This window comes from Variovorax sp. P1_G12 (assembly GCF_056405555.1).
In genome coordinates this window covers 113754-161788 of the sequence record NZ_JBFUBW010000016.1, presented here as the reverse complement: position 1 = coordinate 161788, position 48035 = coordinate 113754, and the positions used below count along the sequence as shown (strand labels likewise).

44 protein-coding genes and 4 pseudogenes (1 of these 48 only partly in view) are annotated in these 48035 nt (G+C 62.3%); 11 read left to right on the top strand and 37 right to left on the bottom strand.

All coding sequences use genetic code 11. The annotated features are described in order from the left end of the window. The 6 genes from AC1D2O_RS19835 to AC1D2O_RS19810 all read left to right on the top strand — a co-directional run. On the top strand, positions 1-416 hold a 416-nt coding region (locus AC1D2O_RS19835), incomplete at its 5' end, for a transposase (protein WP_478157779.1). Positions 417-1249: 833 nt separating this feature from the next. Further along, positions 1250-1999 carry an SDR family NAD(P)-dependent oxidoreductase gene (locus AC1D2O_RS19830; RefSeq protein ID WP_477649982.1) on the top strand — a complete coding sequence of 250 codons (750 nt, stop codon included), beginning with the start codon at positions 1250-1252 and terminating at the stop codon, positions 1997-1999. A gap of 90 nt (positions 2000-2089) precedes the next feature. Next, a complete protein-coding gene (locus AC1D2O_RS19825) occupies positions 2090-2875 on the top strand; it encodes an electron transfer flavoprotein subunit beta/FixA family protein (protein WP_478157778.1) in 786 nt (261 codons plus the stop codon). Next, the gene (locus AC1D2O_RS19820; protein WP_477650476.1) at positions 2876-3850 is read left to right on the top strand and encodes an electron transfer flavoprotein subunit alpha/FixB family protein; all 975 of its coding nucleotides are present in this window, start codon (positions 2876-2878) and stop codon (positions 3848-3850) included. 69 nt (positions 3851-3919) lie between these two features. Next, positions 3920-5506, top strand: coding sequence for a phytoene desaturase family protein (locus AC1D2O_RS19815; RefSeq protein WP_478157777.1), 1587 nt, complete (start codon positions 3920-3922; stop codon positions 5504-5506). Between the two features lie 67 nt (positions 5507-5573). Then, positions 5574-7655: a heterodisulfide reductase-related iron-sulfur binding cluster gene (locus AC1D2O_RS19810; RefSeq protein ID WP_478157776.1), complete on the top strand. Its 2082-nt coding sequence runs from the start codon at positions 5574-5576 to the stop codon at positions 7653-7655. Positions 7656-7875: 220 nt separating this feature from the next. Here AC1D2O_RS19810 and AC1D2O_RS19805 read toward each other — a convergent pair whose 3' ends face one another. The 8 genes from AC1D2O_RS19805 to AC1D2O_RS19770 form a co-directional block, all read right to left on the bottom strand. Then, positions 7876-8442, bottom strand: coding sequence for an NADPH-dependent FMN reductase (locus AC1D2O_RS19805; protein ID WP_477650726.1), 567 nt, complete (start codon positions 8440-8442; stop codon positions 7876-7878). A 214-nt stretch (positions 8443-8656) separates the two neighbouring features. Further along, complete coding sequence (locus tag AC1D2O_RS19800; RefSeq protein ID WP_478157775.1) at positions 8657-9862, bottom strand: VOC family protein; 1206 nt, start codon at positions 9860-9862, stop codon at positions 8657-8659. A gap of 44 nt (positions 9863-9906) precedes the next feature. Further along, entirely contained in the window at positions 9907-10188 is a 282-nt protein-coding gene (locus AC1D2O_RS19795) for a hypothetical protein (RefSeq protein WP_478157774.1), read from the bottom strand. Between the two features lie 56 nt (positions 10189-10244). Continuing rightward, a complete protein-coding gene (locus AC1D2O_RS19790; protein WP_477650229.1) occupies positions 10245-11102 on the bottom strand; it encodes an MFS transporter in 858 nt (285 codons plus the stop codon). A 94-nt stretch (positions 11103-11196) separates the two neighbouring features. Further along, positions 11197-12804, bottom strand: a complete 1608-nt coding sequence (locus AC1D2O_RS19785) for a bifunctional 3-(3-hydroxy-phenyl)propionate/3-hydroxycinnamic acid hydroxylase (RefSeq protein WP_478157773.1) — start codon at positions 12802-12804, stop codon at positions 11197-11199. A gap of 114 nt (positions 12805-12918) precedes the next feature. Next, positions 12919-13791 (bottom strand): fumarylacetoacetate hydrolase family protein, encoded by an 873-nt coding sequence (locus AC1D2O_RS19780; protein WP_477650231.1) that lies wholly within the window; start codon positions 13789-13791, stop codon positions 12919-12921. Between the two features lie 57 nt (positions 13792-13848). Then, positions 13849-14727, bottom strand: a complete 879-nt coding sequence (locus tag AC1D2O_RS19775) for an alpha/beta fold hydrolase (RefSeq protein ID WP_477650232.1) — start codon at positions 14725-14727, stop codon at positions 13849-13851. A 128-nt stretch (positions 14728-14855) separates the two neighbouring features. Further along, on the bottom strand, positions 14856-15851 hold the full coding sequence (locus AC1D2O_RS19770; protein WP_477650233.1) for a tripartite tricarboxylate transporter substrate binding protein: 996 nt from the start codon (positions 15849-15851) through the stop codon (positions 14856-14858). A gap of 307 nt (positions 15852-16158) precedes the next feature. Here AC1D2O_RS19770 and AC1D2O_RS19765 point away from each other — a divergent pair, with 307 nt between their 5' ends. Beyond that, the gene (locus AC1D2O_RS19765) at positions 16159-16884 is read left to right on the top strand and encodes a GntR family transcriptional regulator (protein ID WP_478157772.1); all 726 of its coding nucleotides are present in this window, start codon (positions 16159-16161) and stop codon (positions 16882-16884) included. 23 nt (positions 16885-16907) lie between these two features. Here the strand turns inward: AC1D2O_RS19765 and AC1D2O_RS19760 are convergent, their stop codons facing one another. The 21 genes and pseudogenes from AC1D2O_RS19760 to AC1D2O_RS19660 all read right to left on the bottom strand — a co-directional run bounded on the left by AC1D2O_RS19760 (position 16908) and on the right by AC1D2O_RS19660 (position 37679). Continuing rightward, complete coding sequence (locus AC1D2O_RS19760) at positions 16908-17717, bottom strand: NAD(P)-dependent oxidoreductase (RefSeq protein WP_478089778.1); 810 nt, start codon at positions 17715-17717, stop codon at positions 16908-16910. 198 nt (positions 17718-17915) lie between these two features. Further along, positions 17916-18692, bottom strand: a complete 777-nt coding sequence (locus AC1D2O_RS19755; RefSeq protein WP_478089777.1) for an SDR family NAD(P)-dependent oxidoreductase — start codon at positions 18690-18692, stop codon at positions 17916-17918. A gap of 127 nt (positions 18693-18819) precedes the next feature. After that, the gene (gene panE, locus AC1D2O_RS19750; RefSeq protein WP_478089776.1) at positions 18820-19761 is read right to left on the bottom strand and encodes a 2-dehydropantoate 2-reductase; all 942 of its coding nucleotides are present in this window, start codon (positions 19759-19761) and stop codon (positions 18820-18822) included. Positions 19762-19782: 21 nt separating this feature from the next. Next, positions 19783-21171, bottom strand: a complete 1389-nt coding sequence (locus AC1D2O_RS19745) for an MmgE/PrpD family protein (protein ID WP_478089775.1) — start codon at positions 21169-21171, stop codon at positions 19783-19785. A 10-nt stretch (positions 21172-21181) separates the two neighbouring features. After that, positions 21182-22357, bottom strand: coding sequence for a CaiB/BaiF CoA transferase family protein (locus AC1D2O_RS19740; protein WP_478089774.1), 1176 nt, complete (start codon positions 22355-22357; stop codon positions 21182-21184). Positions 22358-22373: 16 nt separating this feature from the next. Beyond that, positions 22374-23243 carry an HTD2 family dehydratase gene (locus tag AC1D2O_RS19735; RefSeq protein ID WP_478089773.1) on the bottom strand — a complete coding sequence of 290 codons (870 nt, stop codon included), beginning with the start codon at positions 23241-23243 and terminating at the stop codon, positions 22374-22376. 32 nt (positions 23244-23275) lie between these two features. After that, positions 23276-24355 carry a maleylacetate reductase gene (locus AC1D2O_RS19730; protein WP_478089772.1) on the bottom strand — a complete coding sequence of 360 codons (1080 nt, stop codon included), beginning with the start codon at positions 24353-24355 and terminating at the stop codon, positions 23276-23278. A gap of 6 nt (positions 24356-24361) precedes the next feature. After that, on the bottom strand, positions 24362-25201 hold the full coding sequence (locus AC1D2O_RS19725; protein WP_478157771.1) for an intradiol ring-cleavage dioxygenase: 840 nt from the start codon (positions 25199-25201) through the stop codon (positions 24362-24364). Positions 25202-25243: 42 nt separating this feature from the next. Beyond that, a pseudogene (pcaF, locus tag AC1D2O_RS19720) lies at positions 25244-26438 on the bottom strand (3-oxoadipyl-CoA thiolase). Between the two features lie 24 nt (positions 26439-26462). Continuing rightward, positions 26463-27104: pseudogene (locus tag AC1D2O_RS19715) on the bottom strand (3-oxoacid CoA-transferase subunit B); the annotation flags it as partial. Next, positions 27101-27811, bottom strand: a pseudogene (locus AC1D2O_RS19710) (3-oxoacid CoA-transferase subunit A). The pseudogenes AC1D2O_RS19715 and AC1D2O_RS19710, both read right to left, overlap by 4 nt. A 90-nt stretch (positions 27812-27901) precedes the next feature. After that, complete coding sequence (locus AC1D2O_RS19705; protein WP_478089770.1) at positions 27902-28600, bottom strand: alpha/beta fold hydrolase; 699 nt, start codon at positions 28598-28600, stop codon at positions 27902-27904. A gap of 126 nt (positions 28601-28726) precedes the next feature. After that, positions 28727-29920: an FAD-dependent oxidoreductase gene (locus tag AC1D2O_RS19700; protein WP_478157770.1), complete on the bottom strand. Its 1194-nt coding sequence runs from the start codon at positions 29918-29920 to the stop codon at positions 28727-28729. Positions 29921-30067: 147 nt separating this feature from the next. After that, positions 30068-30889: a helix-turn-helix transcriptional regulator gene (locus AC1D2O_RS19695; RefSeq protein ID WP_478157769.1), complete on the bottom strand. Its 822-nt coding sequence runs from the start codon at positions 30887-30889 to the stop codon at positions 30068-30070. Between the two features lie 177 nt (positions 30890-31066). Beyond that, entirely contained in the window at positions 31067-31993 is a 927-nt protein-coding gene (locus tag AC1D2O_RS19690; protein ID WP_477650172.1) for a Bug family tripartite tricarboxylate transporter substrate binding protein, read from the bottom strand. A gap of 50 nt (positions 31994-32043) precedes the next feature. Continuing rightward, positions 32044-32709 (bottom strand): MFS transporter, encoded by a 666-nt coding sequence (locus AC1D2O_RS19685; protein WP_477650171.1) that lies wholly within the window; start codon positions 32707-32709, stop codon positions 32044-32046. 2 nt (positions 32710-32711) lie between these two features. Continuing rightward, on the bottom strand, positions 32712-33053 hold the full coding sequence (locus AC1D2O_RS19680) for an MFS transporter (RefSeq protein WP_478157782.1): 342 nt from the start codon (positions 33051-33053) through the stop codon (positions 32712-32714). A gap of 417 nt (positions 33054-33470) precedes the next feature. Next, positions 33471-34316 (bottom strand): HpcH/HpaI aldolase/citrate lyase family protein, encoded by an 846-nt coding sequence (locus AC1D2O_RS19675; protein ID WP_477650169.1) that lies wholly within the window; start codon positions 34314-34316, stop codon positions 33471-33473. A 72-nt stretch (positions 34317-34388) separates the two neighbouring features. Beyond that, positions 34389-35408 (bottom strand): ABC transporter substrate-binding protein, encoded by a 1020-nt coding sequence (locus AC1D2O_RS19670; RefSeq protein ID WP_477650168.1) that lies wholly within the window; start codon positions 35406-35408, stop codon positions 34389-34391. 222 nt (positions 35409-35630) lie between these two features. After that, positions 35631-36536 (bottom strand): LysR family transcriptional regulator, encoded by a 906-nt coding sequence (locus AC1D2O_RS19665; protein WP_477650167.1) that lies wholly within the window; start codon positions 36534-36536, stop codon positions 35631-35633. Positions 36537-36698: 162 nt separating this feature from the next. Beyond that, the gene (locus AC1D2O_RS19660; protein WP_478157768.1) at positions 36699-37679 is read right to left on the bottom strand and encodes a Bug family tripartite tricarboxylate transporter substrate binding protein; all 981 of its coding nucleotides are present in this window, start codon (positions 37677-37679) and stop codon (positions 36699-36701) included. 656 nt (positions 37680-38335) lie between these two features. On the opposite strand from AC1D2O_RS19660, the gene AC1D2O_RS19655 reads away from it, so the two are divergent. Then, positions 38336-39091, top strand: coding sequence for an aspartate/glutamate racemase family protein (locus tag AC1D2O_RS19655; RefSeq protein WP_477650808.1), 756 nt, complete (start codon positions 38336-38338; stop codon positions 39089-39091). A 90-nt stretch (positions 39092-39181) separates the two neighbouring features. Then, the gene (locus AC1D2O_RS19650) at positions 39182-39586 is read left to right on the top strand and encodes a carboxymuconolactone decarboxylase family protein (protein ID WP_478157767.1); all 405 of its coding nucleotides are present in this window, start codon (positions 39182-39184) and stop codon (positions 39584-39586) included. Positions 39587-39812: 226 nt separating this feature from the next. Here AC1D2O_RS19650 and AC1D2O_RS19645 read toward each other — a convergent pair. Then, positions 39813-40124: pseudogene (locus tag AC1D2O_RS19645) on the bottom strand (TRAP transporter large permease subunit); the annotation flags it as partial. Between AC1D2O_RS19645 and AC1D2O_RS19640 the strand changes: the two are divergent. Together AC1D2O_RS19640 and AC1D2O_RS19635 are read left to right on the top strand one after the other, a co-directional pair. Next, the gene (locus AC1D2O_RS19640; protein ID WP_477650200.1) at positions 40118-40648 is read left to right on the top strand and encodes an NAD(P)-binding domain-containing protein; all 531 of its coding nucleotides are present in this window, start codon (positions 40118-40120) and stop codon (positions 40646-40648) included. The pseudogene AC1D2O_RS19645 and the gene AC1D2O_RS19640 overlap by 7 nt on opposite strands. Next, positions 40584-40745 (top strand): hypothetical protein, encoded by a 162-nt coding sequence (locus tag AC1D2O_RS19635; RefSeq protein WP_477650199.1) that lies wholly within the window; start codon positions 40584-40586, stop codon positions 40743-40745. The genes AC1D2O_RS19640 and AC1D2O_RS19635 overlap by 65 nt, the downstream gene beginning before the upstream one ends. 188 nt (positions 40746-40933) lie before the next feature. Here the strand turns inward: AC1D2O_RS19635 and AC1D2O_RS19630 are convergent, their stop codons facing one another. From AC1D2O_RS19630 to AC1D2O_RS19600, 7 genes are all read right to left on the bottom strand, one after another. After that, the gene (locus AC1D2O_RS19630) at positions 40934-41842 is read right to left on the bottom strand and encodes a LysR family transcriptional regulator (protein ID WP_478157766.1); all 909 of its coding nucleotides are present in this window, start codon (positions 41840-41842) and stop codon (positions 40934-40936) included. A gap of 47 nt (positions 41843-41889) precedes the next feature. Further along, a complete protein-coding gene (locus AC1D2O_RS19625; protein WP_478157765.1) occupies positions 41890-43365 on the bottom strand; it encodes an NAD-dependent succinate-semialdehyde dehydrogenase in 1476 nt (491 codons plus the stop codon). Between the two features lie 11 nt (positions 43366-43376). Beyond that, positions 43377-44414 carry an ornithine cyclodeaminase family protein gene (locus tag AC1D2O_RS19620; protein WP_478157764.1) on the bottom strand — a complete coding sequence of 346 codons (1038 nt, stop codon included), beginning with the start codon at positions 44412-44414 and terminating at the stop codon, positions 43377-43379. After that, positions 44411-45358: a Bug family tripartite tricarboxylate transporter substrate binding protein gene (locus tag AC1D2O_RS19615; RefSeq protein ID WP_477650195.1), complete on the bottom strand. Its 948-nt coding sequence runs from the start codon at positions 45356-45358 to the stop codon at positions 44411-44413. The genes AC1D2O_RS19620 and AC1D2O_RS19615 overlap by 4 nt, the downstream gene beginning before the upstream one ends. Positions 45359-45369: 11 nt before the next feature. Further along, positions 45370-46389, bottom strand: a complete 1020-nt coding sequence (locus AC1D2O_RS19610; RefSeq protein WP_478157763.1) for a dihydrodipicolinate synthase family protein — start codon at positions 46387-46389, stop codon at positions 45370-45372. Between the two features lie 137 nt (positions 46390-46526). Next, a complete protein-coding gene (locus AC1D2O_RS19605; protein ID WP_477650764.1) occupies positions 46527-47441 on the bottom strand; it encodes a LysR family transcriptional regulator in 915 nt (304 codons plus the stop codon). A 79-nt stretch (positions 47442-47520) separates the two neighbouring features. Further along, positions 47521-48035, bottom strand: partial view of an FAD-dependent oxidoreductase gene (locus tag AC1D2O_RS19600; protein ID WP_478157762.1) — the 3' end only. It continues 598 nt past the right edge of the window; 515 of the gene's 1113 nt are visible here — the last part of the coding sequence; its start codon lies off the right edge, out of view — the gene reads right to left on this strand; the stop codon is at positions 47521-47523.

The window sequence follows — 48035 nt, the reverse complement described above, 5'->3', positions numbered from 1 at the left end:
CCGCGTCGGGGCTGGTGCACACGGTGGTGGGTACGTCGGCCAATGTGAGCGACATCAACGTAGCTGGCGAACTTCTTCACGGCGAGGAGCACGTGGCTTTCGGCGATTCGGGCTATCAGGGCGTGCACAAGCGAGCGGAGGCCGCAGGGCCGACCTGGCATGTGGCGATGCGCCCAGGCAAGCGCAGGCTGCTCAACCCGTTCATCGAGCCGGAGTTCGTGGCTGAGCGTGTAGAGAAGATGAAGGCCAGCATCAGAGCGAAGGTTGAGCACCCGTTCCGGGTGATCAAGCAGCAGTTCGGGTTCACGAAGGTGCGCTATCGCGGCTTGGCGAAGAACACGGCGCAGATCGTCACGCTGTTCACGTTGTCGAACCTGTGGATGGCGCGGCGAAAGTTGATGGAGATCAGGGGATGAGTGCGTCTGCGAGGTCCGAATGGGGCTTGCCAGGCCCGCGCAGGGACCGCGACGCGCAGCAAATCGATGCCGAGCCTGCGCGATCGAGCCATCTGGATGCGTCGAGATCACCTGACCCACTCAGCCGCGAATGCAGATCGTGTTCTGCAGACCATCCCTAGAAGCAGACTCGCTTCGAGCGCTTGGCCGCCATCTGTTCCCCTGTTGTGCCGCATGCTCTGGCTGCCAACCCAAACCAAGACGAGCATGTCGCCCGCAGTACAACGGACGCTCGGCGGTACAACCGGGCAACCCCCTTCATCATCTGATTGAACGGCGGGAGCGACGTGTCGCGATCGCCGCATCGCTCGCGGCACTGGCCGAGGTCTGATGGTTCGACACTTCTCCGCTTCCCTTGGACGCCTCCCACACACGTGATGTGACTATCACCCATGTTCAGCGCAGTGGGATTGGGGAGTCTGTATCGCCAGGCCTGCTGGCGCACCAACTCGTCGAGCTTGGAACGGGGAAGCACTAAGCATGATCGTTTCGCGGCCCTCGCGGCCTCGAAGTCGAGCTGTGTCGCTCATGAACTCCCACCGCTGCCGGACTGGCCCAAGAGGTGCATGCACCGTCTCGCTCTCTAAGACTAACCTCAATCGATTCTATGGACAAGGACCAACTGCGGTCCTGCGATGCGAGGAGCAACAGGGTGGTGTCTCCGTATCCTAGGATCGATTGGTCACTTGGCCAAGGGGTTTCATACACATACGATTCAATTCAAGCGCGCGAAATCGAGATCTGTTCGTCTTCGCGATTGGCATCTACTGAACCAATATGGAGACAAGTTCGAAATGAAGCATGGAGGAAAGGTCGCGATCGTCACGGGCGGTAGCGCAGGGATCGGCAACGCCATCACCAAGCGTTTTGTCCTCGAAGGTGCACACGTCGTCATCGCCGACATCCATGGCGCAGAAGCCGCAGCCGCTGAGCTCTCCGCCGTGGGCCCTGAGGTACTTGGACTCACCACCGACATCTCTTTCGAGTCGGACGTCGAGACGCTGGTCAAAGCCACCTTCGAGAAGTTCGGTCGAATCGACATTCTCGTCAACAACGCGGCGATGGTCACCCTTCCCAAGCCATTCGAAGAGATTGGCGCTGCCGATTGGCGCCGAATGATGGAGGTGAACACTCTCGGTCCCTATCTCTGCTGCCGCGCCGTCGCGCCGCACATGAAGCGACAGAAGAGTGGCCGCGTGATCAACATCGCGTCGAGCACCGTGCACACGGGGTTGCCGTACCAGCTCCACTACGTCTCCAGCAAGGGCGCCCTGATCGCCTTCACCCGCTCCCTCGCTCATGAACTGGGCGACGACAACATCACCGTCAACGCGATCGCCCCGGGCTTCACCCTCGTCGACCGGATCGCCAAGCAGTCGGCGCGAGTGGATTCGTTCCTGAAGAACTACGGCCACCTCAACGCCATCAAGCGTCCCGGCGTTCCCGAAGACCTGGCGGGTGCCGCCAGCTTCCTCGCGTCAGACGATGCGGGATTCATCACCGGCCAGACGCTCATCGTCGATGGCGGGATGGAGAAAGTCTGAGCGCAATCGGGATTCTTGGGTCGAACAGCTCGGCTCAGCCCATGCCTCAGCAAGCTTGATCGAAACCTTTTAACTCTTCCTGGATATCTGATGAGGATCGCCACATTTGCGAAACATGTTCCGATCTCGGCGGTCACGCCGAAGATCGCCCCTGGCCTAGACCGGATCGAGGATGCCAACCTCGCGCACGAGGTCAATGAAACGGATCTCTATGCGATCGAGGAGGCTGTGCATCAGCGCTCCGTGCATCAAGGCAGCGTCGTCGCGATCACCATCGGCGGCGCTCGCGCCAAGGAAGCCCTTCATGTGGCATATGCCCGTGGGGTCGACCAGGCAGTCCACGTCGTGGACGAAACGCACCGAGGCACCCACTCGCTGCTGAGCACCGCCGCCGCAGTAGCCGTCGTCAAGGACATGAACTGCGACGCGATCTTCGTCGGCATCCAGGCGGACGATGATCTCCAGGGGAAGTTCGGGATCGCGTTGGCGGAGTCTCTCGGCCTGCCCGTCGTCACGGCAGTGACCGAAATCACCTTCGAGCCACAACACAAGCGCGCCAAGGTGATCCGCGAGCTCGGGGCCGGATTCAAGGAGGAACTGGAAGTCGATCTGCCGTGCGTCTTCACGATCCAGTTCGGCATCCGCCCGGTTCGCTACTTGCCCGTCATGGCGGTCGTCAAGGCTCGCGCCAAGAAGATCGACACGCTGCCGATCGACTCGCTGAATCTGACGGTGGATTCGAAGAGCGCCGCGCAGCTGCGAGTGCTCGAGCTTTCTCTGCCGGTCAGTCGCGGCAAGTGCGAAATGATCGAGGCGACGCCGCCGGATGCGATGAAGCAACTGGTGGCAACTCTTGTTCAACGTGGGGTGATCTGAATGTCCAAGTCCAATGTCGTCATCGTTTGTGAAGCGGGCGTGGGGCAATCCGAATCGGCGAACGCCTCGCTCATTGCCGCTGCCACCAAGCTGGCACGCAGCCGTGGTGGCCGAGTCATCGCCCTGCTGATCGGTCATCAGATCGCAGATGCCGCGAGCGAGGTGAGCCGCTACGGCGTGGAGGTGCGGCTGGCGGATTCGCCACGACACGCCGACTACGATGCCGCCGTCTACCTGACCGAGCTGCAGAAGCTGCTCGACAAGGTCGATCCGGGTGCGGTTCTCTTGGCCCAGACCTACCTCGGCATGGACCTGGCGCCTCGGCTGGCCGTCAAGCTTAAGGTCGCCTTCGCCAGCAACTGCATCGATCTGGAGATCGACAACGGCGATGTCCGGTTCACACGGCCGATGTACCGTGGCCGTCTCATCGCCAAGGTCGCGTTGGATAGCATCCCGCTGGTCGCCACGATGCAGCAGTCCGGCGCCAAGCCCGAGCTTGCCAGCGAGCCCGGCGCCGTGACCGCGATCGACGCTTCGGCCGGTAGCGATTCGCGGGTGCGTCCCATCCGGACCATCGTTCCGGAGTCGTCCGGCGTGGACATCGCCAAGGCGGACATCGTGGTCTCCGGCGGCCGCGGCCTAGGCGAGAAGAAGAACTACGCCCTGATCGAAGAGCTGGCAGCGGCCATCGGGGGTGTGCCAGCGTGCTCACGCCCGCTGGTCGACATGGGCTGGCTCACCGTCTCGTCGCAGGTCGGCCTCTCCGGCAAAACCGTGAAGCCCAAGCTGTACCTCGCGTGCGGCATCTCGGGGGCGGTCGAACACGTCTACGGCATGAAGGAAGCCGGCTTGGTCGTGGCCATCAACAAGGACCCAGAGGCGCCCATCTTCAAGACCGCCGACATCGGTGTCGTCGGCGACATCCTAGAGCTGATTCCCCAACTCACCGAGCAGGTCAAGAGCGCCCGCCGATAACTGCGACCGATCCACCATCGCCCCTCCATACCAGGAACCAACATGTCTCAAAACAGATTCGACGGCATCGTGATCGGCGCAGGCCACAACGGGCTGATCACGGCGGCCTACCTTGCCAAGGCCGGCTTGAAGGTTGCGGTGTTCGAGCCGCGGCTCACGGTCGGAGGCGGTTTTGCGACCGAGGAACTGTCGGTGCCGGGCTTCAAGCACAACACGCATGCGATCTTTTCGAAGATGCACGACAGCCCGGCGCACTACGACCTCGAACTGGACCGCTATGGGGTCGAGTACATCTTCCCGCATGTGAAGAAAGCCTACGTGAACCACGGCGGCTACTTCCTTCATTACCAGGACATCGAAGCGACGGCCCAGTCGATTCACCGCATCTCGCCGAAGGACGCGGACACCTACCGGAAGATGGCCCGGCAGTGGCTGCAGTGGTATCGCGACATCATCCTCCCTGACATGTATTCGGCTCCCAAGCCGCCCGACATCTGGGAAGCAGAGATCCGCAAGAAGCCCGGTGGCAACGAGTACCTGCGAATCGCTTTGGGGTACAGCCCAGAGGAGTATGCGAACGAGCTGTTCGAATCGCCCATGATCCGCATGGCGCTCGTGCGCGGTGCTGTGGTCTCCGAATACGACCCGACCACGAAGGGCATTCCCACCATCGTGTTCGCCACGATGATTGCGTGGTTCGCGCAGAAGAACTCCATGGTGAGGGGCGGAACGCGATCGGTGGCAGACGCCATCGCACGCATCATCGAAGAGAACGGCGGGAAGATCTTCCTGGGCAACCCCGTTCAGCAAATCATCGTCGAGGACAACACCGCCAAGGGCGTCATTCTTGATGACGGGCGGGAGTTCTACGCCGACCGTTTCGTGGCGAGCAATGTGAACCCGGTACAGACGTTCCTGTTCATGATCGACGAAGGCAAGCTGCCCGAAGATGTGCGCGAGAAGGCGGCCAACTTCAAGTTCAAGGATGAAACCATCCTACGGATCTTCCTGTGCCTGAAGGAGCGGCCGCTCTTCACCATGGCGGAGCGCGAGCCGGACCTGAACCACAGCCTGTACTACACCATTGGATACGACTCGCCGAGCGACATGATCCGGATGCAGCAGCAAGCCAGAGCGGGCCTACTTCCTGACGTGACCGGGCTGAGCGGAGGAATTCCCACCATCCATGATCCGAGCCAGGCGCCGCCTGGGCACCACACCGCATTCTTCTCCATCCTCGCGCCGTTCAATCTCGCAGATGGCGGGCCCAGCCGGTGGAACGACATCGCACGAGATGCGACGGAGCAGATCCTCGACAAGCTGCGCGAGTACGCGCCGAACGTGACCGACGCCAACATCATCGGGAAGTTCCCCTACACGCCGCTCGATATCGAAGCTTGTTTCCCCGAGATGATGAACGGGGACATCTGCCAAGGGAGGATCACACCGGAGCAAACAGGCTTCAACCGTCCCTGGGCAGGCATGTCGCAGTACCGTACCTGCTTCTCGAACCTGTACCTGTGCGGCGCCTCCTCGCATCCCGGCGGCTTCGCCGTGGGCGGCCCTGGCTACAACGCAGCCAACGCGATCGCGGAGGACCTGGGCATCAGCAAGTGGTGGCCCCAGTACGACCCCACGAAGATCGTGAAGATCTGAACACGCTCAATCAGGTTGCCGGGTTCGCCCCCGGCGGCCCCACGCAGAACGCACCGCAAGGCCATACATGACGGAACTCGAGATTCCCACACGCCAACTGTTCCGAGATCTTCCGATACCGACCATTGTCCTTTTTTATGGTGTGGCGCTCTTGGCCATTGTGGTGTTCTGCTACGGCGTCTGGCTGAGGGTCAAGAAGTACCGATCGGCAAAGGCCGGAGCAGCACCTTGGACTTTTCAGCTCAGTCAGGTTACGCAAGCCCTGACCACGATCGCGAAGCACAGCACCTTGCGCAAGCGCAACGCCTTGGTCGGCTACGCGCACCTGATGATCTTCTGGGGCTTCGCCATCCTCTTCGCCGGCACGGTCACCATCACCATCGACCATGACATCCTGAGGCCGATCAGCGAGGATCTTCAGTTCTGGAAAGGGGGCTTCTACGTCGCCTTTTCGCTGGTTCTCGACCTGGCGGGTGCCGCCTTCGTGATCGGACTGGCCATCATGCTCGCCCGACGCTACCTCGCCAGACCCCCTCAACTCGACTACGCCCGCCGGGACCAAGAGGCTGGTGCCTACGACCGAAGTGGTTACAGGCGTGATGATGTTCTCTTCTCATGGGGCTTGCTGGCCATTGGTCTGACCGGATTTCTGCTCGAAGCGCTTCGCATTCTTGCGGATCGCCCGCCCCACGAGATCTGGTCCGTCGTCGGATGGCATCTCGCCGACCTTCTTGAATGGATGGGGCTCGGGATCGCCGGCGCGAACCAGTCCTATGGCTATGCCTGGTGGCTGCACGCGGTCCTCGTCTTCGCTTTCATCGCCTACCTGCCTTACTCCAAGGCGGTCCACATGTTTGTCGCGGGTGTGAGCCTGCTGCTCAGAGATTCACTGGCCGGAAAGCGCCTGCCTGCCCTCGATACCAACGCGGAAAGTGCTGGCTACCGGAGCATCACCGACCTCTCTCGAAAGGAGTTGATCAATGTCGACTCCTGCACAAAGTGTGGTCGCTGCCACGTGGTATGCCCTGCGGGCGCAGGAGGGTGGCCACTCTCCCCTCGCGATGTCGTCCTTGAACTGAAGGAACAGGCCGACGCAGCACTTGGGGGCGGAAACTTGCTGCGTGAGAAGAAGCCTGTGCGCGTGCAAGGTGAGCCTGCCAGCCTGATCGACTCCAAGGTGCTTTGGTCTTGCACCACCTGCCTTGCCTGCGTGGAAGTCTGCCCGGTGGGCATCGAGCATGTACCGCTGATGGTCAAGATGCGTCGCTCCTTGGTTGAAGTCGGGTCGATGGATAGCAATTTGCAGCGCACCCTGGAGAAGATTGCCGTCACGGGAAACTCGTTTGGGCAACCCGAGGAAGAAAGAGGTTCGTGGGCATCGGACCTTCCCTTCAAGGTCAAGAATGCAACCGAGGAGCCGGTGGATGTGCTCTGGTTCGTGGGCGACTACGCATCGTTCGACCCCGGGCTGCAAGCAATTACCCGCAAGGTCGCCACGATCCTCGATCGTGCCGGCGTGAACTTCGGAATCCTGTATGCCGCGGAGCGCAACTCGGGCAATGACGTCCGGCGTGTGGGAGAAGAAGGCTTGTACCAGATGCTCGCCGAAAGCAACATCGCGGCAATCTCCCAGGCGAGCTTCAAGGAAATCATCACCACGGATCCCCACTCCTACAATACCTTGGTCAACGAGTACCCGGAGTTCGGAGGCAGCTACAAGGTTCGCCATCACACCGAACTCATCTGCGAGTTGATCGAGTCGGGCGCCCTGCCCATCAAGAAGCGGCTTGCCGGAGCGGCGACCTACCACGACCCCTGCCACCTAGCGCGCTATGTGGGCGTGACGGATGCTCCTCGCTCCATTCTCGCCTCGGTGGGCGTCAACCTGATCGAGATGCCCAGGAACCGCGAGAACACCTTCTGCTGCGGCGCAGGTGGCGGGCGCATCTGGATGACGGATATCGGCAAGAAGGACCGTCCGAGTGTGCAGCGCATTCATGAAGCACTTGAGCTTCCCGACTTGGAGTACTTCGTCGTCACCTGCCCCAAGGACCTGGCCATGTACCGGGATGCCGCCAAGACCGTCGGCAACGAGCGGCTGAAGGTGACCGACATCGTCGAACTCGTGGACGCCGCGACCGCCGGGTAGGCCGGACGAACTCCGATGGGGGGTGCTAGCCAAGAGATACATCAAGCACGAGCACTTTGAGCATGTCGAGGCTCTGCTGGAGCAGTTCGGGCAAGTAGTTGGCCCGACCAAGGCGATTCTGTAAAAGGTGTTCGTGCCGTGCTGTACCTGTTCACGGGCTGCCAACGCCCCAACGCCGCACAGCGGCAGCTCGATCAATTCTCTTTCGCTCGGAGCGTTCTCAACCCAGCCCCATGCGCTTGACGGCTTCAATCCAGCGCACAAACGCCGTCATCTGATCTTTTACAAATCCTCGTGTCGTTGCGTCGATGCACTCGCCACTCGTGGCGAACTTTCCAGCCGCTCCGCCGATGAAGACTTCAGGTTTGGCGAGCAGTTGGGCATTCATGTAGAGAAGCACTTTCCGTAAGTCATACTGCACGCGAGCACCGCCCAGTGGCCCCGGGGATGCCGTGATGATCACCACTGGCTTGTAGGCGAAGGGCTGGTCATCGCCACGGCTCACCCAGTCGAGCGCATTCTTGAGCACGCCCGGAATAGAGAAGTTGTATTCCGGCGTGGCGATGAGAATCCCATCAGACGCCCGGATGGCTTCTCGCAGCTCAACCACGGGCGCCGGCATGCCGCGAGCCATCAGATCACCGTCGAACATCGGAACGTCACGGATGCCAATCTCACTGAACGCCGTTCCCGAAGGCATGCTTTCACTCGCTAGGCGCAGCGCCATACGATTCAGCGAAGCCGATCGAAGACTCCCACAGATCCCTGCGATACTTAAACTGCTCATCTACTACTCCTAGTCGGAAGATGTTGCCGGCGTCTTGGCCTGTGGTCGTCGTGCGTCTTCGGGATGTCACCCACCCTCGCACGAGCAGATCGATGCAGGCAAGGCTTCCATCAAGTCATCAAATGACCCAGAACGGTGACCCAACCGCCCTCATGCAGCATCTTCAGGATCGAACAATCCTCGAACGCCCACGCCTGAGGGAGCCCTGCTTCAACTAACCCAGCGGCCCCCAGAAAGTCTCACCACCGTACGTGTCAGAAAGCGCGTCCAGCGTCACAGGCCAGACACCAGGGACAACCTGGCGCCGGTCGGATCTTCTACGCACCTCACCATTCCAGCCGACTTGCTCCATGTAGTAGTACAACTGAATGACGTGGCCATCAGGGGCAACGGCATGGACGACGTAGTCGATGCCCAAATGCAACTCCTGTGGCAGCTCGATGAGTTTGATGCCCCTTTGCTCCAGGAATCCCTTCGCGACGCGGAGTTGCTCGTAGGAGCCGAGCTGGACTCCGAACGCCAGCAACGTGCTGTCGTCTCGCACTCCCAAGACGCTGCGTAACTCCAGCGGTAGCAGCACCAGGCTGTGATGCTCTGTGTTCGCACGCAGGAACACAACCCGCCTCCCGGAAACCGTGGTCTCCTCGCTCACAGTCAGCCCGAGACGCTCCGTGTAGAAGGAAAGGGCGGCATCCACGTCTGCAACGAAGATGCTCGCTGGACCGACTCGCACTGGCTTGAACGGACGGGCCAGGAGCACGCCACCGACATCGTAGGTCTTCGGCAGGTCATCGATCCAGCGATGCCCTGAGAAGATGTCGACGCCATTGGCATGCGCCTCTGCGACCTCGGTGACCTCGGACTTGAATGGCAAATCGGGGTGGTCATTGCGCCAGGGCCACATCACAACGGGTTTGCTCAATCCGTCCCAACCTACCTGCTCGATGCCGTACTCGACTTCGTTGATGTGGCCGGTGGGATCGGAAAAGTACGTGTGCCAATTGGAGCCGGGATCACGGCCATGTCGATCAATCTTCTGACCTAGCGTGGCAAGCCACTGCCGTGCCTCGACCACCTCGCGCAGGCTTCCCACCTGCCAAGTGATCTGGTTCACGGTCAGGTCGTCGCGCAGCGGGGGCGCGAAGTGCTCGATCCATGGTCTTGGCATGAGAACGAAAGTATGGTGGTCACTGTTGTGCCGCAGAAAATAGACCTTCGTGTCTGGTACGCCGTCAAGCCACGGCCCAGGATCGGTCATGGCTGTGTCGAGAATGTCGGCAACGTAGAACCCCAGAATGTCGCGATAGAACCTGAGTGACTCACCGGTGTTATCGACACTGATGCCAAAGTGGTTGAGGCGCCGAATCTTGAAAGGACGGTCATAGAGAACGCCGCCCACAGTGAATTTCTCGTTGGACATAGATGCTCCTTGCTTAGTATTGATGGATCTCTTCGGAAAATGGTTCAAAACAGTCTGACTCGATGGATGCCGTCCGCTTGAATCGAGCTCAGTAGCGCCTGTTTATGCTCGCCTGCCAGTCGTAGAAATCCAAGCAGCGCAACTGCCGCGGCCACCGCCGCTCCCATAGAAATCGCGCCATAGCCGAATGCCTTCACAAGAGTTCCGCCAATCACGGGGCCGGATGCTGTACCAAGCATGATGGCAGCTGGAAAGGCAGCCAGAGAACGTCCGCTATGGTCGAGTTTGGACAATGCGCCGAGAACAAATGTCATCATGATGATCATTGATGAGGGAAGCATCGCAGTCCCAACTCTGTATGTCAGCAACTCAGTTGCCGTCATCACCAGCCAAACCGATGCAGCAAAGACAAAGGGCAGTACGGAGAGACCGATCGAAGCGAACGCCGACCTTCAAGGTGCACCGCCAGCGCCCCCGCAAACATGGAGACTGTGGCCATGATGAGCAGAGAAGTGGCCACTTGGTCACGGGAGAAGCCATTGTCAATGCCTGCCCGCTCCATGAAGCTGCTGGTCATCGAGAATGCAAAGCTCACAAGGGCCCAGCAAACCAAGCCGATCCATACTGCCCTGGGTGGGACCTGGCGAGCATGCGCTGCACTCGGCATCTCGTCTGACGCAGCCGTCTTGCCTGGAAATGCAGCCAATGCAGTTAGGGCTGCAATTGCCATGACACCGCCAAAGACCACAAACAAAGCTGGCCCACCAAAGGCACCAATGATCTTCGGAACAACAATCATAAAGAGCATCCCGAAGACCCCAAGGGTTACACCGGCGATGCCTTTCAGGCGATGTGCCTGCCGGCTCGTCGAGATCGTCCCGTGTGTGACGCTAAGCGCCAACCCGTTGGCAAGGCCGGCCAAGCCATGCACCGCAAGCAACAGTGCTGTGTTCTGAGTCGTCGCTGCGATCCAGAAACAGGCTGCAGCTGTGCCGAAGCCGAGCACAGCCAGTGCTCGACCTGACACTCGATGAAACTGCGGCGCTACCAGGACGCTGGCCAGGAAGACCCCAGCCAAGAAGACGGTAGCTATCCCGCCGGCTTGCTGCGGACCGAATCGATACACATCAACCAGGACTCCCACCCAGAGTGGCAATCTAATCATGTCAACCAGCCCTGCGCAATGCCCTACCAGAAGAGCAATGCGTCCGCGTCCATATTCGGTAGAACGTCCAGTCATTCTTTTCTCCTTGCTTTTTTTGTTTGTGATTGCGGATTGAAGGCTTCAGCAACCGTAGTTATCGCGCCCCAGTTCCCACCGTCTGCACACCTTCTTATTCTCGAGTCGGCCCCTCAGCAACTCCCGATTCGTTGATTTCGGCGTGAAGTCCGCGTGCCAGCTCGCGCACAAGTCGCTCGGCATCTGCAAACCTGCGATCTGTACCGAACACATAGAAATCCGGGCGCACCAAGATCACTTCGCTGCCGGTTTGCGCAAACCATTGCTCGTAGATTCCACCGACGTCGGTCACTGATGCGTCGCCGGCGACATGGGCTGTCGTACCGCCAAGGCGCTGCCAGACCGCCAACGTAGCTGTCGACAGTTCGTCAGCAGGATCACCGTGTCGCCCTAGCAGCACGAAACGTCCGCTCCCGCACACTTCGTCAAAGCGATCCTGACGTCCTCCCTTGCGAACGACACCCTGGCGGCCGAGCAGTCCGGCCTGTTCATCGTCAACGGCCAATGCCCCGCGCCCGAGGCGCCAGGGCGGTGGCGTGTGAGTGCCGGGTGCATCGCGCATGCGACGCAGCATGGCATCTCGTTCGTCGCAGGCCTTCGGATCGACAACACAAAGCAAGCGGCCGAGCGCCACCGCCTCCTGGATCACGTCGCGAAGATGAGCTACTCGCTCGGTGGCATAGTCGTCCAGCGTATCGGGTGGAGCGATGCCGCGCAGCACCAGGTCAAGCCGCCACGCCAGAGTTGCCGCGTCGCGCAGACCGGAATTCAAGCCCTGACCAAGAAACGGTGGCGTGAGATGCGCGGCGTCCCCGGCGATCAGCAAGCGGCCGTCGCGCCATCGGTCGGCCCAGAGCGCTCTGAAGCTGTAGACGACATGACGCAGCAGTTTCGCGTTGGAGGGATCGACACCACAGTCGGCAAGCAAGCTCCAAGCAACCTCCGCTGTCCCCATCTCCTCGCGCGTCTCACCGGGCAGAAGCATGAATTCGAAGCGCCGGCGGCCATGGCCTGAAGGCACCCAGGTGACGCTGCGAGGCGGCCCGAGAACCTGTCCTATGAACGGCCACCAATCGCGTTCAACGGTGGGCTCGATGTCGACCACGAGCCAATCCCATGTGAACCCCAGGTCCGTCACGGCCACATTCATGGCTTGACGCACGCAACTGTTGGCACCATCGCAGCCGATCACCCATGCCGCCCGCAACCCGGGAGATGCGCCTTCAGGTTCGACCGTTCCCTCCGTGCCTGCGACAGCAACCATGATGTCCACGCCTTCGGCACTTTGATGCAAGGCCGTGACCGAATGGCCGCGTTCCAGGCAAATGCGAGGATGCGCGCGAACACACTCATCCAAAAGCTTTTCAAGTACTGGTTGATCGAAGCACTGCATCTCCGGCCATCCCGACTCGGCAAAGGTTTGGAACGGTTGCTCAATCAGCACTTCGCCCGAAGCGGTCCTGAAGATTCCCGCCCGCATGCGCTCATCCCAGTACAGCTTGTCATCCAAGACATCACCGACACCTGCGGCATGCAGTATCCGCACCGACTCATGGCTCAGGCACACCGCTCTGGGCAGCGGATAGGGGGCGGCAAAGCGCTCGACAACGGTGACCTCGTGGCCTGCCTGCGCCAAGAGCAAACTTGTGACCAAACCAGTCGGCCCCGCCCCAACAACAACGACATCGCAAGACTTCTTCAACGCAGTTTCTCCGAACGTGAGACAGGCGGTCGGCCCACTTCCGGCACCCTCCCGGCGGAGCAGGATGACCCCCGCCAAGAGTGCCGCTCAGAACTCCGGCCTCGAGAGACGCTGTCAGCTTTCGCGTTGAATTCGGTTGCGAAGCACACCGATCTGTTCGATCTCCACTTCGCAGAGGTCGCCTGCTGCCATCAGCACCGGTGGTTTGCGAGCGATCCCGATGCCTGAGGGCGTTCCCGTCAGGACGAGATCGCCCACTTCGAGCTTCACGGCCTGGCTGAGATAGGCGATAAGGGCGGGAAGGTCGAACATCATGTTGTCGGTCACGTCATCCTGCATCGCCTTGCCGTTCAGYCGTGTCTGGATGCGCAGCCCACGTGCACCGCGGGGCAATTCGTCGGCAGTGACAATTTCAGGTCCGATGCTGCCGGATTTGTCAAAGTTCTTGCCCATGGTCCACTGCGTGGACGCCAGTTGCCAGTCGCGGATCGAACCGTCATTGGCAACGGAGTAACCTGCGACGTGATCCAGTGCCGTCTCTGCCGAGATGCGATAGCCGGGCTGACCGATGACTGCCACGAGCTCGCCTTCCCAATCGAACTTTTCTGAGATCGAAGGCAGCTGCAAAGGTACTTCGCTCCCCACAAACGAGGAGAGGATGCGCAGGAAGATCGTCGGAGCCGGTGGTTTTTGTGGAGGCGCGGGTTCGTCGCTTCCCCGCGTTTCAACGACGTGCTCGTAGTAGTTGAGACCGACGCAGAAGATCCTGTTCGCTGGCCCTACGGGAGGCATCAGCTTCACATCCGACAGCGCTATCGCGGTCGAGGCACCCGCGGCAATTTCACTTGCCAGGGCGGCTGGAAAGTTCGGGATCTTCAGTACGTCCGCGATGGTCGCGGCGCCGTGTTGAGCAAGTGGGACGATCTTTTGATCAACTCGCACCCCAATGGCACTTCTTCCATTGTGTTCAAAACAAACCAGTCGCATTTTCTTGTCCTTGATCTTGTCCTTGAGTTCGCTGTCTCTTCGTCGGTCGAAACTGGTTCAACCCCGCAGGAACTCCAGATTGATCCGGTTGAACTCCTCGAGAGCCTCCCACTGCGGCCAGTGCGATGCGCCCTTCAGTTCGACGAGTCGATTGTTCGGGATCAGCTTGGCGTATTCGTAGGCACATGCCAGGAAGATGTCCTCATGATCGACGGTCGCGTAGATCAGATAGGGGCACTTGATCGAGCGCGCCTCTTCGTCGGTGACGTAGCCGTCGCCCCATGAGTATTCGAGACCATTGAAGATGTTCTCCATGGCCTTGCCCATGCCAGGCTGCGCATAGATCTTCATCCGCAGGCCGAGAAGGTCCGGCAACCGTTGCTCGGGCTTGGCGATCAGGCCCTCAAAGATCTTCTCCATCCGCTCCCAGGTCGGATTCATCGCCGCCGCAAGGCGGTTCTTGTTGCCTTCCCGGAAGAACGGGCTGTTCACATCGGGCTTGGCGATGAGACGGCCCCAGGCCGACAGCATCGACACCTTCTCCACGCGTTCGGGATACTTCGCGGCGAGCTTTGTGGAAACCCATGAACCCAGGGACAGGCCAACGAAGGACGCCTTTTCGATGCCCATCGCGTCCATGAAGTTCTTGACGTGGTTCACGTACTCGGCGGTCGTCATCAACCGGTCAGGCTTGTCGGTGAAGCCATGGCCCAGCATGTCGATCGCGTAGGTGTCGAAGTACTTGGCGTGTTCGGGGAAGTTGGCGAAGCAGTTCTCCCAGCTGCCGCCCATGCCGTGCAGCATGATCAGCTTGGGCGCATCCTTCGGTCCGGCATTGACGTAGCGGGTCTTCACCCCTCCTGCGTCGACATAGTCTTGCCGAAACGGCGCATCCATCAGGTGCGTCCAGATGCTTTGATAGTTTTCATTCGACATACAGAGTCCTTTCCTGCTTTTGGGTCGATCGTTTGTGAAATTCGGTGTGCTCGGCGATGGGCCGTGGATTGGGGCGCGTCTTTGAGAAACTGCGCAGTGTGTTTAAGGACGCACGACAAGCTCTCCTCTTATTCCGGCTTGATGTTCAATCTGCGGATCAGATCGGCCGCGATCTTTCCACTCTCATTCAGCGCCGCCTGGAATGCCGGGCCATCCAGGTACGCGTGACGCGCGAACACTGCCTTGGACGCGGAAACGAAACCAGGGGCTTCGGCCGCTGTCTTGCAGGCCGAGCGCAGCCATGCCCGCATGTGCGGATCAAGACCTTTGGGCACGAAGACTCCGAGGCTCCCGGGCTGGAACGCCGCGCTCGGCGCGCGCGCTCCCAGCAAATCAGTGATTCGCGGCAACGGGGGTGAACCATTGATGGACTCGGAGACTGGGGCCCAGGTCGCGAGTCCTCGCATCCCCTTCGGCACGAAAGTGGCCAGGATCCCGGGCGCCGTGACGGAGAAATCCACACCTCCGCTCAGCGTCTGAATAGAGAGTTCACCGATATTGCGGAAAGGCACGTGCGTGAACTTCGCGCCGGTCTGCTGACTGATCGCTTCCATCAGCACATGCCCCGGTTGTCCGATCCCGGACGTGGCATATGTCAACTTGCCAGGATCCCTCTGACCGGCAGCAATCAGGTCGTCGAAGGACTTGATCGAGGAGTTGGGACCGGTCACTACGATCGGGTCGAGGACATTGGTGCGGCACACGACCTCGAAATCGCTCTCCTTGTACGAGACGCTGCGCATCACCAGCGGCGTCATGTTGACCGCGATGTCGGTGCTGAAGGCAATCGTGTAGCCGTCAGGCTTGGCCTTGGCCAGTTGGTCCATGGCCAATGTCATTCCAGCACCGTCTCGGTTAAGCACCACAACCGGTTGGCCCGCTGCCTTTGAAATCCCCTCCGCCAGCGCACGTCCCAGGACGTCGAATGCGGAGCCTGCAGACAACGGAACGATCATCGTCAGTGAGCGAGAGGGAGCTTGCTCTTGTGCGGCCAGTGGCAGTGCAACGAATGCCGCTAAGGCGGCGAGGAACAGGTGAAGCCTTGTCGAGAGAGGTTTAAGCATGTCGTTGTCTCCAGAAATTCTTGTTGCCGCATAGGACGCTTGATGCGGACAGCACCAAGCGGATGAACACCCCGACCGGCAACTGAAGTGATGACAGCAGTCGCATGGCGCACTGGCGTTCTGCCCTCCTGAGCCGCCTCACTTGGTCCGGCGGAGTGATCATTATGGATTAAAACACTCTTTATCGATTTTCGATATGGGTGTGTATCATCCTAGGATATACAGATCATCTTCAAGTTTGTCGTTGATAATGCGAAGGCGCTAAGCTGCGTGCTTAGACTGATCGGAAAACACCTCCAATAACCCTATGGCGACCTCCACCACGGCCAGAAGCCTGACCACGCTGGCATTCGAGCGACTGCGCGGGGACATCCTGTCCGGCCGGCTGCGCCCTGATGAGAGGCTGCGCATCCAGGCGCTGAGCGACCGTTACGAAGTGGGTGCCACGGCGATCCGCGAGGCTCTGTCGCGCTTGGTGACCGATGGACTGGTCGATTCGGAGGATCAGCGGGGCTTTACGGTCGCGCCTGTGTCGCGAGATGAACTGGTCGACCTGACAGAGACCCGCATCCAGCTCGAGCAAACGGCCCTGCGGATGGCTATAGAACGTGGGGATGTCGAATGGGAGACGCGCGTCCTAAGCAGCTTTCATCGCCTGTCCCGCATTGACCTGCCTACGTCGCTTGAAGAGCATGTTGTCTGGTCGCACGCGCACCGCCAGTTTCATGAAGCACTGATCTCAGGCTGTGGGTCCAATTGGACGATGCGCCTTTGCGGACTTCTGTACGACAAGTCGGAGCGCTATCGCAACCTGGCCGCGGTCCGAACCACCCGCGAACGCGCCCGCGAAGCGACGGACGAGCACACGCGCTTGATGCAGTTGGCCATGGCGAGAGATCCGAATGGGGCGTGTGATCTCATCGCTCAGCATTTCCGTGAAACCACGAACACCGTCCTAGCAGAAAGTTTCGAGATCAGCGGGTCATCCACGTCGTCTCGAGGAACTCCAGCAGTGAGGCACCTGCCGGCATGACGGCTGCTCAAAAGGCCGACAACTCAGCTACGCGACCTGTCACCCCGGAGCGAGCCTTCGATGTAGACCAGAACTCCCGGCGCCATCACGATGCGTGCGCCGGCGTCGACACGGAACAAACACTGCCGGTCGCGCAAGCCTGAGTTTTCTGGTATGCACCACCCACCTCGCCGAGCTACGCGAGAATGCTCAGTAGCCAACCGTGGTTCGCGAGCGATGCAACGTCGGTGCAACGATCTCGTCGACAAAGGCAAGCGCAAAGTCGGCACCTGAGATGTACGACTTGCCTTCATCACCGACCACGAGCAGATCGCCCCCTTGCGGTAGTGACCGAGCGCTTGTCCCGGGTTGGAGCTGCCGTAGCCTGCTGCCGGCGTGATGGCAACCCAGTTGAGCTCTGCGGGAGCCTCGTCGCGCAACCAGTCGAATACGCTGGCACAAGGAGCCGCTTCGGCCTTGTACGCTGAAGGGAACTCGGGCGTGTCGATCAGGCGTAGGCCCCCTGGAGCGACCAACGCGCTGCCCGCACCGTTGACATGACCCCAGCGCGACTTCCCGGCGATCACTGCTTTGGCCAGTGCGGGGAGGTGCTCGCTCAGCACCCCATCGGCAGCGCGCATCGCGACCACCACGACGTCGTGTTCGGCCGCAAGCTTGGTTAGCAGCGCATCGTCGGTGACGCTGCCGCGCACATAGGCCACGCCTGGGAGTGCATCCTTCGGTGCAGTTCGCGAGACGGCGGTAACTGCGAGTCCGCGTCGCGTGGCTTCGCGGGCAAGGTTTTGACCCGTGTACCCCGTGCCTCCGAGAATGGCGATTTTCTGGTTCGACATGATGTGGTCCTTTCTGAAGCTTTCCTGGTTGGGAACGGCCCGGAGGCCGAGTTGGTCTTTTCGCGAACAGCCAGCCGCTGCGATTCAGCCAGTACATGCGCGCCCTCTATGCATCGGGCGACAAAGATCGTCTTGTAAGGCACCTGGATCGCAATAGCGGGCGGCGTCCGTTGCCATGGCGCGACCCTCTCATCCGGATTACTTCGCCAACCGGCCACCATTGATGCCAAAATCGGAGCCGGTCACCCAGGTCGCCTCATCCGAGGCGAGGTAGACCGCAGCCCACGCGATGTCGTCCGGCTGGCCAATCCTGCCTGCTGGCAGTGACGCGAGGATGGCCTCCCTGTCCGCACCAACCACCTGACCGGGCGAATGGGTGGTTGCTTCGGTCTCCACCAGGCCGGGTGAGATCGTGTTCGCCCGAATGCCTTTGGATCCGCCTTCCACGGCGAGGGCACGGGTCATCGAGAGCACGGCGCCTTTGCCCGCGGCGTGCGCAATCCACCCGGGGCGACCATTCATCCGGTGGGCGATGGTGGAGGCGAAGTTGATGATCGAAGCCTTCCCCGACCTCTCCAGCAGCGGCCAGGCGTAGTGGCAGGCGAGAAAGACCAGGTCAACTTCTCCGGCAATGGTCGCGCGCCACTGCGTCTCGAAGTCCATCTGCTCCACCGGCGCGAGGCGCGGCGGGATGGCACCGGCGTTCACGAGCACATCGGCCCTGCCGTACTTCGCATCGGCCTGTGCCATCCACTGTCGGACCTGCGCGGGCTGGGTGAGATCGATCGGCAAAAGCGCCTCGATCGGGGTGCCGGCCTGCGCCGCCTGCCGCACCGTGGCCTCGGCCCCCGCCGCATTGATGTCGGTGCCGAAGACCGTCGCGCCTTCCGCCGCAAAGCGAAGCGCGATGCCCTTGCCGATGCCAGCGGCGATGCCGGTGACAAGGGCGACTTTACCCTTCAGTCGATCAGCCATGACCCTGCATCTCCTTCTTTCTCTTTGCGCCCCGCGTCATTTCTTCCACACGAAGTGATCCGAGCGAATCCATCGTGGACCTGAGGCTTGGCTCGCGACCTTCGAGAGTACGAAGCAGTGCCGTGCTTCAGGTCGAAGCCGCCCTCTCCCCCGCCCGGCGCGCCTCGTAGGCCTTCAAGTGCGCGTGGGCCACACGCAGCAGCGACAGACCTTGCGGCGCGCCACCCTGGCCGCGCTGCAGCAAGTCACCGATGATGTGGTCGGCCTCGGTCGGGGCGCTCCGTTCGATGTCCTTGAGCATCGACGCGGTGATCGGCGAGCCGCTGGCCGTCAACGCCGCGCGGGAGCGGGTCACCGCTTCAGGCCGCACCGCATGGCCATTGCGTTCGGCGACATCCATGCACTCGTTCAGCAGCGCGTTGGCCAGGTCAGTGGCGCCGGCGTTCACGACGTCGCCGATGGCCGCACGCATCAGGCAAGTCAGGCCGGCGACGCTGGCGATGAACACCCACTTCTCCCACATGTCCTGCAGGATGGTGGTGCTGACGCGGGCGTCGAACGCAGCGCCGGCGAAGGCCCTTTCCAGCGCCAGGATGCGCGGCGACCGGCTGCCGTCCTGTTCGCCATAGGCCAGCGCATGGGTGTCGTTGAAGTGCCGCACGATGCCGTCTGCATCGAGACCGGCATTGATCATGCAGTAGCCGCCCAGCACTTGGGATTGGCCGAAGCGGGCGGCCAGCCGATCCAGATGGCGCATGCCGTTGAGCAAGGGCAGCACCATGGTGCCCGACCCCACCGCTGGCGCGACCGCGTCCATGGTGGGCTCCAGGTCGTAGGCCTTCCAGCCCAGCAGCACCACGTCAAATGGCGCGGTGATATGCCCGGCCAGCACGTGGGGTGGCACCGGCAGTTGCAGATCGCCCCTGGGGCTCTTCACCACCAGCCCCGTCTGCGCCAGCTGCGCCACGCGGCGCGGCCGCAAGAGGAAGGTCACGTCGCAGCCAGCGGCCAGCAGGCGCGCCCCGAAATAGCCACCGAGCGCGCCCGCACCCACGATCAGAAAACGCATGGCTCGTCCTCTCTCGAAACGTCAGCTTCTCATCTTCAGTGCGTCGAGCACAGCCGTGACGTTCGGTGCCTGGTCGAGCCCCTCCACCGCCGAGATGAGCGCGTCGGCCCAGGCCGGGTCGATCGGATCGATGAGGGCGTGCACCTTGGCAACCACCTCGGCATGGGTCATCGGCTGCACGGCAGAACCTTTGGCGAGCGTCGGGTTCCCGGCGGGCACGGCGATCGTCGTGCCATCGGTGAGCTCGATGTTCAACCGCGGGCCGTCTTCCAGACCGATCGAACTGTCGACATCGAAGGTGATGCGATCGAACACGCTGCGCACCTCGGGTTCGCCAAGGCGTGGCGGCTCGAACTGGTCCAGTCCGGCCTGGCCGCTGACCAGGGCGATACTCACCGCATAGGGCAGGCTGAACTGGGCATCGAAGACGGTCTCGATCGGAAAGACCGAGACCATGTCGTAGGCCGTCTGCCCCGCCGTGATGCCGAAGCGCTTGACCTTGTCGGCCCGCAGGCCGTGGCTGTCCATCAGCCCCAGCACCGTGTCGATCGTCGAGTGGCAACCCCGGCAACAGGCGTAGGGCTTGAGGTAGGAAGAGGCGACATTGAGGTTGACGCCCAGGCCCTCCAGCGCCTTCTCCCGGAATCCGACGCCGCCGTTGTAGGTGGTGAAGAGTCCCCCGAACTGCGACTCGAAGATCCGATGCGGGCCAGTGATGCCGCCCCGGGCGAGCAGCGCCGCGTCCACGCCGGTCTCGCAGGCCTTGCCCGGGTGCAGGCGCTTGGTCATCGCGCCGTCGTCGATGAAGGCCCACACCCCTCCGGTGAAGGAGCCCGCGATGCCCAGCGCATTGGTGAACTGGCCGGCGTCCAGCCCCAGTACCTTGGCCGCGCCTGCCGCAGCGCCGAGGCTGCCCATCGTGCCCGACGAGTGCCAACCCCGGCCGGTGTGCACCGCGAAGCCCCCGACGGCCAGCAGCGAGCGGTATCCGACGTCGTAGCCGGCGATGGTCGCCAGCAGGAAGTCCCGCCCGGAGGAGCCCGCCAGCTCAGCGACTGCAAGGGCCGCCGGAAGCACCGTCGCGCCTGCATGTCCCGAACCACCGCCGTCATCGAAGTCACGAGCGTGTGCCGATGTGCCGTTCGCGAGCGCGGCCTGCGCCAGCGGCAGCCGGTGCGATGTGCCCCACACGGCCGCCCCGGCTCGGGCCCCATTCGCGTCCGTGAGGGCGCGGATGACGCTGGCGGCTTCCGATGTGCGGGCTCCTACGAGGGCGACGGCGAGCGTGTCGAGCACGTGGTCCTTGATGCCGGCGATGTCCGCCGCGGGGATGTCAGCCCAGGTCAGCCCCGACCAGAGTTTGGCGAAGTGCTCGGTCAGGGTGCCGATGCTGTCGGTGTCGTGTGCCATAGGCCCTCCTTCAAGATGCCGGTGAGGGGGTTGACCGGCCACCAGCGGTGTGTCCGATCTCTCGAAGAATGGCCTCGGTGTGCTCTCCCAACCGAGGAACCGCTCCCATTCGTGCTTCCCAGCGATTGCTGCGCCCCGGCGGCAGGAGCGCGGGAATCTCCCCCGCCGGGCTGCCGACGACACGCCAGCGTTCGCGGGCCCGCAACTGGGGATGCTCCCACAGGGCCGCCATGTCGTTGACCGACGCATTGGCGATGCCCGCCCTGTCGAGGCGTTCGAGCACCTCGGCGCGGCTCAGTGACTTGAACTTGCCGAGAATCACCGCGTCCAGCGCCTGCCGGTTCGCACTGCGCCGCGCATTGCTGTCGAAGCGCTCGTCCCGGGCCAGCGGCTCGTCGTCGAGCACCTGCGCACAGAAGGCGCTCCATTCCCGCTCGTTCTGCAGGCCCAGCATCACCGTGCCGCCGTCCCCGGTGGCGAACGGGCCATAGGGGTAGATGCTGGCATGGGAAGCGCCGGCCCGCATCGGCGGCGCAGCGCCATCAAACGCGTAGTACAGCGGATAGCCCATCCATTCGGTCAGCGCTTCCAGCATGGACAAGTCGATGTGCGCCCCCTCGCCGGTCTTGTTCCGCAGCAACAGGGCGGCGAGGATGTTGCTGTAGGCGTACATGCCGGCGGCGATATCGGCAATCGAGTTGCCAGCCTTGCTGGGCGTGCCAGGCGTGCCGGTGATGGAAAGAAAGCCTGCCTCGCTCTGGATCAGCAGGTCATAGGCCTTCTTGTCGCGGTAGGGGCCGTCGTCGCCGTAGCCCGAGATGTCGCAGACGATGAGACGGGGGTGCGCGGCGTGCAGCGAGGCATAATCGAGCCCCATTCGCGCCGTGGCACCCGGGGCCAGGTTCTGCACCAGCACGTCGGCCCGGCCCACCAGGGCCTTCAGGGCCGCCAGGTCCTTCGGGTCCTTGAGGTCCAGGGCCAGGCTTTCCTTGCTGCGATTGGTCCAGACGAAATGCGATGCCTCGCCGCGCACCCGGTGGTCGTACGCGCGGGCGAAGTCGCCCGTCCCGGGCCTCTCGACCTTGATGACGCGCGCACCCAGGTCCGCGAGTTGGCGCGTGCAGAAAGGTGCAGCGATGGCGTGCTCGAGGGACACGACCGTGATGTCTTGCAATGGCAATGGCATGGGGTCTCTCCAACGTTCAGGTGAGGGTCGCGGTGGCCTGCATGGTCAGCCAGCCGTCGTGATCCGCTGCCCACAGAGAGACCGTGCGTCCATCCGCCGACGGCGCGCCATTCAGGCTGAACGCCTTCCCGTCGAAGGTGGGGCGAACCGCCTTGAACTGGAAGCTGGCAATGTCCCGACCCGGCGCCTGCCGCCGTACGAGATCGATCAGCAGCGTGGCGATGAGCGGTCCGTGCACCACCAGCCCGGGGTAGCCCTCGACCTGAGTGACGTACTCGCGGTCGTAGTGGATGCGATGTCCGTTGAAGGTCAGGGCCGAGTAGCGGAACAGGAGCACATCGTCCGGTTCGACCTGGCGCTGCCATGGAGCACCCGTCTCGGCTTGTGTGGGTGCGGGCTCCACATCGCCAGGGCGCTTCGCGTCGCGATAGACGATGTCATGGAACTCGGTGATCGCCTTCTCCGAGCGACCCGCGCGAAAGAGTTCATGGCGCACCTTCACGAACACCAGCCGACCGGTGCGCCCTTCCTTAACCGCTACGTCGTCGATCGTCGACACGCGTCGGACCGGGTCACCGACGCTCAGCGGCGAATGGAACTCGAACTGGCTGCCCGCCCACATCCGGCGCTGCAGCGGCACCGGTGGCAGGAAGCCACCGCGGCGAGCATGGCCGTCCGGCCCCAGTTCGCTCTGACGGTGGGCGGGCAGAAAGTACAGCCAATGCCACAGCAGAGGAAGCGGCATTCCAGCGGTGATATCCAAGTCAGGGTAGTCCAAGGTCGCGTTGAGCGCCCGCACCGGGGCACGCGTGATCTCGTCATCGAGAGTCTCGCTCCTTCCGATCCATTGGCGCAGATGCGAAAGATCTGTGGTTGTATCGCTCATGTACTTCGGTTCCTAATAAAAATCTGCGCCGCTCAAAGAGCCGCCGTACTCGGCCGGGCACCCTCGAAAGCATGCTGAAGCAGTTGACGGATTTCCTCGCGCTGGGCCACTGCAAACGGCCTGGGATTCCAGTACGGGTTGCTGACCGCGATGTCTGCAGCCCGGTCCAGGTCTTTCTCCGCCATTCCGATGTCGCGCAGGGCCACCGGGGCGCCGTTGTTCAGAGCGAGATCGAACAGCCCTTGTGCAGCGTTCGTCGTTCCCAGCGCTCGGGCGATGCGAAGCATCGCCTGGGGCGCCGCCTGCGCGTTGAAGGCCATCGCATGCGGCAGCACCACCGTGTGCACCTCCGCATGGGGCAGGTTGAAGCTGCCGCCCAGCGTATGGCACAGCTTGTGGTGCAGCGCCATGCCTACGTTGCCGAGCACCGTGCCGCACAGCCAGGCGCCGTACAGCGCGTCGCCCCGAGCCTCCACGTTTGCACCATCGGCACGGATTCCCGGTATCGCCTGCGCCAGCGCACGAATCCCCTCCTCGGCCATCAGATCCATCACGGGATTGCTGTCCTGCGCATACAGGCCCTCGGCCGCATGCGCGATGGCGTTCATGGCACTGGTCACGCTCAACGCCACCGGCAGGCTGAGCGTGAGCTCGGGGTCGTAGATCACCGTGCGCGGCAGCACGCGCGGATCGCGCCCGGTCTTCTTCAGGCCCGCCTCGGTGATGCCGTAGATGGGCGTCATCTCGCTGCCGGCGTAGGTCGTGGGAATGGCCAGAATGGGCAAGGCGGACTCCATGGCGATCGCCTTGCCCAGGCCCGTGGTGGAGCCGCCGCCGATGGCGATCGCACAGTCCGCGCCCAGGCGGCGCGCCTCGTCCCTGGCTTCGCGCGCGGTTTCGATGGGGACGTGCATCACCGCGTGCGGGAAGAGGCCCGCGACCCGCGTGCCCAGCCGGTCGGCCACCTGTTGCGCCTGTGCCTGCTGCTCGGGGGTGGACAGCACCAAGGCCCGGCGTGCACCCAGTAGATCGATCTCGCGCTCGAGGTGGCGCAGCGCGCCCGCACCGAAAACGACGCGCGAGGGCTGGCCATGAAAGACGAAGTCCCGCATGGCGACTCAATCCTTCGCCGGTGCCGGATTGAGCACGAAGTCGTATTCCACCAGGTAGGTGCCGTCAGACTGTTGCCTCCAGTCCGCGATCAGCGACTGCCGGACGCCGAACACCGCATCGGAGTCCAGATATTGGTCATCGCTGCGGAACACGTGCGTGATCAGCGTCTCGTAGCCCGGCGCCTTGATCAGGAAGTGCAGGTGGGCCGGCCGCCACGGATGCCGGCCCGTGGCTTCGAGCAGCTTGCCCACGGGCCCGTCGTGCGGGATGGCGTAGGGCACAGCCAGGATGGACTTGAACCAGTACTGCCCGTCACCGTTCGAGTGCACGATGCCTCGGGCCTGGGCATGATCGATCTCGCTGTGCTGCACGTCGTACAGCCCATCCTCGTCCGACTGCCAGACGTCGATGTGCGCGTTGGCGACCACCTCGCCATCAATACCACGCACGGTGCCTCGCACCAGGCAGGGTATGCCACGCGCGCCATTGGAGATGTCCGCACCCAGCTCGTAGTGGGGAGCGCCTTCGACATGGAAGGGGCCAAAGACGGTCGCCTCGGTGCAGCCCTTGGGTTTGTCGTTGTTCTGCGCCACCGTCAGCATCGACAGTCCCAGCACGTCAGACAGCAGAATGAACTCCTGACGCTTGTCGTCGGTGATGTGGCCGCATCGCGTCAAAAACTCGATCCCCTGGAACCACTCTTCCTCCGTCAGCTCCACTTCTCGAGCGAAGTCGTGCAGGTGCTGCACCAGGCTGGTCATGATCCTCTTCAGCCGCGGATTCGTGGTATTGGCGTGACGCGCGAGCACGGCTTGCGTGATCGTGTTCTGGTCCAGATTTCGCATGGTTGTCCTCTATGGTCTGTCCGAAGAATGCGAGCTTTCGGCTCACACCCGCTCCAGGATCACGGCAATGCCCTGACCGACGCCGATGCACATCGTGCACAGCGCGTAGCGGCCGCCGCTTGCGTGCAGCTGGCTGACCGCCGTCGTCGCCAACCGCGCCCCACTGGCACCCAGCGGATGCCCCAGGGCGATGGCACCCCCGTTGGGGTTGACGCGTGGATCGTCATCGGCCAAGCCCAGATCGCGCAGCACCGCTAGACCTTGCGCCGCGAACGCCTCGTTCAGCTCGATCACGTCGAGCTGCGCCAAGGACAGGCCCGTGAGTTCCAGCACCTTGCGCGTGGCCGGCGCCGGTCCAATGCCCATGATGCGTGGCGGTACGCCGGCGGTCGCCATCCCAACCACACGCGCGCGCGGCGTCAGTCCGTGGCGGGCCGCGGCCTGTTCGCTGGCCAGCAGCAGAGCGCAGGCGCCATCGTTCACACCGCTGGAGTTGCCTGCTGTCACGGTTCCATCCGGCCTTCTTGAGCTTGGCGAGGGCGTCCAGGCTGGTCTCGCGCGGATGCTCGTCCCGGTCCACCGTGACGGGCACGCCCCTCTTCTGCTGGACAACAACCGGCGTGATATCGCCGGCAAAAAATCCGGTCGACCATGCGGCGGCTGCGTTGCTCTGGCTGGCTTGGGCCATGCGGTCCTGAGCCGCGCGCTCGATCTTGAAGCCAAGGGCCACCGCTTCAGCCGTCTCGGGCATGGAGTCGACGCCGTAGCGCTCCGCCATCAACGGATTGACAAAGCGCCAGCCGATCGTGGTGTCGTACACCGCAGTGCTGCGGCTGAAGAGACTCTCCGCCTTGGGAATGACAAAGGGAGCCCGGCTCATGCTCTCCACACCGCCCGCGATCATGATTTCTGCCTCGCCGGCGCGTATGGCACGTGCCGCCGATCCGACGGCATCCAACCCCGATCCGCAAAGCCGGTTGGCCGTGCTCCCCGGCACCTCCAGCGGCAGACCGGCGAGCAACGCGCTCATGCGCGCGATGTTGCGGTTGTCCTCGCCGGCCTGATTGGCGCAGCCGTAGATCACGTCGGTGACCGCCGCCCAGTCCACCCGCCGGTTGCGCTCCATCAACGCCTTGATCGGCACCGCTCCGAGGTCGTCTGCACGCACGCCGCTTAGCGCACCGCCGTATCGGCCGAACGGCGTGCGAAGTGCGTCGCAAATGTAGGCATGCCTCATGGCGCCTCCCCCTGTGGGCCGCGCCGGGCGAACAGGCAGTCCCACCAGGCGCTCGAGCTCGGCGAGGTCCAGTCCGGCGACCAAGTCGATCAGCTGCAGCCCTTCGGGCTTGCATTCGAGGGTGGCCAGGTCGGAGTAGAACCGCTTGACGCAGCCGATGCCCGTCAACGGATAGGTACAGCGCTCGACCACCTTGCTCTGTCCCTGCTTGGTGAGCAGGTCCATCATCACCCAGGTTTGCTTGGCGCCGATAGCGAGGTCCATCGCGCCGCCCACGGCCGGGATGCTGCCGGGCTCGCCCGTGCTCCAGTTGGCCAGGTCGCCCGTGGCCGAGACCTGGAAGGCCCCGAGCACGCAGATGTCGAGGTGGCCTCCGCGCATCATGCCGAAGCAGTCGGCGTGGTGGAAGAACGCGCCACCGGCGAGTAGCGTCACCGGCTGCTTGCCAGCGTTGATCAGGTCGTAGTCCTCCAGTCCCGCGGCCGGCGCCGGGCCCATGCCCAGGATGCCGTTCTCGCTGTGCAGGATCACCTCGATTCCCGGTGGCAGGTGGTTGGCCACCAGCGTAGGCTGGCCGATGCCGAGATTGACGTAGGCGCCGTCGTGGGTGTCTTGCGCCACGCGTTTCGCGAGCTCGTCCTTGGTTCTGCGGGTGTAGGTGCTCATGCGGCCTCCTTGAAGCCGCCGGCCTGCGTGGCCACGCGCGGAATCTGCACGAGGGCACTCACGTGGATGCCCGGGGTGACGATGGTCTCGGGGTCGAGCGTGCCGAGCTCGGCGATCTCGCACACGCTGGCCACGGTGCGCTTCGCGGCGGTGGCCATCACCGGGCCGAAGTTGCGCGGCCTTGCGGCAGGTGAGGTTGCCCCAGCGGTCGCCGCGCTCGGCCTTGATGAGCGCCACGTCGCCGTGGATCGGGTACTCCAACAAATAGGGCCGGCCGTTGATGACGCGCGTTTCCTTGGGCGAACCATCGGCGTTCATCGCGAGTTCGGTGCCGAAACCGGTGGGCGTGAAGAAGGCACCCGCGCCCGCGGCGCGCAGCCTCTCGGCCAGGTTGCCCTGCGGCACCAGTTCGAGTTCAAGCTGCCCGCTTCGGTACAGGCCGTCGAACACATGGCTGTCGGCCTGGCGCGGGAAGCTGCAGATGATCTTGCGCACGCGCCCGGCCTTGAGCAGCGCGGCCAGGCCGTGGTCGCCGTTGCCGGCGTTGTTGTTCACCACGGTGAGGTCGCGCGCGCCTTGCTCGATCAGGCCGTCGATGAGTTCGTTGGGAATGCCGGCAGTGCCGAAGCCGCCGATCAGCACGGTCGATCCATCGCGAAAATGCCTGAAAGTGCGTCGCCGACGGTCATCGCAATCTTGTCGATCATCCGAGGCTCCTGACAACTCCGACCAACGCCAGCGCCTCAGCCGGCCGACCGCGCCCGCTGTGCCCACGCACCAGGTTCAGCGGCAAACGATCAGGCTCCACCCTGTACCCGCCTTGAAAGCCAGTCGCGCAGGCTTGCCGCCACCATCTCCGGAACCTCGACGGTCGAGAGGTGCCCGCACGGGAAGATGTCCAGCTCCGCGCCTGGGACAGCTCGCGCGATCTCATTGGCCAGGCTTGGCGCTGAAATGCGGTCCTCGTCGCCCGCGATCACGAGCGTCGGCACCGCGATTTGCCGCAACTCACCGCGTCGATCACGACGAGCCAGCACGGCCCGCTGCTGCCGCAAGTAGCCATCTCGGCCCAGCGTGCGAACCATGGCCGCAGCGATAGGCACGATGTCCGCCTTGCCCGCGGCGACGGTTTCCGCGAGCTTGTCCGCGACGGTCTCAAACAGGCCTCGCTTGGCGTCTTCCAGCAAAGCGGTGGATCGCTGCACCTGAAGCTCGGATGCGGGCCTCGCATTGGTGTTCAGAAGCGCGAGACCCGCCAGGCGGGGATCCCCGCGCAGCGCGACTTCGAGTGCCACATACCCGCCCATCGAAATGCCGGCGATCGCGAATCGGGCAGGAGCCTGCGCCAGGATCTCGTCTGCGAACTCAGTGAGGGACTCGCCACTGCAGCGGGCGACGAGGGGCTCGACGACGTCGGAAAGCCGGTCGATGACGGGCTGCCATAGGCGGCTGTCGGACGCCATTCCAGGAACGAAGATAACCGGTAGCTTGCTCAAGAGATGTCTCCATGTGATGCCCAGGCCTGGACCCCCAGCGGCTCACCGTCGGTGAACGGCAGGCGACCTCCAGAGGTGATGGCCTGGACCGGAAAGAAAAGCTCCAAACGACGTCGCAGCGCGGTGCTACCTGAGCGGAGCCAGCGGCTCGGAGCTCATCCGGGACGTCAACATCAAGCGTTCTACCAGCGCGGCCTTGTCGGCGCCAAGCTTTCGGAGCTTCGCCATGTCGGCCGCACGCTGCACCGGATCGCTGGTGTCGAAGATGATGCGCTTGTTCTCGGTTGCCGCCGGGGAGACGACCTCCAGGAAGACGCGGCGACGGTCCTCCGCATACTTGTCAAGCACCTCGTCGCCCGCACGACCTTGAGCCACGGCGGCGAGAGCCTTGTAAAGCGCGTATACATCGAACAACCCACCGACGAGGCCGTAGCCACCGCTGGGATTAGTGGCGTGTGCTGCGTCGCCCGCGAGCAGCACCCGTCCCACCCGAAACTTCGTGGCCACTCGCTGATGCATGCGATAGGGTGAGTAGGCGTCCAGCTTGTAATCCTTCGCCTGTGGCACGATCACCTCCAAGAACTTCTTCATGCGCTCCGGGATGCTCTCCTCGGGCAACTCCAAGTCCTCGCTGTAGGTGCACCGCCAGAGATCGTTTCGATCCAGCTTGGCGATGATGGCCCCATAGGTGGAATCGATCAGGAACGTCGATCGCGCAAAGCCGTACTTGGAAAAGTCGAGGTAGAGATTCGCAGCGACAAAGCGCTTCGGCCAGGTGATGCCTTCGAACTCCAGCCCCAGCTTGGTTCGAACCATGCTGCCGGCACCATCGGCGCCCACAAGCCAGCCACTGCGGAATTCGAGTTCTCCGGCGGGGCCCACCGCTTGCACCACCACGCCTTCGGCATCCTGCTTGATGTCATTGACGTTGACGCCCCAGTGAACCTTCACGTTCGGATAGGCAGCGAGTTTGCGAAGCGCAATCTCCGCGAGCCGATCCTGACCGAGGTGAAGGTTGTAAGGGAACTTCGCTCGCCCTTCCAACACGTCCAGGCTGTATTCGATTCGCTCGCCGGTCGCGAACTCGATGTAGCAGTAGTCCTGTTTCGAGAAGCCAACCTGAAGGGCATCTTCCAGCAAGCCCAACTCCGACAGTCCCTCGAGGCAAGACCAGTGGTACACGATCGCTCGCGGTGAAGCGATGATGCTCTTGCCTCGCTCCAACACATTGACGGCAATCCCGGACTTGGCCAATCCGAGCGCAGTGATGAGCCCGACGGGGCCAGCGCCGACAACGGTGACGGTCTCTGCAAGAGCCATGGTCATTTTTCCTCGATTCGTTGGGATGACCCTTATTCTGCAAAGTTATGTCTTCTGGAAAAATGACCTGAGCACAGAACAGATGTTCCGGGATTGAATGAATGAGGTTTCTCGGCGCGATCTCCCAGGCCTCACTCAGGACGTGCGCTAGCCAAACATCGAGGTGATCGCGCGGTGGGATTCCTCGTTGACAGGCAGGTAGACCACCACCGTGACACCAGGGACGAGCTCGGGGCGAAGTGGCACGCGATCGAGCTTGAACCGCCCTCCCACGGGATGATTGATCTCCAACGGATACGGTGCTGCTTCGGTGATGCGATACCGCCCCCACAGTTCTCCGAACTCCCGGCTCTTCGCCTGCAGCTCGCGCACCAGCTCCGACGATTGCTCGTCCTCCGGATTGCGACTGCGATCATCCCGAAAGCGCGCAACGACTTGTTCGACGATCAAGTCGTAGTTTTCGGTTATCGACCGATAGCCTGGTTCCAAGAACAGCATCCTGAGCACATTGCGGCGCTCGGGAACCACGGAAAAACCCCAAATCTTGCCGTAGGGTGCGTTGCTGGCCAGGATGTCCCAGCGAGTATTCCGGATGTACGCTGGCCGATCGTGCAACGAGTTGATCATGTCGATCAGCGAGTTTGGAACGGCCGTGACGACCTTCTCGACCAAATGGGTCTGCGGACGGGCCAGCCGGAACAAGTACGCATGTTGATCCGGGTTCAGACGAAAGATCTGGCTGAGCCGGGTCACGACAGTCTCTGAAGCCTGAACGTCGCGCCCTTGCTCCAACCAGGTGTACCAATCGGCGCTGACGCCTACCAGATCGGCAACTTCCTCTCGCCGCAATCCGGGGGTTCGTCTTCGGCCAGACACCACAAGGCCCTGTTCCTTGGGTGTCGAGTTGGAGCGCATGTATCTGAGAAACTCACCGAGTAGCTTCCCACGCTCATTTGATCCGGTTGGCACGGCGGTCTCCTTGACTGGTCCAATTTGGCTTCGGATGCCTGGAGCTTGCACATCCTGTTCTGCTTAATTCCCATCCGCCCGCTTGCACACGCGATGCGGTGGACTGGATCTCATTGTCCCATCCACTTTCCTTCCTGCTGGGGACTACGCTGAGACGGGAGGCTCTCAGAGGCGGGGCTACTGCGGCTTGATGGCAGCGCGACGAACGATCTCTCGGGCAAACTCGATCTCACTGCGCACGAATTTCGCAAACTGCTCCGGCGTCATGTCCATCGGCACACCTCCGAGGCCGACCAGTTTTTCACGCACCTCCGGCTCGGCAAGGATGCGGCGTACATCGGCATTGACCCTGTTCACAACTATAGTGGGAGTGCCTGCTGGAGCCCAGATGCCAAGCCAGCCTGGGAAGTTTGCATTCGCCACACCCGCCTCACCGGTCGTGGGAACATCGGGCAGCAATGGACTGCGCGCGGGTGTGCTCACAGCCAATGCCTTCAGCTTGCCAGAGCTCAGGATGGACACCGAGCCGGGAAGTGGCATCCAGAAGGCGTCGACCGAACGACTCATGACTGCCGTAAAGGCCTCAGGCGTCCCTCGATAGGCGATCTGCGTGACCTTGATTCCTGCAGCCGCGGCAAACACTTCTAGATTCATGTGCGTTCCACTGCCTTGGCCGGCATGCGCGAAGTTGAGTGCGCTTGGATGGGATTTCGCGTGGGCCACCAGATCAGCCACGCCTTTGAACGGGCTATCGGGTGACACAACCAGCACCTGTGCAGCGCTCACCACCGGCACGACGTTGGCAAAGTCCCGCAGTGTGTCGTAGCTCAGTTTGGTGTAAATGGCGGGATTGACGGCGTGGGCGTTCGAGTTGAGCAGCAGCGTGTATCCATCCGGATCGGACCGGGCAACACCGGCGGATGCAATGGAGCCGCCCGCGCCTGGCCGATTCTCCGGTACCACAGGCTGAATCCAAAGCTCTGAGAGTCTCTGTGTCACCACTCGACCTAGGACGTCAGTGGCGCTCGCGGGCGTGAAGGCGATCACCGTCTTGACGGGTTTGACCGGATATTCCTGTGCTGCCCCCAGCATGAGGAAACTCATGAGAAACGCTCCGACCGTGGCACCCCGCAATCTCTTTGCGCATCCCATCTTCAGATTCCTTTCAGTGTGTGTGTTAGTGGATTGCTCAGTCGACACGGCGCAGGGCCGGAGTGCCGTGAGCCCACTACAAGTCGTGGCTCCCAGCGGTTGATGCTCCACGACAGTGCAGCTCCCATGGCGCAGAACACCCCCGTGATCGCCCAAGTCCAGTGCCATCCACCAGCGCCGGCCGCCACCCAGGCCACCAGCGGCGGGCCGCACATCTGGCCGACAGCTGCCCACTGCAGCATCCAGCCGACGGTGGTGGAAATGGTTCGATCGTCCGGCGCCAGCCTGGGCACCAGGGCGAACAGGCTGCCCGGGACCAGGCCGCCGAACACGGAGAACAGCATCGCTCCCAGGTAGCGCAGCACCGGTGCCGCTGCGGTGGTCGTGCTGAACGCCAACCAAGCGCCGGCCGCCATGGCAGAGAAGCCGATCCACATCAGGGCCCGGGGCCGCATGCCGTGATGCAGCAGGCGTCTCGCCCCAATGGTGCCCGCCATGTTGCTGACGGCCACGCTGGCCGTCAGCACCCCGGCCATCGGGCCGGACCAGCCGGCCTGCGCATAGAGCGTGAGCAGGAAGCCGATGACCGCGAGCCACGGCGCCGAGTAGACCGCGAAGATGAGCGCTCCGAGCCATGGACCGCTTGCACGCAGTGTGCGCGACTGCAAGGTCAACCAGGCCGGCTCTGCCCCCTGCAGGTTAGGGGCCGGTAGCGGGTCAGGTGGGACGCGCAGCCAGAGGGCCACAAGCCCATGACAACGGAAACGGCAGCCTTGCACCACCACCAGCCCCGCCAGCCCGCCGTGTCGATGACGAAAGGGCCGATGAGCAGCGCCAGGGACATGCCCAACGGCATGTACACGACCCACACGCCCAGCATTCGGGTCAGGCGGTCTGGAGACACCACGCGGTGGATCAGGCCCGGCGCCGGTATGGTGATCATCAGCACGCCCATCCCCTCTAGCGCACGCAGGAAAAGCAGCGTGCCTGTGTCCTGAGCCCACCCGCCCACCAGGCTGGCGGCCGAAACCAGCGACAGCCCCAACCAGCATGCAACGACGCAGACCCAGGCGCTCAGCCCCCAGGCCGGCCAGCAGCCCGAGCACCATCGAGCCCAGCTGTACCAGCGACAGAAGGAAGCCCGCCTGCACCTGCGTGACACCAAGTGCCTCCTGCCGTGTAGGCACTGCGGGCGGCAACTTGCCCACGTGCAGCGCAGCACTGACGCCCGCAAACCACACGACCCATGCCGGGCCCAGGCGCGATTGCGAAGCCGTCATCCCGGATGCGCCGCAACCCGGTGTCCGACGCGAATCGGTCCGGCCGCACACCGCCAGACGGACAATGGAACGAGAGGGCGAAGGCGAACCGGGAGCATGCTTCGCAGTCAATCGATCTTCACGACGTGCCTGATACCGCAGAAGAACGATCAGCCTCTTGCCGCCCGCGACAGCAGTTGGCGAGCCTGCGCAACGACGGGCGCATCGATCATGCGGCCGTCCAATTGCACCGCCGCACCTCCGCTGCGTCGATCCTCTTCAACGACACGCCGCGCCCGCTCCAGCTCATCCGGCTTCGGAGCCAAGGTCTCATGAACGGCATCGATCTGAGCCGGATGAATGCACAACTTGGCACCAAAGCCAAACTGAATTGCGCGCAGGGTATCCAGCCGCAGTCGCTCGCGGTCAGCCACGTCCACAGTCACTCCATCCACTGGAGCGGTCAACCCGAACCGGCGGGTCGCCACGACCGTTGCGAACCGCAGCGGGGCGAGCTGCGATTCCTGAGCATCACACTGCATGCCGAGGTCGACCATGAAATCGATGGTGCCCAGCACCAGGCGCACGACACCGGGGGCACCCGCAACTTCGTCCAAGGCCGCATAGCCATCAGCCGACTCGATCAGCGGAAGAAGCGGACAGTCGGGTAGCCGGTCATGTGCGGCCGCCAGTTGAGCTGCACTGTCCGACTTGGGGACCATGACCGCGACGGCCTTGGCACCCGAGGCGAGCCAGTCCAGGTCATCCCGTCCCCATGCTCCGCTCAAGGGATTGATGCGAACGACCACCGCTCTGGTGCCCGACGGAGCAGACAGGGCAGCTTTGATCGCCGCTCGCGCCGCTACCTTCTCTTGCGGGGGAACACTGTCTTCGAGATCGAAGACGACAGCATCTGCAGTACTCGCCATCGCCTTGGCGAAGCGATCCGGCCGGTTCCCCGGGACAAAAAGGAAGGTCCGCGCCTCGCGGATGGATGTCAGAAGTTGGAAAGTCATGGTTGGTACACGCTGAGCCACTCAGCAGCGAAGGGGCAATGGGTTGAACAGTGGGGCAACGGCAGTTTCGAATCAAATGAGAAGTCGACCACCAGCACCCAACACGCCGACTTCAACGAATGATCCACCAGTTCGATTGCCGGGACCATAGGCAATCCGGAAGCCCCCCAAGTCAAGAATCGTCAGCGACTCCAGGCCAGCCAACAGACTGCGTCGAGTCGGGGATGCCCCCGCTCGTCTGATGCCCTCGATGGCAACGCGAGCCGAGATGTAACCTTCCAATGAGAAGACGGACAGCCCTGTCGTCCCGGCAGCTTGCATGTCCGCCTGATAGCGCCGCACCAACTCGTACTTCAGCGACGATGGCGCTGGCACGGCGAGACTGAACCCGGTACCCCGCCCCTGCTCGCCCAACGATGCGATGTTCGCGTCGCTCGCGCCGATGGACAGGCCGTAGATGGTGGCGGCAACGCCGCGAGACCGCAGCGCCTTCACGAAAGGTGGCAGCATGGCCGCCAGGAGCAACTGTGGGCGAGCGGCCGCCGCCTTGTCCACCGCATCCTGAATTTCGGCACTGGTGAAGGCGGGCGTGGTGGCAAGGACCGCCGGGGTCAGCTGCAACGCGCTCATCGTCTTGCTGAATGCGGACAACAGCTCCTTGCCGAAGGCGTCGCTGGAGCGCACGAGGCCAATCGATTTCAGGCCAAGCCCTGCGCCGTGACGCACCAGCCGGTCGACCTCGTCGTCGTAGCTGGCACGAACCCAGAACACGCTGGGCGCGGCCTTCTTCCGTAGCGTCGAAGCGCCGGAGATGGGCCCGATGATCGGCAGCGCCGGGGCGGCATCGTTCGCCGCATTGGTGTGTGCCGTACCTGCCAGGCTGACAACACCCAGGCACGAGGGATCGGACTCGACCTGGAGCGTCAATGCCTTGGTTCGCTCAACACTGAATTGATGGTCCAGCGGGGTGTAGTCGATGGCGGTGCCGAACAAGCCGCCGCTCTTGTTAAAGGCTCGGACACACGCGTTGATGCCTTGACTGATCGCGTTTCCGCTGTCCTTCTCGACACCGGAGAGGTCCGTCATGCTCACCAATCGGATGGCACGGCTTTGAGCCAGCAATGGAACAGGGACCCAACCCAGCGCAGCGGCTCGCGTCGCATGGGAGATGAATGTTCGGCGTGTCCTCAACTCTGTCTCCTTCTATGTATGCTCGCGTACTGCGGTGATACGTTGCCTCCGAACACCTAGCCGGTGTTCAGCATGTAGATGAACCGATGGACTGCACTCCCCACGTGTGACGCACAGCAGCCTCTACTCCATCCACTTCCGCGCAAACTCGTGACGCGAGAATTGATCGGCAAGATAGTCGGCAAACAATCTAATCTTGGCCGGTTGATGGCGTCGCGTGTGAAAAGCCAAGTTCACATTCACATGCGGGAGGGACCACTCTTTGAGGACAGGCACCAGGCGCCCGGCCTGGATATCGTCGTAGATGGTGAACATGGGCTGCACCACGATGCCTTCGCCGGCCAGCGCCGCGGAGCAAAGCACCCTCCCCTCGGTGGACATCAACGCCGGCTTGACCTTCACGGACTCGGTCGAATTTTCCTTCGAAAAAACGAGTGGTTGGCACTCCTTCGAAGCGCAGTACATCAGAACGCAATGAGACTTGAGCTCCGAGGGAGTCGCCGGAACACCGCGCTCGGCGATGTACGCGGGTGAGGCCGCCGGAATGTAGCGCGCCTGCGCCAGCTTTCGGATGGTGATGCCCGAATCGGGCTCGAACTCTCTGGCCCGTATGGAAAGGTCGATACCCGGGTCGAGGGCGTTCTCGTAGTGATTCGCTGCCAGGATGCGCACCGTGAGATCCGGATAGAGCCGTTGAAACTCTGGAAGCAAGGGAGCGATGTGCATCATCGCAAACGAAGGAGACGCGGTGAGTGTGAGTTGCCCGGATGGATGGGTGCTGTATTGATCGACCATCGCATCGATATCGGCAAGGTCTTCGAGCAGCTTCGCGCAACGCTCGTAGTACGCCTGCCCCGCCTCCGTCAACCACAAGCGCCGAGTGGTTCGCTCCAGCAATCGGACTCCCAAACGCTCCTCGTGTGCATGCAGCGCACGACTGGCAACGGAATCAGAAAGCCCCAGCACCGCCGCAGCGCGCGTGATGCTGCCGAGTTCCGCGATTCGGACAAACAGGTCGATTTGCGTCAAGCGATCCAACGATGGCCCCTCAAGCATGCGGACAACAGAGAAATGAAGAGACGCTCGCCCAGTGAAGCGCCTTCAACATCATTGATTACGCTACGCACGAAGCCGGACTCAATCTGGCGAATTCACCGTGCTGGGTCGCCCCCACTGTGCGAGAAGCTCAAGTCAGTCGTTGGGCTTGAGGTTGAAGTCGCGATAGACTTTTTGCGCAGCCTCCAGCTGTACCTTCATAGCCTTGTTGGTCGCATCGACCGATGTGCCGAGCGTCTCAATGCTTTGCTCGGTCAACACCTTCTGGACCTTGGGATCGCGGCCAGCAGCAACAAAAGCAGCATTCAGCTTCCGAACAATCTCGGGAGGAGTCGCGACCGGCGCATAGACACCGAACTCCGACTTGACACCGAGGTCAACACCGAGCTCCGACCCAGACGGGATGTTCGGCAACTCAGGCGCTCTCCGAGACCCCGTGATCACAACGGGTTTGATCTTCCCTTCCTTGATATAAGGGAGAACCTGGCCCAGTGCAAAGTAGCCGAGCTCGGTTTCCCCTGCAAGCACAGCCTGCAATACGTTTGCCGACCCCCTGTAGGGAACCATCAGCATTTCAGCTTTGAGCCGCTGGTTGAACAACTCAAGGTACAGCTGAGAAATGGTGCCAGCACCCCATGAAGCGTAGCTGAGCTTGCCAGGGTTCGCCTTTGCATAGGCGATCATCTCCTTAAAGTCTTCGAACGGTGCACTGGCACGCGCAAAGATGCCTGCGAACGGCGCTGCCATCGTGGTAATGCCAACCAAGTCCCTCGTCGGGACATATGGCATCTTCGTGAACGCAGATGGTCCAACGGAAAGGGCGTCCGAATTGACGATGCACAACGTGTACCCGTCGGGCTGCGACCTCGCACAGTCTTGCATTCCGATAAAGGTATTTCCACCTGCTTTGTTGTCAATCACCAGTGTTTGGCCGACGCTTCTTGAGACTGCCTCAGCGTATGTTCGTGCGACAAGATCAAGGGTTCCTCCGGCGGAGTAAGGAACAATAACCCTGATAATTTTGGCAGGGTACGCTTGTTGACTATGAACCGCACCAACGCCGGCCGCCACAAACAAAAGCAATGCGGCTTGAAGGAATCGCCCAATTCGAAACATGTATGTCTCCTATTTGTTTCCGCCGCGTCTCAAATTAACAGGCGCGGAACACGTGATACTTCGGCTCAAATAAATCTGAATACGATGCTTGGAAAGTGCCGCCGAAGAGTCAGGCACCACTTACGCATTCCCCTGACGATGCAAAGGTAGTGAAGTGTGACAGCAGGCTCTGACGACTCCAAGGGTGAAGAGTATCCTAGGATAAAATGGCTCACCCCGATGTTTGTGAAGCAGTCCAAGTTCGGACTGATCACGATAAACTCATTGGTGATTTCGCTCAAGGCATCTAGATTGAGATGCCCCCGTTGGGTGGGATGATTTAGATGACATCGAGCTTGATGTACCCCTGAGATTGGCTTGCCGACGCCCCTCCCATGCTGCGGTTGCCCAACACCCGGAAACGTCGACGGCTTGCACACTGCAATACAGCAGCGTCGCTGAGTGCTTCTCGCCATCAGTGGCACTCGCGCCGTGCAGGCGATAAACCTCGACCAACGCTTGCGACTTTGATTCCTTCGTATGGCGAAGCAGTGATTTGCCAACTCGGAATTAGTCTTTCGACCTTCTTTGATTAGCATCCAATAGTTCAACTTGGCACTTTGTCCGCACGGGATGGCATCTCGCCTCGTCATCGATTCACATAGCATGAGGTGAGTATGCGCATATGGCACCAGTCAGCTGTCGAACTTGATTCATTGCCACAGTACGCTGAATCGCTCTCGCGTCGCTATGCCGCCGTAGTGTCCCCGGACACCGAAGTTGTCCTGCACGGCGTCCCCTCTGGAACCTACGGATCGTCGTCCCCAGCCCATGCCCTGGCCCATCCTGCAGAACGACAACGTGTCGCAACCCTGGTTCTCGAGCAGGTCCGCCAAGCCGAGCGGCAGGGGTTTGACGCGGTGATGATCGCGTCTTTTGCCGAGCCCGCACTACGCGAAGCGCGCGCGTCCCTTGGGATTCCGGTGACGTCGATGGCGGAGAGCTCCTACCTCGCGAGCTTCTCGGCCGCGTGCCAGATTGGCGTCGTCACGATCTCGCAGGCGGGTATGCGCATGCTGCAAGAGGGCATTGCCCGGCACAGGCTGGAGCCTCGTGTCTCTCCTGTCCTGAGCCTAGACCCCGAGGTGGATGAGTTCGATCTGCAGCGAGCATTCACCCAGCCGGAAAAGATGCGTTCGGCTTTCGAGACCTGCTGCCGGAAAGCGATCGCGGCGGGTGCCGATGTCCTCATTCCCGGTGAAGGCGTCCTCAATGAGCTGGCTGTACACCTTGGGATCCGCGCAGTGGACTCCGTCGCCATACTGGACGCCGTCGCCGCCACGGCCATGCATACCGAAATGCTGGTTCGAGCCTACCGAGGCGCCGGTCTTCGCACGGGTCGGCGCTGGGGGGCTGCGGCGAATCCCACTTGAACGGCCTTTACCTTCAGCTTCGCCAACTCCAGACAGTCACCGCCCACGCCAATTTCGCGTCCTCAGACGCCCATCCCTCAGGAGCCCACCATGACGCGACCGTACGCCCCCAAGAATCAGTCACTCTTCGACGAAGGCCTGGCGACTCGCCGCGCAGTGCTCGGCGCGCAATACGTCGATGCGGCCATCGCGAACGCAACCGACATCAACATCGATATGCAGGAGTTGGTCACCCAGTACTGCTGGGGCGATATCTGGAACCGCCCAGGGCTTGATCGTCGCACGAGATCCTTCTTGAATCTGGCCATGCTGACAGCTCTCAACCGACCTCATGAACTCAAGTTGCATGTCCGTGGCGCGATCAACAACGGCCTCTCCAAAGACGAGATCAAGGAAGTCTTCCTGCAATGCGCCATTTACGCAGGTGTGCCGGCGGCGATCGATGCGTTCCGATCCGCATCTGAAGTCTTCAAGGAACTGGATATTCCTGTCTAGACCCTACAAGACCAGGGGAAGCGGCTTGATCGAGCTTCCTTACTGACAACAACTCCTCATCCGAGACCAACTGAGACAACCATGATTCGACACATCGTGATGTGGAATGTTCGCGGTGACACCGCGAGCGAAAAGCAGCACTCCATTGGAATGGTTCGCGAGAAGTTCCACAGTTTGCGTGGACGCATACCTGGGCTGGCACGGCTGGAAAGCGGTGTAGACGCGAGGCGCGGGCAATGCCGGTCATCTCGTCGATGAGCAGACCCAGCAGCACGAACAGCGGAACGGCAAGCAGGATCAGGTGGCTCATGCCTTCGTCCATGAGGCCGACGACGACGACCGTCGGCGTCGTGGTGGTCAGCGCGATATAGCCGAAGGTCGCCAGTCCGAACGAGAACGCGATCGGCACGCCAAGCAGGACCAGTGCGCCAACACCGACCACGAAGAAGAGCAGCAAGTTCCAGTTGCCGAACTTCGTGAACAGCGGGCCTGCCAGCGCCATCCCTCCGATGACGAGGGCGACGAGGGCCAATGCCAGGAACGCGTCCTTCAGCCTTGCAGCAGACCGAGGCAGTGCTCTTCGGTGACGGTGGATTGGTCGGACGCCTCCCGGCGGGTGCCGTGTTCATCGCTTGCAGCACCATGGATCCGGACTATGTGCGCTCGCTCGAAGGCCGGGCTGGCGCAGCATTCCATTGCATTGGTCGATGCACCGGTCACGGGCGTGCGGTCGGCGCAGAGCGCGGGACGTTGACCATCATGGGTTCGGGGACGCGCGAGGCCTTCGATGTGGCGCTTCCGCTGCTGCAGACCTTTGGCGCCCGCGTGCACTACCTCGGCCCAGCCGGCTCCGGTGCGCAGATGAAGGTCCTCAGCCAACTGCGGTGCGGTGTCCTTCTGGCTGCTGCGGGCGAAGCGCTGGCGCTCGCAAGGCGCCAGGGCCTGCCGCTCGACCTGACGCTGGAGATACTCTGCAGCGGGGCGGGCAGGCTCCTGGATGCTGGCCGACCGGGGGCCGCGGATGATCGCGGGTCAGTTCGACAACGTCACGTCGGCGGTTGACATCTTCGTGAAGGACATGTCGCTGGTGCTCGATGCAACCCGTGAGGCGCAATTTCCGGCGGCACTCGCGCATGCCGCCTATCTCGCCTTCCTCTGAACCTCAGCACGCGGACTGGGGGCACAGGACGATGCCGCCGTGACGACGCACTATGAATTCATCGCCCAATCGCCATAGACCGCCGCGCGCACAAACTCGCGGAACACTGGCCACGCCGGCTCGGTATGCATCTGTCTCGGCGCCCGGAATAAGTGCGCCATTGTTTGGATCCGCTGCCGGAGAGGGCTCTAGCCTAACAACTGAGGATTACCACCGGAAGAACCCATCGATTCCGTCAAGAAGTCGAGCATGGCGCGCATCACCGCGCTATTGTGACGACGCTGCGAATATGCGGCGTAAAGCCAGTTATCGTGACGCATGTGCTCGCGCAGAACTGGTACCAATGCTCCGCGCTCCAGGTGCGATTGCGCGAGCGGTTCTGGGACGTAGGCCACGCCCGCTCCTCGCAATGCCAGTTCGATTAGCGCTAGCGGGTCGTTGCTTTCCATGCGGCTGTGTACTACGACTCCATACTGCCGGCCCTCAGTCTCGAAGGGCAACTCAGCCGAGGATGTGGCGGAGAAGGTCAGCACATCGTGTCGCGCCAAGCCATCGGGCTTCAAAGGAATGCCGCGTTTGGCCCAATAACTAGGTGAAGCGCAGACCACCATGTTGAACTGCACCAGCCGCCGCACAATGAGGTTTACGTCATCTATGCGTCCGCCGGTGAGGTGTATGTCGATGCCCTGCTCGACCAAGTCGATATTCTCGTTGGTGAACTGTAGGCTCACGTAGGCCTCGGGGTAGCGCTGCATGAACCCAGCAATCACATCGGACAGCCATCCGGCGATCATGCCATGCGGCGCGCTCATGCGCAGGCGCCCGCGCGGGCTCGCACCATGGGCCTGCAGATCGCTCAGTGTGCTCTCCGCAAGATCAACCAGCTGCGCACTGCGCTCCAAAAGCACTTCACCGGCATCCGTCAGGCTCAGCGAACGTGTCGACCGATTGAGCAAGCGCACCCCGGTGCGCTCCTCAAGTTCGACCACGTAGCGACTGACGGTTGCCTTCGAAAGGCCGAGCGACGTCGCCGCCCGGGAGAAGCTGCGCCGAAGGGCTACCTCGCGAAAAGTCTTTATGAGATTGAGGCCGTCCATAGGTCGGGGGGCATTGTCGCTCCCCGAGGGCTGGTTTTAGTCCGGGTTCAGCTGAACATCGGCGCGAGGCCATCCCAGCACAGATACTTGACCTCGAGGAATTCCTCGATGCCGTGGTGGGAACCCTCGCGCCCCAAACCGCTCTGCTTGACTCCGCCGAAGGGCGCCACTTCGTTCGAGATCAATCCGCAGTTTATACCGATCATCCCGGACTCGATCGCGGCCGAAGCGCGCCAAATACGGGCTGCGTCACGACTATAGAGATAGGCGGCGAGCCCGAACTCGGTCGCGTTGGCAATCTCGAACGCTTCCTCGTCACTCTCGAAGCGAAACAGTGGGGCGAGAGGTCCGAAGGTTTCTTCGCTAGCCAGCGCCATCTTAGAAGTGGCACCGCCAACGACTGTCGGCTCGAAGAACCGGCCGCCCAAGGAATGGCGCTTACCACCATGCAGCACTGTCGCACCTTGCGCAACGGCGTCCGCGATGTGTTCCTCCACTTTCTGCACTGCCGCATCGTCAATTAACGGACCAAGCTGCACATCGGACTCGAGCCCATTGCCCACGCGCAACTTCCCGACACGTTCGACCAGTTTGGCCGCGAACGCCTCGTACGCGCCGGCCTGGACGAGCACCCTGTTGGCACTAATGCACGCCTGTCCGGTGTTGCGGAACTTGGCTGCAACAACGCCGTCTGCTGCAGCGTCGAGGTCAGCGTCGTCAAAGATGATGAACGGTGCGTTCCCGCCCAACTCCATCGAGCATTTCTTGATTGTTCCAGCCGCTTGCGCGAGCAAGACTCGCCCGACCTCGGTCGAACCGGTGAACGTAATCTTGCGCACGAGTGGATGCGACGTGAGCTGATTTCCGATGTCGCGTGTGTCGTTACCTGTGAGCACATTGAATACTCCGGCGGGGACACCGGCACGCCGGGCCAATTCCGCCAACGCCAAGGCGGTTAGGGGCGTCTGGCTCGCGGGCTTGACGACCATGGTGCAGCCTGCGGCCAGCGCGGGACCCGCCTTGCGCGTGATCATCGCCGCGGGAAAGTTCCAGGGCGTAATGGCCGCACAGACGCCGATCGGCTCCTTCAATGCAATGATGCGCTGGGTGTCCTTGGGCGCAGGGATCACATCTCCGCGCACCCTCTTGGCTTCCTCGGAGAACCACTGCAGGAACGACGCCGCGTACTGAACCTCGGTCTTGGCTTCGGCGAGCGGCTTGCCTTCTTCCAGCGTGATCAATGTGGCAAGGTCGTCGCCGTGGAGGATCATCAAGTCGTACCAGCGGCGCAGCACTTCGGACCGATGCTTGGCCGTGGTCCGGCGCCAGTCGAGAAAGGCGCGGTGCGCGCCCTCGATGGCCTGCGCTGTTTCCTCCTGCCTCAAGCGAGGCAGTTCGACGAGCGACTCGTTCGTCGCAGGATTGCGCAGGGTGTACTTGCCATGCGGCGTCGCTTCAATCCACTCCCCACCAACGAAAGCGGCGGAGCGGAACAGTTCGGGATCTTTGAGCAGGTTCTTCATGGTTCGCCGCATCAGCCGATGCGCTTGGTTTCGAATCGAATGGGAAGAGGTGTAGCAAGGCCAGCTGAGCGGGCGAGGTCGAGGATCATTCCGGCGACCACCACGTCCTGGAGGCCGGAGCCGACAGACTTGTACATGGCGATTCCGTCCTTGGCCCGCTCTACCTCGCCGGTCATCAACCCATTAAGGCTGATGCACTTGGCATCGGGTTCGACCCCGTCTCGCCGCGCGGCCAACATGTCACCGGATTCCTCTAGGACTTCTTCCACGTTGTCGCACACGATGAGTCCAGCGCGCGCAATGACGCTGCTATCGACTTCTCGCTGATCGGGAAGCGTAGATCCGATGGAGACCACCGTCGCATGGGGCGCCAGCCAGGCACCCTGCAGGATCGGCTTCTCGCCATAGGAACGAGCCGCTGCCAGCACAATATCAGCGCCACCAACGGCCTCCGCCGGAGAGTCGACCGCGCGCGAACGGACACCCAAATCGGCAGTCATGCCGCTGGCGAACGCCTCGCGCTTTTCCGGCGTTGGGCTGAAGACTCGGATCTCGCTCAACGCACGAACCGAGGCAATAGCGAGGGTGTGCATGCGTGCCTCCAGGCCGCTCCCCAGAACTGCGAGACGGGCGGTCCCCTGCGGCGCCAGACGATCAAGAGCGGCGGCGGACGTAGCCGCCGTTCGATACGCTGTGACCAAGTTGCCGTCCACCATCGCGGCAACTGAGCCGGTTGTCGCGTCGAAGAGCACTACGACATACTCAAGCTGGCGGCCGGCCGGCCCGAACGCCATGCCCATCAGCTTGGCGCCGTAGTAGCGGGAACCGGGGGGCACTGCCGTCATGGTTCGCAACGAAGCACGCTCGGCCGTGCCTGCCGCAATGGTGCGACGCGGAACGGCGTGCGCTCCCAAAGGCCGCGCATAGGTTTCCTGCAAGGCGCGTACAGCAGGCAGCCACTGGAAAACGGCGGCTGCAGTTTCGGAAGACACGAACACGGGCGCGCCGGCTTCGGCACTCACGGAGGGATTTACGTCGGATGCTTTCATTCGAATTTCAACTTGGCGTCATGGATGACGCGTTGGTAAAGCTGGGTGTCGTGGCGCACTTGATCTGTCAGCAGGCTGGGCGGTCCCGATCGAGGGACCATGCCGAGTTCGCGAAAGCGCGCCTTCAACCCATCGTTCTGGACTGCGACATTCAGCGCTTTGTTGAGCCGCTCGATCACTTCCTGCGGTGTGCCGAGTGGAGCGAACAGCCCGAGCCAAGAGGCTGTCTCCATCCCTCTCAGCCCCGCTTCTGCCACGGTGGGTACCTCGGGTATGCGAGGGTCGCGCTCCGTGCCGGAGACGGCCAGGATCCTCACCTTCCCCGTCTTGGCGAGTTCGATGGCAGTCGCGTCAAAGGTGAGGTCCACCCGGCCCGAGGCCACTTCGGTCAACGCGCTCGAGGTGGATCGGTAGGGAACATGGACAAGCTGGGTCCCGGTCAAAGATTGGAACAGTTCGCCACCCAGATGTGCCCCGCTGCCGGGACCGGCACTACCGTAGGTCAACTTACCGGGGTTTTTCCGGGCGTAGTCGATGAACTGCTGCAGAGTTTTCACCGGCAGTTCCGAATTCACGACCAGCGCGATCGGATACACGGAAGCAATTCCGACTGGCGCAGCTGCGGTCACGGCGTCGTACTTCACGGAGGAGTCGACCAACGGCAGGATGCCATAGGCGATGTTGGTGAGCAGCAGCGTATTTCCATCCGGCTTCGCCGCCAACACCGCAGACGTTCCGATCCGGGTGCCTCCACCTGGCCGGTTCTCCACGATCACCGATCGTCCCAGAACCTGCCCCAGTTGCTCGCAAATGACCCGGGCCCCGATGTCGGTGATGCCGCCGGCTGCATACGGAACGACCACGCGGAGAACTTCGGCCGCCCCAGCAGACGACAGCAGGAAACAGCCAATACCGCCCAGAAATGCACGTCGTGCAAGTCTCATGGTCTTTCGCCTCAGCAAGGATGGCGCCCGACCATGAACTCGCTGTCGGGGTCAGAAGTCACCGGCAGACCGGACGCTACCAAGCCCTGTCGAAGCGGCTTCAAGAAACGATCTGGGATACGCATGGCCGGCGCTCGCAACGGGCCGCCGTTGAAGCCAGCCAGCCAGTCCTGGTACTTCCACATGGTCCTGTTCAGAACCGAAGTGCCTCCAATGTAGGCCTGCGTGGCCGCACCGTTCGCACTGCGAGCAGGGTTGACCTTCCAGTACAGCTCCATCGCCTTCTCCCATTCGCCCGTCCGGGCCAGTTCGAATGCACGCGGGTAATAGTTGCTCATCCACTGTGTGTTGCTGGTACCGGAGAACTGCATCTTCATCAGGCTCATGAGGGGGATGGCATCACCCTCGATCGGGCAGCTGATGACCACCTCGTCGCGAAAGTGGTGGTACATCTCGCAAATACCGGCAGGCAGCGGGAAGCCCTGCTCGGACTTGATGGCGACGATGTTCGGGCAGTCCTTGAGCAGCCGCCGGACGAACTCCACCGACATGCCCGCCGGATGAATGCGCTCGAACCCCCAGGCCGGCAGCGGGAACAGCATCACGGCCAGTTTGGTTGCGTCGCACAAGCTCTTGGTGTAGTCATACACCTCCTGCTCCGTGGTTGGCCAGAACTGCGCGGGATAGGAAAGCAGGACCATGGTTGCACCGGCATCCTCCGCGAGCTTGACGGCCTGGATGTTTTCCGCGAGCGAGTTGAAAGCCGCATGGAAGAACAGGCCGAAGCCAGGGCCTGCAGTCTCCGCCGCCCAGGCCGTGAACTTGGCGTTCTCCTCCGGCGTGATGGCGACTTCGGCGCACAAGAGTGTGTGCTTGAACCCAAATTCCTTGGCCAGCGCGATGTCATGGCGGATGCCGCGCTCATTCAGTTGCTTGAGATCCGCCGAATAGCTGGGGATGGTGACGGCCGAGCAGCCGACCAGGTTCTCACGGGCCCAGGCCCGTGCATCTGCGCGCTTGTAAGGAAGCATGATAGGTATCGTCTCGCTGTTAGGGATGAATGCCGTGTTCGCGGACGCGCGACACGGGACACAACGAGACTTTAGTTATGCGACCGCCGAGGGACGAGGGGGGGCCCGCGATAGCAGCTATCCGATCTGGCGAAACCTCAGTCGGCGCGGCCTGTTTCTAGGAACTCCGGCGCCATCGACAGCAGCAACCTGTGGATTTCGCGCGTCGCAAGTGTGTGCGGCCGGTGACGTGCCACGGCGAGCACTACGGCCCGCGCAAGCACCGGCTCCACAATCCGCAGTGCGACGAGGCGGCCCCGGTCGTGCGGGGCGATGGATAACGAGGTGATCGCGTATCCCGCGGTAGACGCCGCGATCTCGTGCTGCAAGCGAATCGAGTTCGCCTCAGCAGCAATCCGCAGGGTTTGCCCCAGCTTGCGCGCCAGCAACGCCAACCTCTCGCGCAGCGGATGGGGTTCACCAGGAAGTACCAACGGCAGCCGGGCGACCTCTTCAAATCGAATCTCCTGGCGGGCCGCAAGCGGATCACTGGCGGCAACAACGAGGCAGAGCGCCCCCTCCATCAGAACTGGCTCGTCGGCACTGGTTTCGCCGTCGTCGCGCAGCAGCAAGGACAGGTCCAGGCGCCCTTGGTCCAGCATTTCCTGCAACTGCGAGCTCGATCCCTCCGTCAGGTGCAAGCGCACCTGTGGGAACTGCTTCAGCACGCGCTGGTACAGGGGCCCGGCGATCGACGGGACAGTCGACGGAAGCAGTCCAAGCCGCACGTCACCGACCGGCACGCCTCGGCTGGCGCGAACCTCGTCGGCAAAGCTTTCCGATTCGGCGATTAACCGCTTGATGCGGGGATACAGCTGCTGGCCGAGTTCCGTGAGGACCACCCCTCGCCCGGTCCGGCGGAACAGGCGGGAACCGGCGTCACGCTCAAGTTGTGCAATATGCCGACTGACAACGGACTGCGGGACATCCGCTGTGATGGCCGCGCGGGAGACGGACCCCAGCTCCGCGACTTTGACGAAGTGATGCCAGCCGGCGTCGATGATGGGCTTCATGCCGGCAATTGTCGCCGCCTCCACCTAGCCAGAGCCGCGGGGTTCGGATGTGCGCATCGGCCCTGCCCAAGCGCCGTCGTCACATGGGCTGGCCCAAGTACTGATAGGTCTGCAGCAAAAGTGCAGCGGACCTCTGTGGATTCGGGACCGGTTCCTGCTCATACTTGCAAAGCTGCAGCGACGCGTTCCACACGGTTGAAACACGTTCGTACCGCCTCTCCGTATAGGCAACCAGAGCCTCCTCAAGGTCGGACCTTCCCTGGACGCATTGCGCGAGAACCACGGCATCCTCGATGGCCATCCCACCGCCGGAAGTCATCTGCGGGGTTGGCGAGTGCGCAGAGTCCCCCAATAGCACGATTCGGCCGCGGTGCCACGGTTTCGGCAAAAGCGTGATGTCGTAAGGCCGGACCAAGACCTGTTGGGGCGTGGTGACTTGTGCCAGTGAGTCCTGAATCACCGGAGCAGTAAACCCGGCTAGCCGCTCACGCACGAGGACATCCAGTTGGTCATCGGGCCAATGCAGGTGCTCAGCACTGTTCTCGAGGAAGAACAGATAGCAGGTTTCCTTTGAAGTCGGCAGCGCCCCTACCG

What these genes read in the sequence shown, in the direction of transcription:
- AC1D2O_RS19605 (WP_477650764.1), bottom strand. Translation starts at nt 47,441, where the DNA reads ATGAAGCCCATCATCGACGCCGGCTGGCATCACTTCGTCAAAGTCGCG.
- AC1D2O_RS19655 (WP_477650808.1), top strand. Translation starts at nt 38,336, where the DNA reads ATGCGCATATGGCACCAGTCAGCTGTCGAACTTGATTCATTGCCACAG.
- AC1D2O_RS19770 (WP_477650233.1), bottom strand. Translation starts at nt 15,851, where the DNA reads ATGCTTAAACCTCTCTCGACAAGGCTTCACCTGTTCCTCGCCGCCTTA.
- AC1D2O_RS19640 (WP_477650200.1), top strand. Translation starts at nt 40,118, where the DNA reads ATGCCAGGAACGCGTCCTTCAGCCTTGCAGCAGACCGAGGCAGTGCTC.
- AC1D2O_RS19790 (WP_477650229.1), bottom strand. Translation starts at nt 11,102, where the DNA reads ATGACTGGACGTTCTACCGAATATGGACGCGGACGCATTGCTCTTCTG.
- AC1D2O_RS19755 (WP_478089777.1), bottom strand. Translation starts at nt 18,692, where the DNA reads ATGGCTGATCGACTGAAGGGTAAAGTCGCCCTTGTCACCGGCATCGCC.
- AC1D2O_RS19820 (WP_477650476.1), top strand. Translation starts at nt 2,876, where the DNA reads ATGTCCAAGTCCAATGTCGTCATCGTTTGTGAAGCGGGCGTGGGGCAA.
- AC1D2O_RS19675 (WP_477650169.1), bottom strand. Translation starts at nt 34,316, where the DNA reads ATGACTTTCCAACTTCTGACATCCATCCGCGAGGCGCGGACCTTCCTT.
- AC1D2O_RS19765 (WP_478157772.1), top strand. Translation starts at nt 16,159, where the DNA reads ATGGCGACCTCCACCACGGCCAGAAGCCTGACCACGCTGGCATTCGAG.
- AC1D2O_RS19725 (WP_478157771.1), bottom strand. Translation starts at nt 25,201, where the DNA reads ATGCGAAATCTGGACCAGAACACGATCACGCAAGCCGTGCTCGCGCGT.
- panE (WP_478089776.1), bottom strand. Translation starts at nt 19,761, where the DNA reads ATGCGTTTTCTGATCGTGGGTGCGGGCGCGCTCGGTGGCTATTTCGGG.
- AC1D2O_RS19630 (WP_478157766.1), bottom strand. Translation starts at nt 41,842, where the DNA reads ATGGACGGCCTCAATCTCATAAAGACTTTTCGCGAGGTAGCCCTTCGG.
- AC1D2O_RS19660 (WP_478157768.1), bottom strand. Translation starts at nt 37,679, where the DNA reads ATGTTTCGAATTGGGCGATTCCTTCAAGCCGCATTGCTTTTGTTTGTG.
- AC1D2O_RS19745 (WP_478089775.1), bottom strand. Translation starts at nt 21,171, where the DNA reads ATGGCACACGACACCGACAGCATCGGCACCCTGACCGAGCACTTCGCC.
- AC1D2O_RS19635 (WP_477650199.1), top strand. Translation starts at nt 40,584, where the DNA reads ATGCTGGCCGACCGGGGGCCGCGGATGATCGCGGGTCAGTTCGACAAC.
- AC1D2O_RS19625 (WP_478157765.1), bottom strand. Translation starts at nt 43,365, where the DNA reads ATGAAGAACCTGCTCAAAGATCCCGAACTGTTCCGCTCCGCCGCTTTC.
- AC1D2O_RS19650 (WP_478157767.1), top strand. Translation starts at nt 39,182, where the DNA reads ATGACGCGACCGTACGCCCCCAAGAATCAGTCACTCTTCGACGAAGGC.
- AC1D2O_RS19760 (WP_478089778.1), bottom strand. Translation starts at nt 17,717, where the DNA reads ATGTCGAACCAGAAAATCGCCATTCTCGGAGGCACGGGGTACACGGGT.
- AC1D2O_RS19700 (WP_478157770.1), bottom strand. Translation starts at nt 29,920, where the DNA reads ATGGCTCTTGCAGAGACCGTCACCGTTGTCGGCGCTGGCCCCGTCGGG.
- AC1D2O_RS19825 (WP_478157778.1), top strand. Translation starts at nt 2,090, where the DNA reads ATGAGGATCGCCACATTTGCGAAACATGTTCCGATCTCGGCGGTCACG.
- AC1D2O_RS19830 (WP_477649982.1), top strand. Translation starts at nt 1,250, where the DNA reads ATGAAGCATGGAGGAAAGGTCGCGATCGTCACGGGCGGTAGCGCAGGG.
- AC1D2O_RS19735 (WP_478089773.1), bottom strand. Translation starts at nt 23,243, where the DNA reads ATGAGCGATACAACCACAGATCTTTCGCATCTGCGCCAATGGATCGGA.
- AC1D2O_RS19615 (WP_477650195.1), bottom strand. Translation starts at nt 45,358, where the DNA reads ATGAGACTTGCACGACGTGCATTTCTGGGCGGTATTGGCTGTTTCCTG.
- AC1D2O_RS19740 (WP_478089774.1), bottom strand. Translation starts at nt 22,357, where the DNA reads ATGCCATTGCCATTGCAAGACATCACGGTCGTGTCCCTCGAGCACGCC.
- AC1D2O_RS19610 (WP_478157763.1), bottom strand. Translation starts at nt 46,389, where the DNA reads ATGCTTCCTTACAAGCGCGCAGATGCACGGGCCTGGGCCCGTGAGAAC.
- AC1D2O_RS19620 (WP_478157764.1), bottom strand. Translation starts at nt 44,414, where the DNA reads ATGAAAGCATCCGACGTAAATCCCTCCGTGAGTGCCGAAGCCGGCGCG.
- AC1D2O_RS19775 (WP_477650232.1), bottom strand. Translation starts at nt 14,727, where the DNA reads ATGTCGAATGAAAACTATCAAAGCATCTGGACGCACCTGATGGATGCG.
- AC1D2O_RS19730 (WP_478089772.1), bottom strand. Translation starts at nt 24,355, where the DNA reads ATGCGGGACTTCGTCTTTCATGGCCAGCCCTCGCGCGTCGTTTTCGGT.
- AC1D2O_RS19690 (WP_477650172.1), bottom strand. Translation starts at nt 31,993, where the DNA reads ATGAGTTTCCTCATGCTGGGGGCAGCACAGGAATATCCGGTCAAACCC.
- AC1D2O_RS19795 (WP_478157774.1), bottom strand. Translation starts at nt 10,188, where the DNA reads ATGATCATCATGATGACATTTGTTCTCGGCGCATTGTCCAAACTCGAC.
- AC1D2O_RS19810 (WP_478157776.1), top strand. Translation starts at nt 5,574, where the DNA reads ATGACGGAACTCGAGATTCCCACACGCCAACTGTTCCGAGATCTTCCG.
- AC1D2O_RS19800 (WP_478157775.1), bottom strand. Translation starts at nt 9,862, where the DNA reads ATGTCCAACGAGAAATTCACTGTGGGCGGCGTTCTCTATGACCGTCCT.
- AC1D2O_RS19805 (WP_477650726.1), bottom strand. Translation starts at nt 8,442, where the DNA reads ATGAGCAGTTTAAGTATCGCAGGGATCTGTGGGAGTCTTCGATCGGCT.